The organism is Enorma shizhengliae, assembly GCF_009676995.1.
In the GTDB taxonomy this organism is placed as follows: domain Bacteria; phylum Actinomycetota; class Coriobacteriia; order Coriobacteriales; family Coriobacteriaceae; genus Enorma; species Enorma massiliensis.
Genome location: NZ_VTFZ01000001.1, coordinates 1 through 56,871, shown reverse-complemented (window position 1 = coordinate 56,871; position 56,871 = coordinate 1). Strand labels below are relative to the sequence as shown.

Sequence of the window (56,871 nt, the reverse complement as noted above, 5' to 3'; positions counted from 1 at the left end):
CGACTATCCGTGCCAGAACCGCGGCGGCCAGGGCGTGTATACCATCCAGATGACGGCGCGCAAGGGGAACCTCGCTGCCATGAAGACGGTGGGCCCGCAGCACGAGCTCTTCATCATTACCGAGGGGGCTACGGTCATTCGCGTTAAGACGAGCGAGATTTCGCAGACCGGCCGTGCGACCCAGGGTGTGAAGATGATGTCGGTGGCAGACGGCGACCGCGTGACCGCTGTGGCCCGCATGACGAGCGCCAAGAAGAAGCCCAAGACGACGGGCGTGGCCGAGGGCCAAATGTCGCTCGACCTGGGAGCAATCGATAGCGGCGATGAGCGGGTCGACATCGGCGCGGCGGACGAGGCGCTCGAGGATCTGATGGACGAGTAGCCGCCTCAACGCAAGCGAGTGGCTGCCTTATCGCATCGATTATCTCGTGAAAAAACGGCCGGGAGCGAGCGCGTTCCCGGCCGTTTGTGTATTCATGCGCGAAGCTCCAACGTTCGGTCCACTTTTGGGAGCTTCATTTTGTGAGATGGTCCTAGACGACCGTACTTGGCGTTCCGGGATGAGCGTATCCTGCGGTTTTACCTCATGGGGTGCGTAGGCGCACGGTATCGCAGAATAGATGTTCCCAAAAGTGGAGCGAACGCGCGCAGCCGCCTCGACGCGCTGCACGCAACCTAGAAGTCATCCGGTGAGAGCGTCTGCACGAACTGGTCGAACTGCTTGAACTCATCCTCGCCGCTTTGCTGGGCCGTGCGATACGAGATAGTGCCGGCGCGGTTCATGACATCGTCCTCAACGAAGACAGGCGCGTTCGAACGCACAGCGAGGGCGAGCGCATCGCTGGGCCGCGCGTCGATGGTAAGCTCTTCGATCTGCTCGCCTGCGCCTTCGCGCACGAGCACGAGTCGGGCGAAGAAGACGGGCGCATCAACGCGGTTGATCTCAACCCGCTCAAGCTTCACGTTGAGTTGACGAAGCGTCTCGATGAACAGGTCGTGCGTGATGGGGCGACCGTTGTTCTGGGAGTTGTCGATTCCTCGGCTGATTGCCGCCGCCTCGACGGACCCCGTCTGTATGGAAAGCGAGCGCGACGGTGCGTCGGCGCTCTCGCCGTTTCCGCGCTCACGCAGAACGATGACCGATGGAACCGGGCCGGAGGCCATGATGATGGTCTCGATGTCTACGCGAATCATTATGGCACCTCCTTGCTGCCGATTGCAGGCGGGCGTCTCTGTGCGCCTGCGTTGTTCGGGACATCCGGGTTGGCAGTGGTGTTGGGAAGCTGCCAACGGTGTACCCGTATTCGCTTGGGATACCTACCCAAAACTGGATAGTAATAGTACCTAAAACGTCTCGTATGTACAGAACCGCGTCGGGATGCGCGCCGTTATTTCATCTATCGGGCTATACTGGCTACGTAGCATTTGGCCGCTAGGCCGCGTTAACGGATATTGAGGAGAAAGCATGGCAGATCAGGAGAAGGTGCCGCTTGTCGGCATCATCATGGGGTCGAAGTCGGACCTTCCTACCATGGAGGGGTGCACGAAGGAGCTCGAGGAGCTTGGCGTTCCGTACGAGCTTGTGATCGCGAGCGCGCACCGCAACCCCGATAAGGTACATGAGTGGGCGGGAACCGCCCACGAGCGCGGGCTCAAGGTTATCATCGCTGCTGCGGGCAAGGCCGCGCACCTGGGCGGCGTGGTTGCCGCCTTCACGCCGCTTCCCGTGATTGGCGTCCCCATGAAGACGAGCGACCTCGGCGGGCTCGATTCCCTGCTCTCTATGGTGCAGATGCCTTCTGGTGTTCCGGTTGCGTGCGTCGCCATCAACGGTGCCAAGAACGCCGCCATCTACGCCACGCAGATTCTCGGTGCCACCATGCCCGAGTACCGCGATGTCATTTCCAAGATGAAGCAGGAGATGGCTGAGGCGTAACGCTGCGACGCTGCCGCGCAAGCCCGCCCGGCAACGTTCCTTCTACATAGCAAACGAGTATGGCTATGCACCCAAAGCGCCGCCCGTGCTTCACGCGGCGGCGCTTTGGGTGGTAATGACTCATCTCGCCGTGGTCGCGCTCCCCGCCGCGCCCGTATCGGACTCGGGTGCCATGGCATCTGCAAAGGCGGTGTCGTCTACACGGCTCGTATCCTCGGGATGGATGGTCATGCTCTGGAAGCGATTGGCCATATAGGCATTATCGAAGTGCTCTTCATAAAACTCTTCCACGGGCGTGCTGGCAGAGGTGCCCGAGACGCGTTCGAACCAGCAGTCGAGCGCCTGAAGCGTCATGACGGCGTTGACGAGCATGAGCACCGCGCACACGGTGGTGAGTGAGTAGCGCAGCTTCCATGGAATCATGTTGATGAGCTTCAGGAGCCACGGCAAGCAGAGCTTGATCCATACGAAGCCAAGCGCGCCCCACATGCACATGAACGGGGTGCTGGTGCGCCCCTGAAATACAATGGCGATGGGGTCGGGGATGCCGAAGAGCGTCATTCCGGTGTAGTCCCAGGCAACGGCACCGAAGGCCGTCTGCATGAACCAGCTTACGAACGCCTCGAACACGCCGCCGATGATGGCGGACACAATGAAGATGATGATGGGGTTTGCCTTGTAGAAGCGGTTGAGCGCAATGGTGAGCAACACGGCACCGCAGCCATATATGGGTGAGAAGGGCCCGAAGAGGAGCCCCGCGCGGTCTTGATATACACCGGGGTCAACCACGACCATGTGATAGATGACCTCGATGATGAGTCCGAGGACGCAGCACACCATGAAGACCCAGAACAAATTGAAGAAGTTGAGCTGAATGTAGCCCTTGCCTTCGAGGTCGCGCCCGAGCATGCCCTCTTCGGCCGCTTCTTGATCTGTGAGGTCGCGCAGACGGCGCTGGAGCATGCGCTCTTCTCGAAGTGACGGGTCGATTGTGATGGAGAGCGCGAGCAGGATAAAGAACTGGATGATGCCCGAGATGAGATTAGTTCCAATGCCGGACAGCATCACGTTGAAGAGCAGCTGCACGAAGGTGGTTGCAAGTAGCAGATACGACCAGCGCGCGGCGTGACGGCGGCGACTCTTGAGGAGGGAACGGCCGAACACGATGAGGCCCACCGAGTTGATAACCGTGACCACGATGCTCAGTGCAACGATGATGACGGGAAGCGTTGGGTCCGTGCCGATTGAAATTGCCTCGGGGTCGGCGCCGAGGGCCCAAGCGATCATGCCGAGGAAGATCGCGACTACGGGCAGGGTGACGATGCCGTCGATCATGCAGAGCAGTCCGTAGACTTTGATAACGAACGGGATTTTTTTCTGCTGATCGGGTGTGGGGGTGTTGGGGTTGAGGTCGTTGCCAGGAAGGCCGTAGTCGGGCAGCTCGGATGCGCGCCCGGTCGCCTGCGATGAATTCATGGTTCTCCTCATGTGAAGTGGGGTGTAGAAAACAGGAAATCGAAATGGCCCTAATGGGGCAATGATACCTTGAACAGGCTTGGCATGCACGGATACCTGCGACGTTTCGCTGTATCGTGAGTAAACCGACGGTTGAAGGTGTTCCGCGCGGTCTGCTCAGACAGAAAAAGCCTCCATTGCTGGAGACCCTATCATTCAATGGAGCGGGCAACGGGACTCGCGTATTCGCTTCGCGAATCCGCAGCTTCGGGTGCTTTGCGCCCTCGCACGCTCGCTGGGAAATGCTCACGCATTTCCTCAGTCTCGCGACCTCTCGGTTCGAGTCCGTGTAGCGTGTCCAAACAAAGAAGGGCCCCATTGCTGGGGCCCCTTTCATTCATGGAGCGGGCAACGGGACTCGAACCCGCGAGTGTCAGCTTGGGAAGCTGATGCCTTACCACTTGGCGATGCCCGCGTATGTCTGCCGCGAACGGCGTACGGAGTAGTATAACCCGCGTCAATTGCACGGGCAACTGCGCATCCAGCGAGTTGCTGCAATCAGCATGAAATTCGCTCGTATTCGCTTTGGCAGATTGAAAAAAAACGTGCTCGCGATCCCGGCTCTCATTCTGGCGTGACGCCAACAGGCCGAGGCTAATAGTTTTGCCGGGTGCAGGCAGCGCTCGGTTCCCCTGTCTCTGTTTGGGGAGTGGTGTCCCTCGCCTGGGGCTAAGAGAAATACTCAAAGATTGTATGAGCGAACAGGTTGAGCGCCTCCGTTCCGGGCGATGCTGATTGGTGCCGGCTACATTGCGCATGTCGACATTCTCGAGGAAGTGCAAACGGCATTTACCCTGCTCGAAGAGCGGTTTCCCCATCTCATCCGCGAGGCAAATCCTGCGTTTGCGTCGTAGCACGAATTAATATCAACTGATGCTAACTGACGCTGCCTTGCACACATGTGGAGTGGGGACGCCTGCGGGATAGCGGGACATGTTGCACGGGATTTGTGGTCCGGAACCCGCTTTCCCGCGCCCGCATAAGAGCTTGCCTAACAAAACTTTCGGTTTTACACGGTTATATCGCAGCATGCCGAGTAGACCGAACTAAGGCGCGCTTGCTAACTGCGGTTTTGTTGTGCGAATAATCTCGTCTACTCGGTGCATCGCGATATAACCGTGTAAAACCGAAAGTTTTTGATCTCCAAGGCTCGTGAGCGCCCCGTCCCGCGCAAAATCGTGCCCGTCATTTGAACTGGGGCGCCCTTCGCGCCGTCCCACCGCGCGAACCCGTACAATAGGTGTATCTGGCTGCAGCGCATCGCTGCGGCATAACCTGCCAGCAGCCCAATCGAAGGAGCTCGCATGATTGATCGCTATACCCGCCCGGAGATGGGCCACATCTTCTCGCTCGAGAACAAGTACGCCATCTGGCAGGAGATCGAGGTGCTCGCCTGCGAGGCTCACGCCGAGATGGGCAAGATCGGCATCACCAAGGAGGAGGCCGCCTACATCCGCGAGTACGCTTCCTTTAACAAGGAAGAGGTCGACGCCATCGAGGCCGTTACCAACCACGACGTCATCGCCTTCCTCACCAACATGGGCGAGTACATCGACAAGGATATCCCTGAGGGCGAGCCCAAGCCCAGTCGTTGGGTGCACTACGGTATGACCAGCTCCGATCTGGGTGACACCGCGCTCTGCTACCAGCTCGTCCAGGCGACCGACATCCTCATCGATGACTGTCGTAAGCTCGGCGAAATCTGTAAGCGCCGCGCCTTCGAGGAGCGCAACACCCTTTGCGTGGGCCGCACCCACGGCATCCATGCCGAGCCCATGACCTTTGGCATGAAGTTCGGCAGCTGGGCCTGGGAGCTGCGTCGCGACCTCGACCGCCTCATCGACGCCCGCGCCAACGTGGCCTTCGGCGCCATTTCCGGCGCGGTGGGCACCTACAGCTCCATCGACCCCTTCGTGGAGGAGTACGTCTGCGAGCACCTGGGCCTCGTGCACGACCCGCTGTCCACGCAGGTCATCAGCCGCGACCACCACGCCTACCTGGCGGGCGTCCTCGCCACCACCGCCGCTACCTGCGAGCGCATCGCCACGGAGATCCGCAACCTCCAGAAGACCGACACCCTCGAGGCCGAGGAGCCGTTCAAGAAGGGGCAGAAGGGCAGCTCCGCCATGCCGCACAAGCGCAACCCCATCACGCTTGAGAAGGTCTGCGGCCTCTCGCGCGTGGTGAAGGCCAACGCGCAGGTCGCGTTCGACAACGTGGCGCTCTGGCACGAGCGCGACATCAGCCACAGCTCCGCCGAGCGCGTGGCGCAGGCCGACAGCTTCATCGCGCTGGACCATATGTTCCAGTGCCTCATCCGCATCGTGGACGGCCTCATCCTGTACCCCGAGCAGATGAAGGCCAACCTCTACAAGACCCGCGGCCTCATCTTCTCCTCGAAGGTGCTGCTCGCGCTCGTGGACACCGGTATCACGCGCGAGGAGGCCTACGCCATCGTGCAGGAGAACGCCATGGCTACGTGGCGCGAGGTGCAGCAGTGCCAGGCCGGCACCACCTTCCGCGAGAAGCTCGAGGCCGACCCGCGCTGCACGGTGCCGTCCGAGAAGCTGGATGAGATCTTCGATCCGTGGGACTTCCTCACGCGCATTGACCGCGTTTTCGACCGGCTTGAGGAGCTTGACTTCAGCGCATAGTGCCAAATGCCCCCATTCCGGGGGCTTTCGCGCTTTCGTGGGGTACTTTGTGCAATTCTTTGTGCAATTTCGACCCGGTTGTTATGGATGAGCCTGGGTAGGCGAGCGCTATGTTAAGACGTTTGCGCAGGTAGTGCGGGTACAGATCTCTCAGATGCCTGCGTTCCTCGTAAAATACCGGGTCGAAATTGATGATATGGTGCAACGGCATCCCCAAGATTTATCTAATGCATCGCGGGGATAATCGATGCGGGGAATTCTATGCTGCCGGCGAGTACGGCTGCTATGAGATAGAAAGAGGGTCGTATGGTCGCGATTGATTTCACGCCGCGGGGCGTGTGCTCCAAGAACATTCACGTAGAGCTCGACGACGCGGGCGAGACGATCGAGCGGATCGAGTTCACCGGAGGTTGCAACGGAAACCTCAAGGCAATCTCGAAGCTCGTGGCAGGCCAGTCGGTCGAGCACGTGACGCAGATTCTTCGCGGCAACACGTGCGGCCCGCGTAAGACCTCGTGTGCCGACCAGCTCTGCTGCGCCCTCGATGCGGCCCAGGCCGAGGCTCGTGCGTAATCGCAGCAAAACAGGACGACGAGCTGGAGAGTTGCATGTTCCGTACGTTGGACAACTTGTTTGATCGGGCGCGGGGCGCGCGCGGCCGCAGTGGCGCGGGGGAAGGCCGCCCGCAGACCGGGGTTACTCGCCGACGCTTCGTGCAGGGAACCGTTGCTGCTGCGGGAGCGGGCATGGCGGCTATCGCGCTTTCCTCTTGTTCATCGGGCGGAGATTCCCAGCAAGAAGACGGGGAACCGCAGGTCGTAACCGATAGCTCGCAGATTGTCGCGGTGCTGGACGGCGACTACGAAAACGTAAGCAACAGCTTGAGCGCATCGTCGACGTGGTCTCTCCCCTTGGGAACGATGCTTTTTCACAACGGCGGCAATACCTGGGCCGCGGCGATGCTCACGCCGGAGTCGGCGACGAGCGTCAATACGGTTGGCGTGCTCAGTCTGTCAAGCGGCAACCTGACCACACTGTTAGATGTTGCGAGCTTAGGGGCGTCTTACAGCTTCTTCGACGTGCGCTGCTCGGATCAGGTGTACGCGTGGATCGAGATAAACTACACCGATGGCTCGTGGGTTCTGCTTGGTCAGGGCCTTTCCAACGGCGCGCTCTACGGCAGCCCTGTTCAGCTGGACTCAGGCGACAGCGATTGGGAGCCTCCGCGCTTTACCGTGTGGAATTCAAGCGTCATCTGGCAGAAGATGCCGCTTGCAAGCGGTAATCGAACAACGGAGTACTCGCACTGCTATATCTGGACCGTGGGGTCGAGCGAGGGCCAGGAGATTTACGAATCGCACGGCCGTTTCGCCACGACTCCCCGCGTCTCGGGGTCGGTACTCACCATTGCGCCGCGCGTGCGCGAGGGAAGCGGCGTGTACTATGGCATGACCGCGGTAGACATCACGTCGAGTTCGTATGACCAGATCGATCAGCTCGTTTTGCCCCGAACGGTATCGCCGTTCGATGCGACCTACATGAACGACCAGTTCGTCTTCTCGATCGAGGCGAGCTACTCGGGGGTGGGGAGCTTGGGAAACATGGGGACGTTCATAGGAAAAGAGGGTGGTCCCTATCTCTACCTGCGCCGCGAGCCTTTGGCGCAGGTCGCGGGCAACGGGTCTCGATATCTGGTGAAATCCCAGGCATCGCACTTCGTGATCGATACCGAGGCGCAGAACTATGCGGTTTTGATCTCGCCTGATCGCTCGATTGATTACGGCGATTTTCCAGCGACGGAGGGAGCGAGCTCCCAGTTCCTAACCTTCGCCACGGTGCGCGACGACACCGGTGTGCCGGCGAGCGTTACCGCCCGCGTGTTTTCAATCTAGTCGAATGTGACGATCCGTTTCGGCGCGCTGCGTCGAGGCGGGCTCAGTAGCGAAGCACGCTCTGCATCGAGGTGGGCTCCGCATCTCGCTCCGGTGTTGTCGGGCGGCTTTCGGACATTCATCTCGTTTTCGGGCGACATTTGGACGCATTCAGCGCCTTGAGCGTACCAAACACGCCTGAGAACGCCGCGACTGTCCAGATGTCGCCCGATAGCACCGTGGGTGTCCGAATCCCGCCCGAGAGCGAAGCGTCACTTTGTGCGCAGGCGAGCGTTCGCGGCTGCAAGCACGGGTTCAATCTCCGCGGCGCTCAAGCCATGCGAGGGCTCGGGTGTGCCGTCGAGCGGCAGCAGCTGCTTTTCCATCCAGGTGACGGAAAGCCATTGCCCCAGCTTGAACCCACAGGCGGTATGCTCGCCGCACACGCGATAGCCATGCCGCTCATGAAAAGTAATTGACCCGGTATTTGAGGACGTGATGCACGCTTCGCTCATGCGAACGCCCTGAAGACGCATGAGTTCTTCGAGGGCATCGAGCAGCGCCGAGCCGAGCCCGTGCCCCTGATGCTCGGGGGCTAGATAGATTGAAATCTCGGACGCCCAGTCGTATGCAGGGCGCGAGCGGAATGATCCGTTATAAGCGTAGCCAGCAACAGCGCCGCTATCTGAGTCCTCTGCCACGAGATAGGCAGCTCGATTGAGCGTCGCTCGGATGCGTTGGCCGAACTCCTCGACCGCGGGTACCTCGAGCTCGAAGCTCACGCATGTATCGGTCACATACGGTGCGTAGATGGCAAGGAGCGAAGCGGCATCAGCGGGCGTGGCGGTGCGAATTCGGTAAGACATGTGCCCTCCGGATAGAAAACGGCTGGTCGGGTAATAATCAATCAATGGAGCTCCGCCGGCCGGTGCGAATCGCCCGGCGAACGTTCCCGTTGCCCAGTGTATCGCTGCGTGCGATACAATGTGATGGTTCTTTACAGATTGAGAAGGGAGCCTCGATATGGCTTCGGATGCAAGAAGGATCCTGCTCGTTGAGGATGAGAAAGCTATTCGCGATGCCGTCGCGGCTTACCTAGAGCGCGAGGGCTACTGGGTCGTCGGTGTCGGCGATGGGCAGTCTGCGGTCGAGGAGTTCGAGAAGCACCAGTTCGACCTCATCGTGCTCGACCTCATGCTTCCCAAGCTCTCGGGCGAGCGCGTTTGCCGCGCCATCCGCGACACGTCGGATGTGCCGATCATCATGCTTACCGCGAAGGGCGAGGTCGAGGACCGCATCATCGGTCTCGAGCTCGGTGCCGACGACTACCTCATCAAGCCGTTCAGCCCCCGCGAGCTCGTCGCCCGCGTCCGCGCGCTGTTCCGCCGCACGCATCTAACAGATGAACCGCAGGTTGAGGTGCTCGATTTCGGCGATCTCGTCATCGATATCTCCGGTCATAAGATTCTCGTCGAGGGCAAGGAGGTTGACCTCACCGCCTCTGAGTTCAAACTGCTTACCACCCTCGCGCGCCATCCTGGCCGCGTGTACAACCGCATGGAGCTCGTGGAGAAGGTGCTTGGCTACGATTTCGAGGGCTATGAGCGCACCATCGATTCCCATGTGAAGAACCTTCGCGCTAAGCTGGGAGACGACCCCAAGCACCCCAAGTGGCTCTACACCGTGCATGGTGTGGGATACCGCTTCGAGGCGCCGCAGCAGCCCGCCGACAACAAGGCCGAAGCCAAGTAGCTTTCGCGGCTGTTTAGCGCCATGTTCCCCGCTCGCGTCGAAATCGGACAAAAGCATAAGCAGCAAGACGAGGCGAGTTCCCGCGCGAGCTGGAACACGCCTCGTTCCGATACGCGCTCGGGCATGAGCTATGCCACGCGTATGGCTTCCTCGTTCGCGCTCGCCTCCGTCATGACCGTGCTGGTGCTCGTTGGCGTGGTCGCTGTGGTGTGGAGCGGCGTGTTCTCGGATTACACGCGCGCGAACATGACGGATATCGCGCAGAGCACGGCGCAGCGCCTCGCCCAAGAGTACGAGCTGAATGGGGTGTGGAGCACGTCGTACCTGGCGTCGGTTGCCGATTCAACGCTCTCGAGCGACGATATCGGGTTGCAGGTGGTCGATGCCGAGGGGACGATCCTCTACGACGATTCCTGGCCGGCTGCGGCGATGGTCGGCTCAACTCAGGGTAGCAGCGAGCCAAGTTCCCATAGCCTTATCTCGAGCGCCCCGACCGACGCGGCCGCTTCGGTTACCCGCGACATCACGCTTACCGATGGCGCGGTGGTTGGGCAGGTGCGCCTGTGGGTGTTCGGTTCGGACGCGCTGCTCAGCAAGGCGGACACAGCGTTTCGCGACCGCACCTTCAATGCGATGTTCCTCGCCTCGATCATCGCGGTGGCCATCTCGGTGATTATCGGCATCCTCGTGTCGCGCATGCTCACCAACCCGCTCCGTCGTATTACCGGCACGGCAAAGCAGATCCGTGACGGCGATCTTTCGGCACGTACCGGCCTCAAGGGCGATGACGAGATCGACCGCCTTGGCGAGACCTTCGACGAGATGGCGACCTCACTCGAGAAGGACCTCAAGCATGAGCGCCGCATTACCTCGGATGTTGCGCACGAGCTGCGCACGCCGCTTATGGCGATGCTTGCTACGGTCGAGGCCATGCAAGACGGAGTGCTTCCCACCGACGACGAGCACCTGGAGACAGTCGCGTCCGAGACCCGCCGCCTCTCTCGTCTCGTTCAGCAGATGCTCGACCTTTCGCGTATGGAGAACCGCACTGCGCCGCTCAAGCTTGAGCGAATCGATACCGTGAGCTTCGTGAGGCGCATCGTCGACAGCCAGCAACAGCTCTTCAGCGACCACGACCTGCGCCTGCGCTTCTCGGACGATACACAGGGCCGCCCCTCGGATATCGAGGCCGATCCCGACATGGTCACGCAGGCGGTGGTCAACCTCATGAGCAACGCCATGCGCTATACCCCCGAGGGTGGCTGGGTCGTGGTGTCGGTGCGAACCTCTCGCCGCAACGTGCAGATCATCGTGTCCGATACGGGCATCGGCATCGCCAAGGAAGACCTTTCGCGCATCTTCGGGCGCTTCTGGCGAGCGGATGCGAGCCGCGCGCGCGAGGCGGGCGGCTTGGGCGTTGGCCTTTCGGTCACCAAACAGATCGTCGAGCGCCATCACGGCTACATCTCGGTCGAATCTGAACTTGGAAAAGGTACGACGTTTACGATTCATCTGCCCCGTGAGCACACGGTTGAACCTTCATCCTCTACAATAGAGCACTAGGCTGCGCCATGCCCATGTGCTGGGGCATCGTGGCGCAGGCAATGCAACGCAATCGTCTTTGAGGAGATGACTCACGTGGCCAACATGGAGCGCCGTCCGGATTCCCGCGGCAAGGTTCGCGACATCTATCAGGCTGGAGACAACCTGCTTATGGTCGCAACCGACCGCATTTCGGCTTTCGACTACATCCTGCCGGACGAGATTCCCTTCAAGGGCGAGGTGCTCAACCGCATCTCGGCCTTCTGGTTTGAGAAATTCGCCGATATCGTTCCAAACCATCTGGTGTCGATCGATCCCGCGGATTTCCCGGAAGAGTTTGCCGAGTATCGCGACTACCTGGCTGGTCGAGCCATGCTGGTGCGCCGCGCGGAGACCATCCCCGTCGAGTGCATCGTGCGCGGTTACCTCACCGGCTCGGGCAAGAAGACCTACGACGAGGACGGCACCGTGTGCGGCATCAAGCTGCCCGCCGGCCTCACCGAGGCATCCAAGCTCCCTGAGCCTATCTTCACCCCGTCCACCAAGGCTGCCATCGGCGACCATGACGAGAACATCTCGTTCGACCGCACGGTAGAGATCGTGGGCGCCGAGATTGCCGAGCAGATTCGCGATCTGTCGCTGAAGATCTACACCGCCGCTTCCGAGTATGCTGCCACGCGCGGCATCATCATCGCCGATACGAAGTTCGAGTTCGGTGTCATCGACGGCAAGGTTACGCTCATCGACGAGTGCCTCACGCCCGATTCGAGCCGTTTCTGGCCGGCAGACTCCTATGAGGAGGGCAAGGTTCAGCCGAGCTACGACAAGCAGTACGTGCGCGATTGGCTGCGCGCCCATTGGGATATGACGGGCGAGGTGCCCCATCTGCCCGCCGAGGTGGTCGACGGCACGTCTGCGCGCTATCGCGAGGCGTATCAGATCATCACGGGTACCGTATTCGAAAGCATGAAGGGAAACGCATAAGTGAGTATCAGGAGCGCTAACAACAAGCGTGTGCAGAACCGCGAGTACGCGGGCGCGTCCCGTAAGTCGGCGGCCTCGGCGAAGCCCGCGCGCGCTGCGGCGAGCTCGGTACGCGTCGTGCCCGCGAGCGCGAAGGCTCGTCGCCGCGAGGCCGAGCAGGGAGAGTCGCTCGAGAGCCTTTCCAAAGAGGAGAAAAAGGCGCGCAAGCAAGAGCTGCGCATCAAGGAAGACCGCATGTACTCCGCGGCCAACATCCTCATGAAGAACGATGCGGAGTACCGCTCCAAGCGCCGCATCTTCTGGGTGCTCATGGCTATCGGCGTGGTTGCCATCTTCCTGGTGTGGTTCCTGCTCATGGGTGTGCTTAGCTCGCTTCCCGAGAACGTGACCGGAGTGCTGCAGATCGTAGGACTCGTTCTTGCCTACGGCTTTGTGATCGGCGCCTTCATCTTCGACATGGTGAAGATTCGCCCCATCCGCAACTTCTATAAGGCGCAGGTGGCGGGCATGACCGACCGCAGGGTGCTCGAGATTCTTGAGGATGCCGACACCAAGGATAAGAAGGACTCCAAGAAGGCTGAGGACGACAAGCCGGCTGAGGAGCCCGTTCAGAAGAAGCGCGGGCCTAAGAAGAACCATCGTTCCCGCCGCTAATTCGATACTGTTTAACTCATAGCAGCCAGGCCGAGCGTTCCCCTCCGAGTGGTGCGTTTTGGTCTGGCTGTTGCTTTGCCCAGAGAAACGGAGTGACGATCATGATCAAAGCAGCGCTCACGGTTGAGGATGCTAAGGCCGGCATGCGTTCCTTGGCGCCGCAGATCGAGCGGTACGCAAGCCTTATCGTTCGCAAGGGCGTTCATGTTAAGCCGGGGCAGGAACTGGTGATCATGTCTCCGGTTGAGACGGCTGAGTTCGCGCGCACGCTGGCGAGGTGCGCTTACGAGGCTGGTGCCGGGCACGTCACGGTGGTGTGGAGCGACGACGCGGTGACGCGGCTCACCTATGAGAACAATGAGCTTTCGTATTTCGAGCAGATGCCGGAGTGGCAGCGGATTCAGTACGAGACGCTCGCCGAGGCCGGTGCATGCTTCGTGTTCGTAGAGGGCTCCGACCCCGAGGCGCTTAAGGGCATCGATCCGGCGAAGCCGACTGCCGCGAGCCGTACACGCAACACGCAGTGCCAGCGCTTCCGCCGGGGGCTGGACTTCAATATTAACCCGTGGTGCATCGCGGGCGCTCCGGTTGCGTCGTGGGCGCGTCACGTGTTTCCCGATGTGCCGGAAGAGGTGGCCATCTACAAGCTATGGTGCGCCATTCTCTCGGTTTCGCGCGCGGATGGGGAAGACCCGGAGAGCGCGTGGGAGCTGCACGACGCGACGTTCGAGAAGAACCTGCGGTTTTTGAACGAACACCATTTCTCGGCGCTCCGCTATGAGTCCGCGAATGGCACGAATCTTACCGTTGGGCTTACCGACCGCCATATCTGGGCGGGCGGGCGCAGCGAGACGCCGGACGGGCACCCGTTCTTCCCCAACATCCCTACCGAGGAGGTCTTCACCTCTCCGCATCGCGAGCATGCCGACGGCATTGTGTACTCTGCGCTTCCGCTTATCCATGCAGGCAACAAGGTGGATGACTTCTGGCTGCGTTTTGAGGGTGGCCGCGTGGTCGATTGCGGCGCGCGGATTGGTGCCGACGTGCTGCAGAGCATCCTCGACACCGACGAGGGTGCCCGCCGCCTGGGCGAGGTTGCGCTCATTTCGAAGAACACGCCCATACGCGAGAGCGAGACGCTGTTCTACGACACGCTCTACGACGAAAACGCGAGCTGCCACTTGGCGCTGGGCGTGGGATTCCCTGAGTGCTACGCCGGTGGTTACGAGATGACGCCCGATGAGTTGCGCGCGTGCGGGGTGAACACCTCGACTACCCACGTGGACTTCATGATCGGCGCGGACGATCTCAATATCACGGGCATCATGCCCGATGGCAGCGAGGTGCCGGTGTTCGTTAACGGCCAGTGGAGCTGGGAGTAGCATCTACGGTAACGGAGCGGTAATGGCGCGGTTTGCTTGAGCTGCCCTGTTTGAGTTGCCCTGCCTAAGTTGCCCTGCCTGAACTGCATGCGCGATGACGGTTGTCTCCAGGCGCCCATCGCTTCTGGGCGAGATTCGTGTGCTGTGAACGGTTCGGGCGACATCTGAGCGCCAAGGGCGTTATCGGGCGGGATCTGGACACCTCCGATCTTCGGGCGTGATTCGGACGCTGCAATCGACTTCGGGCGACATTTCGCCAGAATGGGCCTCGAATATGTCCGAATCTCGCCCGAAGATGTCGCATGCGTCCAGAATTCGCCCGAAGATGGGGCGCATTACACGAGAGCGCCGATCAGATTCTTAACGCGCTCAATCTCTTTCGAGGTTGTGTCCTATGAACGTATGGCCACCGTTTCGACAGCGTGAGGGCTGCAGTGGAGGCCCGTGAATAGTGGGTATTGCTCGACGATTTGGGTAATATGGAATTACCAGTGAATCCCATATTTCACGGAGGTGGTCGCATGGCACTCCTTCAGACAACCATCGATGATGATGTTAAGAAGCGCGCCGATGAGGTTTTTGCTCGGAGCGGGCTTACTTCGGCGATGGCGGTGCGGGTTATGGTCACGCAGGTGGCGAACACCGGTGTGAGCCCCTTTGATGGCCTCTTTCTCGGCAAGGGCGGCCGGGCGTACTCCGATGAAGTGCGCCGAGCCATGGTGCGGGAGGAGGCGAAGGAGTATGGGCTCATTCCAGACGACGCACAAGACGACCCAGCCAGGGTCCCTGACGATCTTCTGGATACTTGGGGCATCACAGCCGAAGAGGTTGGGCAATGAGGGGCGCGGCGTATGAAGTCCGAGCGGGGCGCGACTTCTGGAATACGCTCACACCGCTCCGCCCCAAATACACGCGCGAGCAGTTTGCTGAGATTATCCGCATCATAAAGGCATGCATCGCTGAGCTTGCTCAACACGGATACGTTGACGAGAACGGTTGGGCAGAGCATATGCTCGAGAAGTCTCCGTTCAATGATGGACTGCATTACGAGTTTCACGTCTTTGACGATGACGTGCTCGTTGTCTACCTCAAGCGCGAGCAGCGCAGGGTGATTCGCATGGTCGGCGTTTTCGACCACGAGTCGCTTTCGTCCTCATAGCAGGTGAATGAGCGCCGCGTGGGTTTCGGGCGCTTTTTGGACGCTGCAGATGTATTCGGGCGACAGCTCGCCATATGTGTAGCTAAAAGCGGTGAGATATTGTGCGGAAATGACCGCGTTCGTCCAAAGCGCGCCCAAAGATGAGGCGTGGCAAATAAGGAGCAAAAACCAAAAACGCCTCCATGAACGGAGGCGTTGACAAGCGCGGGTGGGCCGTTAGGGGTTCGAACCCTAGACCTTGGGATTAAAAGTCCCCTGCTCTGCCAGCTGAGCTAACGGCCCGTGCGGAGCTATTGTAGCACGTTGGACGGATTTCGCACGGTAGCCGTTATGTTCTTCGTCGTAGGATTGCATTCCTGGCGGGTCTCGGGTGGGCGGCGTTCCATGGCCGGCCCCGGGCGGGGAGGCGTTTTTGGGCGAGTTCCGGACATCGCGATGTCTTCGGGCAGGTTTTGGACGCTCAGATGGTTGTCGGGCGACATTTCGCCGTTTTCACCCCTTTGAGCGTCCGAATCACGCCCGAGGATCCAGTGGTTGTCCAAAACTCGCCCGAGAACACGGGGAGTGTGCGAATCTCGCCCGGTAACGCCTCCGTGTCCGGAATCCGCCCGACAACGCCGCGGTGTCCGAATCCCTCCCGCGAAAGTGCGCTCCCGGGAGGGAACCCGCTCAAGCAAGAACCATCCTGGGGGTTGGGCGTGCTCGGTGGCGCCTCGCGTCGAGCGTTCCTTCGCCGTCCCCCGTTATAACCGAACGCTTACCGACAGATCGAGTTCGCCCTTCGCAACTTGCCGTATGATTCTCCTATATATGCGCTCCGGCGCACCCTTCCGCATGGCGATAACGCAGGAAGGGGTTGCTTCGAAAGGAAGGCTACCTATGGCAGATGTACATGTACTTCTCGATGAGTGGATCGCCAATGTCACGGATGACGAGCTACTCACCGAGCTCAAGGCAATGAAGGAAGCGGGAGACGAAAACGCTATCACCGACGCGTTCTTCCAGGACCTCGAGTTCGGCACGGCAGGCCTGCGCGGCACGCTTGGCGCCGGCACGAACCGCATGAACATCTATACGGTCGGTCGTGCAACCCAGGGCTTTGCGGAGTATCTCGTCAAGAATTTCGAGAACCCCACGGTTGCCATCGCGCGCGACAGCCGCAACAACGGCGAGCTCTTCGTTAAGACCGCGGCCGCCATCTTTGCTGCCAATGGCGTAACCGCCAAGCTCTATCCCAAGATTTCGCCGGTGCCCACGCTCTCCTGGGCCGTGCGCGACCTTGCGTGCTCTGGCGGCGTGTGCGTGACGGCAAGTCACAACCCCGCCCAGTACAACGGCTACAAGGCCTACGGCCCCGATGGATGCCAGATTGCATCTGAGGTCGCCGATGCCATCTCTGCCGCCATCGCTGGTGTGGACATGTGGAACGGCATCAAGTCCATGGACTTTGATGAGGCCGTGGCTGCGGGCAAGATCGAGTGGATCGGCGACGATTGCCTCGAGCGCTACTACGACGCGGTGGTCGATAAGTCCGTTTGCAACCTTACCGAGGAGGAGTCGGCCTCCGCGCCGCTCAAGCTCGTGTACACCCCGCTCAACGGCACGGGCCTTATTCCCGTTACGACGGTGCTCAACAAGGTGGGCATCACCGATATCACCGTGGTTCCGGAGCAGAAGGACCCGGATGGCGACTTCCCCACCTGCCCGTACCCCAACCCCGAGATTCGCCAGGCCATGCAGAAGGGCATCGACCTGTGCCAGGAGGTCCATCCCGACCTGCTGCTCGCAACCGACCCGGATGCCGACCGCGTGGGCGTTGCGTGCCAGGACGGCGACGACTACACGCTGCTTACCGGCAATGAGATGGGCGTGCTCCTGCTCGACTACATCTGCAAGATGCGCGCTGCGCGCGGCGAGGACCTTTCCCGCAAGGTTGCGGTGACCACGATCGTGTCTTCTGCTATGGTTGACGCCCTTGCCGATGAGTACGGCTTCGAGCTGCGTCGTTGCCTCACGGGCTTCAAGTACATCGGCGACATCATCACGAGTCTTTCGGATGCGGGCGAGGTCGACCGCTTCATCTTCGGTTTCGAGGAGAGCTACGGCTACCTCTCGGGCGACCATGTGCGCGACAAGGATGCCGTGAACGCCTCCATGCTCATCTGCCAGATGGCGCAGTACTACAAGCTGCAGGGCAAGAATCTCGTCGAGGCCATGCACGATCTCTACGAGAAGTATGGCTATTACCACAACAAGACCGTTTCGCTCTCTTACCCGGGTGCGGACGGCGCCGCCAAGATGGCCGGCATCATGGCCGCGCTCCGCGCCGAGGCTCCCGCCGAGATTGCTGGCAGCAAGGTCGAGGCCGTGCTCGATTACAAGGATGGTGTGAACGGACTCCCCAAGGCGAACGTCATCGAGTTCGATCTTGAGGGCGGCAACAAGGCCATCGTGCGCCCGAGCGGTACCGAGCCGAAGATCAAGCTCTACATCTTCGCCAAGGGCGTGGACGCCCAGGCTGCCGATGCGCTTATCGCCGCGATCGAGGAATCGGGCCGCGAGCTGCTGTCATAGGCGAGGAATGCGATAGGTATCTCGTACGTTTTATGGGCGGGCGCTCTTCGGGTGCCCGCCCGTAGTTTGCAAGACGTGGTGAGGGTGCGCGCTACAGCCATACACGTCTCAATTCTTAGGTGCCTCCGCGGGTTCTGCTGACGGGGTAGAGCCGCATCTAGTCGTTTGTCTGGTAGCTTGCTTCTCTGGCGACTTCTGAGTTGCATTCCGTCGCATTGCCGGCGGCAAACAGCCTACATCCAGCCGAAATCCGCGAGGCAGCGGTCGACGTCCTCTTCGAATGTCCCGAGTTGGATCCCGGCGGCAACGGCTTTGCGGTTGTCGAGGCGGAAGTCGCGGAACCGGTCGGCGTAGCGCTCGGTATTCGGGAGAATGCAGCGCTCGACGGCGTCGGGCGTGGCGATGCCTGCGGACACGAGCTTTCCCGCCACGACGCGCGCGGCGTCGTACGTGCAGAGATCATTACTGCTCGCGAAATTGTATGCGCCACTCGGGAGCTCGCAGGTGGTGGCGAATTGGTCGGCAAGGTGCTGGGCATAGGTCATGCAGCGCTTCTCGTTCACCGTAAAGAGCGTCGGCGTGTTCGTGCGCAGTGCGCGCACCACGTTGCCCACGATGCCGGGAGAGGGCTTGACGTGGGGGAGCGCCATGCCGAACATCCATGAAAGCCGCAGGATGACGTAGTCGCTCATGGTGGCTCGCATCCAGGCGTCGACCTCCGCCTTCTGTTTTCCGTAATTGGTGACGCTTTCGGCTTCAACCGATTCGGAGAAGGGTCCGGGCTCGTGCTTCCCGTTGTAGATCTGCTCGGTCGAGATGAAGATCATGCGCTTGCCGCGCTCGTGGCAGATGCGCCCGAGCTCGATGGCGGCCTCGCAGTTTACACGGTGCGTTCCTGCAGGGTCGTTCTCGCAGTCGGCGGTGGTGGCGTTGGCTGCCGTATGGAAGAGGATGTCGAAATCGAGCACTTCGAAGTACGACCGGAGGCCGTTGAGGTCGGCGTAATCGACATCACTTCTGCTCACGCGGATAAAATCGAACGTTCCCGCGTTGTAGGTCTGGACAAGGCTGGCGAGGTATCCATTGGCGCCGGTGATGGCGATGCGTGTCATGGGAATCCTTTCGGCAAAGGGTGGCTCGGGGCAGTGGTCGGAAGCGGCGTCTCCTGCTAACGGGGATGATAACTCTGCAGCACGCGGCGGGTTCCGCGCACGGTGTAGCGTCCCGCGCTCGCGGGCACCAGGGCGGACTCGGTGCAGGCGAGCCCAACTGCGCCCTCGGGTGACTCGACGGTGCAGGAGCCTTGGACGCAGGTGATGATATGGTAGACGCCGCCAGGCTCCGTCTCGTAGTCCTTATCGATGTCGATGACGTTCGAGACGAAGAGTCCGCAGCGCATCCAGATCGGTTGTCGTGCTGCCACCGATGAGCGTCGCCCCCGGTTCAGCGTGGAGGATGTACCACGATTCCGTCTTCTCGTGGTCGCCATCGAGGCGCTGTGCTTGCTCCTCGTTAGGGTGCACCTGGATGGAGAGCGTTTCGCGCGCATCCATGAAGGTGATCTGGATGACGTCGTGATCGGGCAGCGTTCCTATGATGTCATCGTGGTGCGCGGAGATCGCATCGTCCAGGTGCATGCCCGCGAGAGGGCCGTTCGCTATGGTCACGCAGACATCGGGGTGCGCCGACACATCGAATGCCTCCCCATAATTGTGCTCGGTATCAGTGGGAAGGCCGCGTGCCTTGGCGATAGCATCTCCCGCCCAGATAGGGTGGACAGAGGTTGGTGAGAACTTCAGAGGCTCCATAGATAGTTCCCATTCCGTTGTGGTGGCAAGCAAGCGCGGGCACGGGCGTCCTACAGCTCGATCGCATCGATTCCCTCGGCGTCGAAGCGCCGCTTGAGCTCCTCGATGATGGGGATGCCGGCGCTGCACCCGATGCGGGTAGCACCGGCGCGCACCATGTCGAGGAACGCATCGGCCGTGCGAATGCCGCCGGCAGCCTTGACCTGGACCTCGGGGCAGACGTGTTCGCGCATGAGCCGCACGTCGTGAACGGTGGCACCGCCGGTGGAAAAGCCGGTGCTCGTCTTGATGAAGGCGGGCTTTACCTCGCTCGCAATCTCGCAGAGCCTGATCTTCTCGTCATCGGTGAGCAGACAGTTCTCAAAGATGACCTTGCAGGGGATGGGCTCCTCGCGTCCTTCGCTCGCCGCACGGCAGACGTTGACGATCTGTTCCATCTCGTCCTGCACATATGTCCAGTTTCCGTCTTTAACCTCGGTGAGATTCACGACATAATCGATCTCGTTCGCGCCGTTCTCGATGGCGTCTTGCGTTTCGAATGCCTTCGCGGCGATGCTCATCTGTCCGAGCGGGAAGCCGATAGCGGCACCGGTGTGAATATCGGTACCTGCGAGAAGGGCAGAGCACCGTGCAGATTGCCCCGAGTTGATGGCGACCATCTTGAAATGGTACCGCCGTGCTTCGTCGCAGAGCTTCTCCATGTCTGCTTCGGTGGCATCGGCATGCAGGTTCGTGTGGTCGACCAGCCGTGCAAGATTGTCAATGGTGTAGTGCATAGCTATCAAACTCCCCCCGCAAAGTGCGAACAAGCTAATAGTACATATAGATGCAGGTTGTTCGAAGAGACCGTTGGTGAGCGCTCTCGTTTTGCGCGTCGAACCTCGGTATGAAGTTCCGCGTGTTCCTGTCTAGCGGAAGAAGATGATCCACGCGAGAACGGCGATGACGACGATGAGCGCGAGCACGAGCAGGATACGCACCCGCTTGCGAGCGCGGTCTTGCCGTGCTGTGAAGATCGTCTTGCGACCCGAGGGTGCCGAGAGATAGCGGTCCGAATGAAGCACCTGCGGCTCTCCGTCTCCAGGCATCTTGCGGCGCGGATGAGCCGGACCTTGGGGAGCGCCGGTTTGGTGGCCGACGGGCTGGAGGTACTGGGGATCAGACGTCGCAACGCCCATGTGCTTGCGCCCGGGCGCCGAGGTGAAGCTCTGTTGCTGAGGGCCGCCCGCAAAGCCGCCTACATAGTCGCCCGGCGCTTGCGGGCGATACCCCCTCATGTCTTGGCGCGCCGCACCGCCTGTTCCGGCGCCCGCGGCAGCACGCGATCCGGTACGGGAGTAGGTCTCCCGCTGTATGCGCTGCTGGTAGGTAACGCCGTCGTCGGTTATGGGGTCTTGGGTGATATGGGGGACCGTTCGCTGGTAAGGGACGCGCGCACGCTTTTCGTGCTGCTGGTTTGAAGATGGCGTCGACTGGGCGCGGTTGTTCTCATCCATGGTGTCCCTCGCGTGGCCTTGCGGTGATAGCCCTATTCTATAGTTCCCTCAGCATGTGAGCCGAGTTGGCGTGAAAATTAGCGGCGCGTTCACGCGAGGTGCAAAATCAATTGAACTGGCCGTTGACGGCGGCTCAGGGTTCTTCCGCTTGGTATAAATCTAAGTCATACACACTAAGATTTGATGATACTGTGACGCTTAAAAAATCTGATTACGCATGTTTAGGAACAGGAGGCTCGGGAATAACAAGAGTATCCAAAGAAGACCCGGAGTTAAGATATCCGGGCAATCACAAAGGAGTGATTGATATGGCAAGCATGGTTCCGTATCGTTCGGTGTTCGGTATTCGTCCCACGTCGCTCTTCGACGCGCTCGATGACATGATGGATTTCGCCCCGTCTTCTTCCACCCGCGCCTTCCCGATGGATGTCGAGGATAAGGGCGAGGGCTACGAGGTCAAGGCATATCTGGCCGGTGTGAACAAGGATGATATCGACGTCGAGCTCAATGAGGGCCGCCTCTCCATTTCCGTCAAGGTTGAGGAGAAGGAAGAGGACAAGGGTAAGAACTTCCTGCAGAAGGAGTTCACGTCCTTCAGCGCCACGCGTGGCATCTACCTTAAGGACGCCTCGAACGAGGGCCTGTCCGCTCGGTACGCCGACGGTGTGCTGACGGTGACGGTTCCGAAGATCGTCGAGAAGAAGAACGTCACGAAGGTCGCGATCGACTAACGCTTCTATCGGGGCCGCTCATTTCTTGCCGCTGTTCTCGTCGCTGTGCGGCAGCGGAGAGCGGCATGGGAAATGAGCGGCCTTTTGCGCATGCCGTCGCGATGTGGGTTTTGAGAGTCCCTGGTGGGGAGCTGTTCAGTACGGCTTCCCACCAGGGATTTTTTATTCAGGCGACAGACACTGTTGGGTGACAGGCAGTTGTATAGGTGAATAAGCGCCGGGTGTCTTCGGGCGGGTTTTGGACGCACGCCGCGTTCTTGGGCGACATTTCGCCGTTTTGGACTGCCGGAGCGTACGAAAGCTGCCCGAAAACGAATGCGGTGTCCGAATTTCGCCCGAGAACGCAACCGTAACGGCCCCAGTGCCCGGATCTCACCCGAGAACGCGGCAACGAGCAGCAAGCTTCCGTCTGGCGGCGATTACCAAATGCTGATCGGCCGGTTTTGGCCGGCGGCGCGGATATGCAGGCTAGGCAACGGGTCTGGCCGCCGCAGCGTCGCGGATGATCCGAGCTCGTTGTCGAGCTCCGCGCCGAGTGCCTCAGCAAGCGCGCGCACCGCGAGGCTCGGTCGGTTATTCTCCTGCGATATGTGCATGGCAACAAGCTGCTCGGTGTGCGGGCCAACAAGTGAGCGAGCGGCTTCGGCAGCCTGAGCGTTTGAGAGGTGGCCGCGTTCAGAGATGATGCGGTCCTGCAGGTACCGCGGGTAGGAGCCAGTTCTCAACATGGGGACGTCATGGTTGCTTTCAAGTGCCAAAATCCGAACGTCGCCGAGCGCCTGCAGCGCCGCCTCGGTCGCCGTTCCGGTATCGGTCATGATGCCAATGGAGTCGTTGCGGCACGAGAAGCGCAGGCCAATGGGGTTGACCACATCATGCGAGGTAGAAAACGTCTGCACCTCGATCCCCGCGATATCGAGGCATGCCCCCGGCTCGAACTCCGTAAACGGAAGCCCCTCGAGCGTTGCGCGCGCTTGCGGGGTGCCTGAGCTTGCGAGCAACGCGCCCGGGAAGCTCTTGCACCAAACGGGAAGCCCCTTCACGTGATCGGAGTGCTCGTGCGTGACGATGATGGCAACCACGCGGGATGCCTCGAGTTCAAGTTCTGCCATGCGCCGCAGGACCTCACGCCGCGAAAACCCGTTGTCGATCATGATGATCCCCTCGGGTCCCTCGATGAGCTCGCAGTTGCCCTTGGAGCCACTGCCGAGAATGTGTAAGCGCAAGGCGTGTGTCATGCTGTCGTCCAATAACCTCAGGTGGTACCCTGAAAACAGGGCTTGTGGTTCGTAGGCACTGGGTGTTTGTGAACTGTGGTTCACAGACACCGGGTGTCTGTGAACCACGCGAGAGTCTGTAACCCGGTCTAGGGTATCAGGTTTGAGCGACTATTTCTCTGCAACGTATCGATCGGAGCTATTCTCTATGCCCACGGTATCACAGCGTTTCGTCTCACATCGCGCGGGCGCCGCGTCCGGCCGCGCGCTCGACCCCTCGGCACCCGTCGTGCTCATGGTGTCGGGCGGCGCGGATTCAACGGCGCTTCTGGTCATGGCGTGCACGTCGAAGCTCGACATCATGGACGGTCGAGGCCCTGCGCGCATAGCTCGAGAGCGCATCCACGTGCTTCATGTAAACCATCATCTCCGTGGGGAGGCGTCCGACGCAGACGAGGAGCATGTTCGCGGCCTCTGCGAGCGCTATGGGGTTCCCCTGTGTGTGGAACATGCATCGTTCACCGAGCTCAACGGTCAAAATCTCGAAGCCGCCGCACGAGAGGTGCGCTATGCGGCCGCCCGGAGGTACGTCCGCGAACTCTGCCAAGAGGCGGGGTGCCCTCGTACCGCGGCGCGCATCGTGACCGCGCACACGGCAAGCGACCGAGCCGAGACGTTCTTCATGAACGCCATCAAGGGCGCGGGCCCCGCGGGGCTCTCGAGCATTCCGCGCCGCAGGAACATCATCGTGCGCCCGCTCATCGACCTCACACATGAGGAACTTTGCCGGTATCTTGAAGTGGCGGGCATCGCTTGGCAGGAAGACGAGAGCAACCAAGACACGTCGTATCTGCGCAATTTTGTCCGCCACCGCGTGATTCCCGTGGCGCGCGAACGCAACGAGAACCTTGCGCGGAACGTGGGGGTGGCATGCGACATCTTGGGCGACGAAGACGCCTTCATGGCGCATCTTGCCGCTACGGCCCTTCGTTCGTGCACGCGCCGCCAGCAGGAAGGCCTTGTGGTACTGGATGCCGCGCGCGTGGCCGCGGCAGAGGTTGCCATAGCTCGCCGCATGGTTCGTCTTGCGGTAAAACAGCTCGATGCTGAGGCACGGCTCGAGATGCGCCATGTTGAGAGTATCCTTCGCTGCGTCGCGGCGGGCGAGGGGTCTCTCACGCTGCCGGGCAATATCGACGCGCGCATCGAGTTTGGCACGCTCGCCCTGCGTACGGCATCCGCCCGCGAGCATCTGGTGGCAGGCTGGATCGCGGTGCCCGGCCGGATGCCCCTCGCGAATGGCGCGGTGCTCGAGGCGTCGCTCGAACGCATTCCTGCCGGAACCGACGCCGTTGCCCTCGCGCGCGAGGCGGCGGCGTCCTCGCCAGCTGGTGGTTCCGTGGCCTATGTTGATGCGGCGGCGCTGGGCTACGCTGAGCGCGACCTGGTGCGACTCAAGGAATCGGGAAGCTCCCTTCCGGCGGAGTCCCTCGGCGCGCGCCTCTGGGTCGATGCCCCCGCACCCGGCGATCTTCTCTGCCCGCTGGGCATGCATGGCCGCAGCAAGAAGCTGTCTGACCTCTTGGGTGAGGAACAGGTTCCCGTGGCGGAGCGCCCGCTCGTGCCGGTCGTGCGCACTGCTCCGGGGGGTTCCGTTGTGTGGGTTGGCGGAATTCGCCTCGATGACCGCTTTAAGTGCACGGCCGCCAGTAAAGTGCTGGTAAAATTGGTCATTCACCCCCAGGATCTCGCGTTATGAAAACTGGGTGTTGGGTAAGCTGCGTATCACGGCAACATGTGCAGGAGGTTTTTATATGATCGAGCAGGGCGCTATGCATCCGGATATCGAGCAGGTGCTGTTCACGGAAGAGGATATCGCGGCCATGGTCAAGCGCATGGGCGCAGAGATCTCCCGCGACTACCAGGGCAAAGACCTGGTGCTTATCGCCGTCCTGCGCGGCGCCGTCGTCTTCATGGGCGACCTTATGCGCTCTATCGACGTGCCGCTCGCCATCGACTTCATGGCCGTCTCAAGCTATGGCGATAAGGCCAAGAGCTCGGGCGTGGTGCGCATCGTTAAAGACCTGGACATGGATATCAAGGGGCGTGACGTGCTCATCGTGGAGGACATCCTGGACTCCGGCCTCACGCTCAAGTACCTCATGAAGAACCTGAGCAGCCGTAACCCCGCGTCCATCGAGGTGGCAACCTTCCTGTGGAAGGACGTGGAGGGCAAGCAGGCTGCAATCAACCCCAAGTACGTGGGCACTCATTGCCCGGATGCGTTCGTGGTGGGGTACGGCCTCGATTTTGCCGAGCGCTATCGCAACCTCCCCTATGTGGGGATTCTCAAGCCGGAGGTTTATTCGTAATATGACCCGTCGTGTTCTAAGCGCAACGATTGAGGATGAGCGAGCCTGCGGGCTCGCTCTCGCTGCTGATGGCGGTGGCTCTAGCAACCGCGATCAGCAGGATGACGCGCCCCGCCCCGAAGCGCCGGATTCGCCCGGCTCGTCGTTTGACGATCCGTTCCAGCTGGGGCTCGGGCGTTCTGGCGGATCGGGCGGTGGATCGGGCCGTCCCGGCGGCGGTCCCGGTAGGCGCGGGCCGTCCCGCGTGTCGTGGCTCTATATCCTGCTTGTGTGCGGTCTCCTTGCCTATGTTATCTTCAGCATGAATGGTGGCTTTGGTGCGCAGAGCCCCACCGACGAGCTTGCTACGAGCGAGTTCGTGACCGCGGTCGAAGAGGGGCGCGTTGCCAACGTGACCTACACCGTGGCCGACGGCAGCCTGGCCGGTGAGTACTGGACGCGTTCTGAGGACATTGGCAAGAACGCGGCGCTTAAGCACTTTACCTCTACCTACGTTGGCTCCGATGCGCTTGCCGACCTCATGGCCGGCCGCCCGAGCACCGTCTACATCGTCAACACCAACGATCCCAACGCGATCATGGACTTCCTCATCAGCGTGGTTCCAACGGTGATCTTGGTGCTCATCATGCTGTACTTCATGCGCCAGATGATGGGCGCCAACAGCAAGACCATGCAGTTTGGCAAGACGAACGCCAAGATGAACGAGGCTACTCGCCCCAAGGTCAAGTTCGCCGATGTGGCGGGTATCGACGAGGCGGTCGAGGAGCTCGAGGAGGTCCGCGACTTCCTGGCAGATCCCGAGCGCTACCGCAAGCTTGGCGCGAAGATCCCGCGCGGTGTCCTGCTCGTGGGCCCTCCGGGTACGGGCAAGACGTTGCTGGCCAAGGCCGTTGCCGGCGAGGCAGGGGTGCCGTTCTTCAGCATCAGCGGTTCCGATTTCGTTGAGATGTTCGTTGGCGTGGGCGCAAGCCGCGTGCGCGACCTCTTCTCCAAGGCGAAGGAGCAGGCTCCGAGCATCATCTTCATTGACGAGATCGATGCCGTTGGACGCCAGCGCGGAGCAGGCCTGGGTGGCGGGCATGACGAGCGCGAGCAAACGCTGAACCAGCTGCTCGTGGAGATGGACGGCTTCGAGGAGAACGAGAGCGTGATCCTCATCGCTGCGACCAACCGCCCGGATATTCTCGACCCGGCGTTGCTGCGTCCCGGCCGCTTCGATCGGCAGATTACCGTGGATCGCCCGGACGTGAAGGGCCGCGAGCAGATCCTTCGGGTGCACTCCGCCAACAAGCCGCTTGCAGACGACGTGCGCTTCGATAAGCTCGCCCAGCTCACCGTGGGATTCACTGGCGCCGACCTTGCGAACCTCATGAACGAGGCCGCGCTGCTCACCGCCCGCCGCCACCGCGGGCGCATCAGCATGGACGAGGTCGAGGAGTCTATGGAGCGCGTGATCGCTGGCCCCGAGCGCAAGGCCCGGGTCATGACCGAGACCGAGCGCACGACCATTGCGTTCCACGAGAGCGGCCATGCCCTTGTGGGTCACGTGCTCGAGCACTCCGACCCGGTCCACAAGATCACGATCATCCCGCGTGGCCAGGCACTTGGCTACACCATGCAGTTGCCCACTGAGGACCATTTCCTCAAGACCAAGAACGAGATGCTCGACGAGCTCGCGGTGTTCTTGGGCGGTCGCGTGGCCGAAGAGCTCATGTGCGACGATATCACCTCCGGCGCATCGAACGACCTCGAGCGCGCGACCAAGATGGCGCGCGAGATGGTCACGCGCCTGGGCATGAGCGAGGCACTCGGAACGCAGGTCTTCGGCGAGGCGCAGCACCAGGTCTTCTTGGGACGTGATTACGCTGACCACCAGGATTACTCTGAGGAGACCGCGCGCCGTATCGATACCGAGGTGCAGCGCATCATGCGTGAGGCGCACGAGCGTGCGGAGAAGATCCTGCGCGAGCGCTCCGACCAGCTCAAGCTCATGGCCAACGTGCTCCTGGAGCGCGAGACCGTTGAGGGCGACGCCGTCGAGGCGCTGCTTGATAACACCTGGGATGAATTCTTGGCCAAGGAGCAGGCTGGCGGCAAGGATGGCTCCAAGCCCGGCGATCGCCGCAAGCCGCGCATGAGCGATGAGGAGCTTGCGGAAGACGCCGCTCGCTTCGCCGCCGAGGCCGTCGCTGCCGATTCCCACTCGGAGGGGAATCAAGACTAAGCGATTCCTGCCCGAACAAGATGGATTTGACGGTAGATTGAATGGCACAAGACGCCCGCGCTCGACTCCGAGTGCGGGCGTCTTTCATAAAGAGATTGATTTCTGGCTAACTTTGTCGATTTATTGCGCTCAGGCGCCCGGGCTTTCTGACGAAGGGGCGCTGGGTCCTACATTTAGCTATAAAAACATGCGAAAAGAGTGAGAAACGGAGTGCGGATATGACCAACGAGGTCGCCTAGACGCAGAACAGTCGAAGCTCATCGCCAGAAATCGACAAAGTTAGCCAGAAACTCGGCATTCGTAGCAAAAACGCCTTCACCGTGCGGGCCGGCGCGGCTATTCCATCGAGTTGGTGAGCGAATGCGCCGAGCGTTTGCACGGAGTACGGTGTTGAGCGAATATGTCGAGCGAATGCGCTGAGCGTTTGCGCGAACGGTTCCGCTGGGCGATTGCACGGAGCGCCGCGTCGAGCGTTTGTGCGTAACGATTGCGCGGAACGATTGCGCCGAGCGGCTGCATGAATCGTCTGCGCTCGGCGCGTCTTTGCTCTGTGCAACGCTCCATGCCTGTTACACGAAGCTGCCCCGCACCATCTACCGGCGCCATCTGCCAGCAGCATTTGGCTGCTCGCATTGATCGGCACCGCGCTCTGGAGCGTTCTGGCTCCGAGGGCCGTGCATCTTGCCGTATCATGGACCACAAGACGGTGCGCGGCATGGCTGCGCCGATATGAGGAGCAATCATGATTAACGATACGATGTATGCTCGCGGTGCCGAGAGCTCGGTGATTCGCGAGATTTTCACGTACGCCAACGAGCGCAAGGCACAGATTGGCGCTGAGAATGTGTTCGATTTCAGCCTGGGTAACCCCAGCGTGCCCGCCCCCGACGAGGTGAGGCAGAGCATCGAGCGTTCGCTCAAGCTCCCGCCCGAGCAGGTGCACGGGTACACGCCCGCGCCGGGCGCACCCGAGGTTCGCACCGCCGTGGCGGAATCGCTCAACCGTCGTTTTGGGACGAACTACACCATGGCCGATGTGTTCATGACGGTCGGCGCCGCCGCCTCGGTGTCCTGCACGCTTGGAGCGGTCACGTGCCCCGGCGATGAGGTTATCGTCATCGCGCCGTATTTCCCGGAATACCGCGTGTGGATCGAAACGGCTGGTGCCGTCTGCATCGAGGTCTTAGCCGATCAGGAAACGTTCCAGGTCGACCCCGAGGCGGTCGCCACCGCCATCACCGACCGTACCGCGGCGGTTATCATCGACTCACCCAACAACCCAACGGGCGCGGTCTATACCAGGGAGAACCTGGAGAAACTCGCGGATGTCCTCGAGCGCGCGAACGCGGAGCGCGAGGTACGCCTGGGCCATCCGCAGCCCATCGTCCTCATCTCAGACGAGCCCTACCGCGAGATCACCTATGGGGCTGAGGTTCCCTGGGTGCCGTCGCTCTACGAGCACACAGTGGTGTGCTATTCGTACAGCAAATCGCTCTCGCTTCCTGGGGAGCGCGTGGGCTGGGTGCTCGTGCCGCAGGTGAGCGAGGGCGCCCGCCGGGTCATGACGGCCGTTGCCGGAACGGCCCGTTCGCTCGGGTTCGTATGCGCGCCGTCGCTTTTCCAGCGCGTGGTCATGGATTGTGTGGACGTTCCGTCGGATGTTGCGGCATACGCTCGCAATCGTGACCTGCTCACCCAGGCGCTCTCGCAGATGGGGTATACCTATGTGGAGCCAGGCGGTGCCTTCTACCTGTGGGTCCGCGCACTTGAGCCCGATGCCGAGGCGTTCTGCGAACGCGCTCGGGCCTACGAGCTCTTGCCGGTGCCCTCCAACAGCTTCGGCGTTGAGGGGTGGGTACGCGTAGGGTATTGCGTGGCGCCCGAGGTTATCGAGCGTTCGCTTCCCGCATGGAAGCGTCTTGCTGAAGACTACGGTCTGTAGGCCTCGTCTTCAGCTGAGCGCATTGCCGTCGTACGCGGCCCTGCGCCGGGCTGCTCGGCGTTCAACGGCTGCGGTGCGCCGGAATCGCGCTTGTTGCAGATGGTTCGCATTTAAGGAGCATCTCATGACATACGAGATCAAATCGGATATTCATACCCATACGATGTTCTCTCGGCATGCATATTCGACCATTGCGGAGAACGTCGCGGCGGCGCGCGCCGCAGGGCTCGAGCTCTTGGGGTCTGCCGACCACTTCAGCTGCATGCTCTTTCCCGAGCAGCACATCCGCAACTTCCAATACTTCGTGAACCAGACCGTGTGGCCGCGCGTTTGGGACGGGGTCGTGCTCCTGCGCGCTGCGGAGGTCGATATCGTCTCGCTTGAGGGCGGGCTGTTCGGTCAAGATATCGCCTGTCCGGCAAGCATCACCGGCAGGCCGTACAAGCAGGACAAGAGCCTGTTCGAGCGCGTAACGAGCAATCTCGATTATCTCGTGGCGAGCGTTCACGATACGCGGTTCACCGAAGATGTCTCCGGGGCACAGACGACCGGCATGTACATTCGAGCGCTTGAGCAGCCGAAGGTGCTGGTACTGGGGCATACGGGGCGTTCCGGCGTGCCATTCGATGTTGATGAGGTGCTCACCGTTGCGAAGGAACGCCATAAGCTCATCGAGGTCAACGAGCACAGCCTCGAGGGCGATCACAAGGGCGACACGCACGATGCCTGCCGCCGCATAGCCGAGCGCTGCGCGGAGCTCGGCGTGGGCATATCGGTTTCCAGCGATGCTCACATCGCCTCGGATATCGGCAAATATCCCCAGGTGAGCGCCATGCTCGAGGAGATTCATTTCCCGAGGGAGCTCATCATGAACCGCGATCGCGCCTCAATGCTTACCGCACTTGCCGATGCAGGCATCTGCGACCTGCGGAATCTTGTTGCTCGCGAAGGGTAGATCATGGCGCTCGGGCGGTGTCATATGGTGTCTGCGGTACGGGCGGGGTTGAGCCGCCTGCCGTTCGTGGTGCTGCTCGTGCTCGCCATCATGGCTCTGAGCTTTGTGTTCATGATGCTCTGTCGCTACGAGCAGAACCGCCGAAACGCCGGGGGAGCGGGTTCGCCGCAAAGCTCCGCGGTTGCCTATGGCGAGGAGCTTCCCGCGACGGGGCGCTTTACCAAGAGCATCACCTATACCTGCATCGACGCGCCCGGTCGCGAGACGGTGTCGCCGGTTGTCTGGGATGACGGCTGGTTCTCCGGCGACATGCGCACCTACAACCACGACCTCGCAAGGACCTCGTCGGTTCTCGCTGCTCTGGCGTATTCCGAATCTTCTCATTACCAAGAAAGCTATCAAACGCCGCCGTATATGGAGAACGCCCTGGCCGAGCTGGGCTTCGACGAGGTTTCGACAGCCTCGTACGAGTATCGCAGCGAGGTGATGGACCAGATGCTCAATCTGGTGACGCAGCGAGAAGATACTGTCGCCTACACTCTGGCGCGCAAGCGCGTAACGGGAGCGGACGGGTCCACCCGCTCGGTCATCCTTGTCTCGGTGCGTGGCAGCTATGGATCGGAATGGCTGAGCAACCTAAAAATCGAGGGCGTTTCTCCCGAAGGCGAGGCAGCCCTTTCCGAGGATCAAGAGACGCGGTACGACCACTCCGGGTATGTAGAGGCAGCGAGCGAGGTAAGCCAGGCGGTCGCTCCCTGGGTGCGCGAAAGCCATAGGCGCGGAGACCAGGTGACCCTGTTGCTCGTTGGGCACAGTCGCGGCGGGGCGATCGCGAACCTCGTTGCCGCCCAGGCGGACGACGAACTTGCTGCGCTGGCAGAGGGCGCCCAGCCCCGGGATGGGCTCGAGCTGGCGGCGGGCGATGCTGTTGCAGGGTACACCTTCGCGTCGCCCGGATGTACCACGAGTGCCCACGCCCACGCCGCGCGCTACGGTAACATCTTCAATATCGCGAATCCGGCGGACCTTATGCCCGCGCTCCCTCTGGCGTCTTGGGGGTACGCGCGCTACGGGGTCGACATGAACTTGCCTGCGATGGGCGAGGAGGGGTTCGATACCCAGTTTTCATCGATGAGCAGCGCCTACACCGAGCTTACCGGCGGGGAGGACCCCTATGACCCCGAGGCGGCTCAGGCCGTGCGGTCGGTGGTGGGTGAGGTTGGCGCCGAGGTTGGCTCGGTCGACGAGCTGGTTACCCCGGGAGGGATTGCCTCTGTTGCCCAGGCGTGCGCACGGCATATCGATCCCACGCGCATCTTGTGCGGACACTATCCGAGCGTCTACATCAGCTGGATGTATACCATCGAGGCGGACGATCTGACTTTAAGCTAAGCGGGCTACCTGCGCGGATGGGGCACCCGTTTAGGTGAGACGATTTATTGGTGATCCGTTTGAGATGCTCGCCCCTCTTGGTCACAAAGCGCGCTAGGAGCGTTCGAGAACCGCGACGGTTTCCGTGTGCTCGGTGTGCGGGAACATGTCCACAGGCGTGAGGCGGCAGAGCCGGTAGCCCTGTTGCCCGAGTATCTCCAGATCACGCACCTGCGTCGTGGGATTGCAGCTGATATAGACGATGCGCCGCGGTCCAAGCTCCGCAGCCGCTGTGAGGAACGCTGGCGTTGAGCCGGCCCGTGGAGGGTCGAGCGCGACGACATCGACGTGCGTGCCGCTGCGAGCCGCGTCGCGCAGGAACTCGGTAGCGTCGGTTGCCATGAAGGAGGCCTCATCCGGGCCGAGGCCGTTGAGTTCGGCGTTGAGGCGGGCGTCGACGATGCCCGCCGGGTTCTTCTCCACGCCGATGAGTTTGATCGCCTTGCCCGCGCGGGCCGCGTCGCGCGCAGCGCAAAGACCGATCGTTCCGCTTCCGCAATATGCATCAAGTAGCACGTCACCCGCCTCGAGCGCCATGCCTTCGATGGCGAGGCGGTATAAGACCTCGGTCTGTTGGGGGTTCGTTTGATAGAACGCGGTGGGCGAGATGGCGAACGTGCAGTCAAGTAGCTCATCTTTCATGTGGGGTGCGCCCCACAGCACCCGAGTCTCGCGGCCCAGGATGGCGTTGCCTTCGCGCCCGTTGATATTCTGGGCCACGCATACGATGCGAGGGTCGATGCTGGAAAGCTCGCGTGCGAGGTCTTCGATGTGGGGCACCTCGCGGCGTGCGGTGACGATGGTGAGCATGGCTTCATCGGTGCGCCAGCCCATGCGCAGTACTGCATAGCGCAGCACACCCTGCCGCGCATCTTCGTCGTATGCGGGTATGCCCAGGCGCTCGGCGACTCGGGCGACCTCGTTGAGGATGTGCCGCGCTCCCGGGGCTTCGACGGCGCAGCTTGGAGCGGGAACGATGGTATGTGTTCCACGGGCGAAGAACCCTGAGCGCACCGCGCCTGCGGGCCCGGGTGCAAAGGGCGTGGCCGCCTTATAGCGAAACGCGCGCGGCACGGGGGCTTTGCCCGGGTCTCCCGCTTTGCTTCCCATGCCGCAGGTGGCCTCGATCGCGGCGTCCCATCCCATGCGCTCAATGAGCGGACGGAAGAGCTCTTCCATGGCTTCCTGCTTGCGGATAAGCTGCTTTCGGTAGGGTATGCCAAGCCACGCGCACCCGCCGCATGCGCGCATGATGGGGCAGGGGCCGGCGGAATCCTTGAGCTTGCGGCGCGACGGCGCTGCGTCTGAGGTGGTGCCGGCGGAGCGGCCTGAACCGGAGGCGGCACCAGCGGGGTGGGCTGCGCCGGAGGCGGCGCTGGCGGAGGCGGCGCTGGCGGAGCGGCCGGCCGCCTGCCGAGCGCTGCCGGCAGGGGAACCCGCCGACCGCCGCCCGCTGCCGGCAGACGCCGACGTTCCCCGGTGGTCCTTCCCGCGCCGTGCGGGCTTGCCTCCCCGTGCAGAGCGTGGGCGATGTGAAGACTGCTGCGCCATGATTCCGTCCTTCTTGCTTGTGGTCGACCAGTATTATGTCATGGGGCCGGGGCCGCGCGCGGACGCCCCGTTCTGTTTCCATCATTTGGGAACGATGGATCCGCCAAGTGCCAAGCCGTACACGTGCGCGCGGTGCCTCCGCAGCCCTGGCCTCATACGGTGCAGCCTCAACAAATTCTGAGCCCGGATGCCATTCGACTGCGGCGTCATCGCCAAGTTGAAGCTCACTGGGCGCCACGGTGATGCCGTGTCTTTTCTGCAGGATACGCAGCTGCCGCTTGCCCTTTTTGGCGCTCTGGGTATGATTAGGTGCCGGAAGAAAGGAAGCGCATGTATCTTCGGTTCGATATGCTCTAGCTGGGCTCATGATTCACTGCGTGCCGCAGGCGCTGCGGTGCCCTTCTGTATGGCCCTGCGCCCTGGATATCATTCTCGGGCGTCCACTTCCAAAACGCAAAGGAACCATCATGCGCGACAAGCTCGAAAAACTCATCGCTGCCTATGAGGAGCTCGAAAAGAAGCTCTCCGACCCCTCGGTCGTGGCAGATCAAAAGGAATACATGCGTTTGGCCAAGGAGCATGCGCACCAGGCGCAGCTCGTGGCCGCTGCCCGGGAGTACCTGAGCGCGCTCGACGATATCGAGGCCGCCAAGGAAATGCAGCGCGAGACCTCGGACGCTGACGAGAAGGCCATGCTCCAGGAGGACATCGCCGCCAACGAGGCTAAGCTTCCGCAGCTTGAGGAAGACATCAAGTTCATGCTCATCCCGGGCGACCCGAACGACGAGAAGAATACCATCGTGGAGATTCGCTCCGCTGCCGGCGGTGACGAGGCAGCCATTTTTGCGGGCGACCTCTTCAAGATGTACCAGCGCTTCTGCGAGTCGCAGGGCTGGAAGCTCGAGGTGCTCGATTCGAGCCCGAGCGATGCGGGCGGCTTCAAGTCGATCGAGTTCAAGGTTTCGGGCGATAAGGTCTACTCCGTCATGAAGTACGAGAGCGGCGTGCACCGCGTGCAGCGCGTTCCCAAGACCGAGAGCCAGGGCCGCATCCAGACTTCGACGGCGACGGTCGCGGTGCTTCCCGAGGCGGACGAGATCGACATTCATATCGACCAGTCCGACCTGCGCATCGATACGTATTGCGCGTCCGGCCCCGGCGGCCAGTGCGTGAACACCACGTATTCGGCCGTGCGCATCACCCACCTGCCCACCAATACCGTGGTGCAGTCGCAGGAGCAGCGCTCGCAGATCCAGAACCGCGAGGTCTGCATGCAGATGCTTCGCGCCCGCCTGTACGAGATGGAGCTCGAGAAGCAGCAGGCCGAGCTGGGTGCCGAGCGCCAGAGCCAGATTGGCCACGGCAACCGCTCGGAGAAGATCCGCACCTATAACCAGCCCCAGGACCGCGTGACCGATCACCGCATCGGCTTTAACAGCACCTACAACGCAGTGTTGCTGGGAGACGGGCTTTCCGGTGTGATCGAGGCACTCGCCGCCGCCGATCGTGCGGAGAAGCTCGCCGAGGCGGTCTAATTCGTTTGATAGCGGGCTCGTCAGGGTATGGCGGGCCCGTTTTTCATGCCGGGGCATTTCCTTGCGCGTTGCGCCATGGTCGATGTGTTCCGGGCACACACGGCATGTTGCAGATTGAGGCTGTGGAGTTGTCGTGTTGAGCGACGGGGTTTGCGCGACGGAGCATTGCGCGCGTGGTGCATGATTCGCCTGCCGGAGCAGGGGCGTTTTTGCGGCGTTAAGGTTCAGCGGGTTTTAAGCCGGATTGTTATCGGCTTCTTGCAGGATACGCGACAGACCCTCCCGGTAGTCTTAGGGCATCGGGTCGCGGACCGCTCGATACCCGTGTGGGGGGGGCGGCTTTGACGGATGTGCGTGCAAAGAGACGAGGATGGGAGCGAGCTATGCCTGAAGTGGAAGAGAAGGTCTGGACGGTCAGGGATTGCCTCGATTGGACCATGGGCTACCTCAAGCGGAGGGGGCAGGATCATCCGAGGCTCTCGGCTGAATGGCTGCTATGCGCCGCGACGGGCTTGGAGCGCATTGACCTATACACGCATTTCGACAGGCCGCTTTCCCCCGAAGAGCGAACGATTATGCGTGCGGGGGTAAAGCGCCGCGCCGATGGCGAGCCTCTGCAGTACATTACCGGGGAGACGTCGTTTCGGGGTCACAGCATACTCTGCGCGCCCGAGGTGCTCATCCCGCGCCCGGAAACGGAGTTCTTGGTCGATCTGGTTTTGACCCACCTTGACGAGCGGGTGATTGGCCACCAGGAAATCGAGCGGCACCGCGTCGAGCTTCCTTGGAATGCATCTGTGGAGGCTGTCCGCCAGGCTGAGGTTGCTCGCCAGGTGGAAGCTGCCGCCGCGCGGGAGGCGGAGCGTTCAGATGAAACGCTGTCCCAGTATGGCGATGGGCACGAGACCGCCGCGGCGGTTGATGCCGGTGAGGCGGCTACGGGCAGCGCGGTTGCGGGAGAGGGCCCCGATTCTTCTGATGATTCCGCTTGCGAGGCGCATGAGGTTCAGGAGGGTGCAGAGCCTCCGGTCTCTGCGCGCGTGCTCGAAGTCGGGTGCGGAACGGGGTGCGTCTCGCTCTCGCTCGCCCTGGAGCGCCGTGGGCGCGTTGCATGCGTGGCGACGGATATCAGCCGGCCAGCCATCGACCTTGCGCTCCGGAACCGGGAACGTTGCGGGCTCGCTCCGGATGCGGTGGATATTCGTTTCGGCGACCTGATTTGCCCGGTTGAGGAATCCGAGCGCGGCACCTTCGACGTGCTCGTGTCGAACCCCCCGTACATTCCAACTGCCGTGATGGGCGGTCTTCCGCACGAGGTAAAAGACTACGAGCCGCATCTTGCGCTCGATGGTGGGCCTGACGGCCTCGCCATATTCCGGAGGCTTCTCGATGCGGCGCCGGCTGTGCTCAAGCCGGGCGGATTGTTCGCCTGCGAGCTCTTTGAGGGTGCTGTGGAGGATGCCGCCGCATTGTGTCGTGGTGCGGGAATGGTTAACGTTCGCGCGATTGAAGACCTCACGCGCCGGCCGCGCTTCGTATTTGCGGAGATGCCGCCTCTTCTGTAGGGGGAAGCGCAATACCGTGTGCCTGCGCCCGGTACCGTGGAGGATGCTGCTTCGCCCGTAGGAGCGAATGGCTTGGGTTGTAACATGTCGGGCCCCCTGTCAGACTCTCCCGCGTGCCACACAGAGCCGACACACTTTGTTCCTTCTGTCGACCGGATTGCCCCGTTTGCGACCTTCTGGCGCGCTGCCGCTGCGATGCTCGCAAGGCCATGAGAGAATACAACGACGCCGCGCACGCGGAGGCCAATCCATCGGGGGAGACGTAGTCGAGGGCATGCAGAGGGTATTGAAGGTGTCGGGTACAACGCCGGAGCAGCATGATGAGGGCATCGTGCGCGCGGCACAGGTGCTGCGGGAGGGTGGGCTCGCTCTCATCCCTACCGAGACCGTGTATGGCCTTGGGGTGGCCGTAGCGCCGCTTGCCCAGGATTTAGTCGATGCCCTGAATGAACATGACGCATGCCGGAACGGCCAGGAAGGCCTCCCTTCGGAAGAGGACGAGCGACCGAGCGTGAACGGCGCTCCGGTTCCGCCGTCTGGCAGTGGGTATCGTCGCATCTTTTCCGTCAAGCACCGTGAGCTTACGCAAACGGTTCCCTGGCTCGTGGGCGGAGTCGATGCGCTCGATCGGTACGGCTATGGGGTCGATCCCATAACCCGGGCGCTTGCGGAGGCCTTCTGGCCCGGGGCGCTCACCCTCATCGTGCATGCCCGAGAAAACGTGCCGGTGTACATGCAGGCGGCGGATGGCACGGTCGCCCTGCGCTGTTCTGCGTCTCCTGTCGTTGCAGCCCTTATCAAGGCGTGCGGCTGCCCCCTTGCCACGACGAGCGCGAACACGCATGGCGCCCCTGCTCCCGTTACCTTCGGCGACGTGGAGCCATCGGTGCTCGACGGTGTTGATGTTGCGCTCGATGCGGGCGAGACACCCTGCCGCGATGCGTCGACCATCGTCTCCTGCATCGGCGGCGAGCCCGTCATCATTCGACAGGGAGCCATCTCAAAGGAAGCCATCGCGCGCGTCGCCTCGACCGCCCGGGCTTATAGCGCGCAAGAGAAGTAGGTTCATCATGGCGCTTTCACTCAAAGACCTCGGTCTTGTTGATCAGCAGTATTCAACAGGCAGCTCATACATCATGGCGATCGACAGCGGCACGACATCGGTGCGTGCCATGATCGTCGACGCATACGGATGCATCGTGGCCCAGGCGTCTCGTTCGATTAAAACGACGTACCCGCATCCGGGATGGGTGGAGCAAGACCCAACCGAGATCCTTGCCTCGCAGATCGCCGTCATGATGGAAGTGCAGTTCAAGAGCGGCATCCACTCGGATGGCATCGAGGCGATCGGCATCACCAACCAGCGCGAAACCACGGTGGTCTGGGACCGGGATAGCGGACAGCCCATCTACAACGCCATCGGTTGGCAGTGCCGCCGCACCGCACCGCTCGCTCAGCGCCTCGTTGACGAGGGATGCGAGGATATGATTCGCGCCAAGACCGGGCTCACCCCAGACGCCTACTTCTCGGCCACCAAGGTCGCGTGGATTCTGGACAACGTGAGCGGAGCGCGAGAGCTTGCCGAATCCGGGCAGCTGCTCTTCGGCACCATCGACTCGTGGCTCATTTTCAACCTCACGGGCGGATTGGTGTTCGCGACGGATTACACGAACGCAAGCCGCACGATGCTCTTCAATATCCACACGCTCGATTGGGACGACGAGCTGCTCGAGCTCCTGAACATCCCGCGCCGCATGCTGCCCGAGGTTCGCTGGAGCTCGGGGGAGTTCGGTCGCGTCTCGACCGATATCATGACGCACCGGCCTCGCATTATGGGTGTCGCGGGCGACCAGCAGGCTTCGCTTTTCGGGCACTGCTGCTTCGAGCCGGGGCAGGCTAAGAACACCTACGGGACCGGGTGCTTCATGCTCATGAACACGGGCGACACCGTGGTGGAGTCTAAGAACGGGCTCGTGGCAACCATCGGCATCGCAGAGCAGGGCAAGGTGAGCTATGCCCTCGAAGGATCGATCTTCCATGCGGGTTCGGTGATTCAATGGCTGCGCGACAAGCTGCAGATCATCGGCAGTGCAAAGGAGACCGAGGGGATTGCGCTCTCGCGTCCCGATAACGGCGGCTGCTATCTGGTTCCTGCGTTCAGCGGCCTTGGTGCTCCCTGGTGGGACGCGGGCGCACGCGGGCTCATCTGTGGGCTCACCGGAGCCTCGGACCGTTCGTCGCTCGTTCGCGCTGCTTGCGAGTCCATGGCATACCAGAGCCACGATGTGCTTCGCGCCATGGAGGCCGATGCCGGCTCGCGCCTCGACAGCCTTTCGGTCGACGGCGGCGCTTCGCGGAACGAGTTCATCATGCAGTTTCAGGCGGACTTGCTGGGAATCCCCGTCGACCAAACGGAGTCGGTCGAGACGACCGCTCTCGGCGCTGCCTATCTTGCCGGCTTGGCGGTTGGCTACTGGGAGGATCACGAGGAACTGCGCCAGAACCACGACTATGCAAAGCGCTTCATGCCCCAGATGAACGAGGAAGACCGCGCCCGCAATCTTGCTGGCTGGCACGATGCCGTTGCCCGCGCCCGCAGCATGCGCGCGTAATAGAATCTAGCGCATAGATATCGCCGTGCGCGAAGGGTGGACTCCAAATCGTGCAATAGCTATTGCACGATTCCATAGGGCATATCATGAAGTTGTTCGATAAACGGAGCCAGGGCCCGAGTGAGTTGTGCCCGGTGCGCGCGTCATCGTCTGTTCTGGTGGGCACCCGTTAGCCAGGATGCGGCATGAACGATACGTATTCCTTCCGGCGTGGTTTCCTCCGTGTAGTGGTCGAGGGTAATGAGCAGCCTGGGGAATGAATCGGTGAGCCTCTTAAGAGGTCGGAGCTCTCGCTCCCTTGTATGTTCATCGCCGATGTTGGCGCTTACCTGGATGTAGAGCCTTTCCGATGTGCTCGGATCTAACGCCATGAAGTCGATTTCGCTTGTCGGCCCGGTGCCCACAGAGATGCGGTATCCCCGCCGTAGGAGTTCGAGTGCCACCGCACATTCAAGGCGCACACCAAGGTTTCTGCCAGAGAACGCGCTTGCAAGCCCAAGAAATCCCAAATCAACCGGGTAGTATTTACGCTGCGGGCGTAGAACCTCCTTACCCTGAATGCCTGCCTGTTCTGCAGGGTAGACAAGAAACGCCTGCTCAAGAGCCTTAAGCATATTTGCTACTGCGGTCTCTGATGCGGAGTGACCGGCGCTTTTGAGCGCATTGGCAACGCTGCGAATCGAAAAAAGCGACCCCGCGTTCAGGAACGTGAATCGCGCGAGCCGGTCGAGACCCTCAAGGTCGCGAATGGAAAAACGCTGTGCAACATCTTTATACAGGATTGATTGATAGATACCGTGCAGCTCGCTTTCGACGGTGCGTGGATTGCGTTCGGCAAGGCTGAAGATGCCGGGCATGCCTCCAAAGAGCAGGTAGTCTGCTAGATGCTCATCGAGGCTTTTGGGCTGTTCTTCGGTCATGTTGCTTTGCGTGTCGTATGCTCGGGCAAACGCGCGATATTCGTTCAATGAGAGCGGAAACGCGTTAATCTCAACGTATCTACCGGTTAGGTATGTTGAAAGGTCGCTCGAGAGCAGGCGAGCATTGGACCCGGTCAGGTAGACGTCAGTGTTTGGGCGCGTATGGAGGCGTCGAACGACCCGCTCCCAACCATTAACATCTTGTATCTCGTCGAGGAGCACATACCAGTAAGAGCCGCTATCCAGTTCTTGGGAAGCCGTCGTGAGCTCTGAAAAGAGGTCTTCTGCCCGGTAATCAAGCGGAATATCGAATGCGTCGAAGCGTTTGTAGAAGATATTGGTGCTTGGAACCCCCTGACGGCGCAGCTCGTCGGCAAGCATGGCCATTGCCGTTGACTTGCCACAGCGGCGTACACCGGTGATCACCTTTATATCGGGGGTGTTTTGATGCTCCGTTATTGCGTGGAGGAGCTGGGGCCGTTCGATATAGGTGTCTTGCTGCTGCATATCAAACCTCCAAACGCTTAGTATAACATGGATTTTAGCAAACAATATCTGAAATACATGTTGTAAAGCTCGTTTTATATGTATTGCCTATTTATATGTATTGCCTATATAGGGAAATGGACGTAGCGCTTTTAGGCTTCAAATCAGTACCTTTTTCGCGAGGAGCTGGGCTGAGAGTGCCTGCGCTGCAAGGAAGCCGCAGGTCACGCGAAGCCGGGTAAGCCGGTTCTTTTTCAATCCGAGCAAAAGGTACTGATTCGGGACGCGCGTTGCGGAAGGTGCGCGCAGGCTGCGTGAGGTGGTTATGGCTGTTGCGGGGCGCGCGCAGGTTGCAACGGGGCGAATGTAGTAAAGTGGTTGGGGCGCGAACACATCGCGCGAAACCATTGCGAAAGGAGCAGCAATGCGCGTAGCGATTGCATCCGACCACGGCGGCTTCGATCAGAAGGGCGCGCTCGCGGACTTCATGGCAACCGAGCTGTCCTGTGATGTTACGGATTTCGGCCCAGATACGGGCGATTCCGTCGATTACCCGGACTATGCCGTTAAGGTTGCCCAGGCGGTTTCTTCGGGCGATGCAGATTTCGGCGTGCTCATTTGCGGCACGGGCATCGGCATGGCCGTCGCTGCAGATAAGGTGTCCGGCGTGCGCGCGTCGTCGATCACCTCCCCGGCGTTCGCCGAGCTCTTCCGCCAGCACAACAACGGCAACGTGGTGTGCCTCTCGGGGCGGTTCGTTGATCTTGAGGTCAACAAGCAGATCGTGAAGACGTTCCTTGCCACGGAGTTTGAAGGCGGCCGCCATGAGCGCCGCGTCGAGAAGATCATGGCGCTCGACACCGAGGAGGCGTAGCGATGTCCGTTTCCTACGACCCCGCGCGCGTCACCGTTGTCGATCATCCGCTCGTGCAGCATAAGCTCTCGATTCTTCGCGACGAGAAAACCGGTACCAAGCAGTTCCGCGACCTTGTCTCGGAGCTTGCCGTCTTCGAGGGCTATGAAGCCACGCGCGACCTTCCGCTCGAGGACGTGCAGGTAGCAACTCCCATTCGCGAGGCCACCTGCAAGCAGCTCGCGGGCCGCAAGCTCGCCATCGTGCCCATCCTGCGCGCTGGCCTCGGCATGGTCGATGGCCTGCTCGAGCTCATTCCCGCCGCGCGCGTGGGCCACATCGGCATGTATCGCGACGAGGTCACGCACGAGCCGCATGAGTACTACTGCAAGCTTCCCCAGGATGTTGACGAGCGCATCTGCCTGCTCGTCGATCCCATGCTCGCCACGGGCGGCTCTGCCACGGCAGCGCTCGAGTACCTGCGCAAGCAGGGCGTGAGTGACATCCGCCTGCTCTGCATCGTCGCTGCGCCCGAGGGTATCAAGGCGGTCCAGGATGCCGATCCGAGCGTAAAGATCTTCGCCTGCGCCGTCGACGAGGGCCTCAACGAAAGCGCCTACATCGTGCCCGGTTTGGGCGATGCCGGCGACCGCATCTTCGGCACGCTGTAGCATGCGATCCTCCTCAAATCCAACGAATGGTTGAGGGGTGTTTAGGCAAGGGCGCTGCGGGCGATGGGCCGTCTGCAGCGCCTTTGTCTTCAATGGGTAAGGTTCTTGCCGGCCGAATGCGCATGCGGCCGGCAACGGCTAGGAACACCATGTATAAAATGGTACTCTGAACAGGTGTGTTATCCGTTTTTCTAAGAGTTCGGCCGGGTGTATGTACCGGGACACCAAACCGCCACACTTCGCTTGAATTCTAGAAACGGGTATCTATAATAAGCGCTCGACGCTCGTGCATCAGCACGCGCCTCAGGCGCTGGTCGATTGCGGGAGGAGCGCGATGTTCGAGTTTGATTATGCACATCATATCCCGAGCATCGTGGCGGGGGTGGTCGTAGGCCTTCTGGCATTCGCTCCCCTGCTCGTCGCGCTCGTCCCGGTGCTGCGCAGGCAGCGCGAGGCGAACATGACCGTGGGGTTCATGGGAGTCTTCGCGTCGTTCCTCGTGCTGTTCCTGGGCGTTATCGTGACGTACCTTTTGGCACGTCCGGTGCTCGTCGGGTTCGCAGCCGGCGAGATTATCGGGTTCTTCTTGTGCTGGCTCGCGGTGGCCATCGCGCTGATGCTCAAGAAGGATTGATGCGGAATCCGGCCGTGGGGCCGGTAGATAGGGAAGGTGACATCCTTGGATGCGTTTTCCAAGCTGCCCGAGGCGATCAACGAACTCGTCTCAGAGTTCTCCTCGGCCCCTGTCGTCGGCGATCTAGGTGCGGGCATAACGCAATACTCGTTCTGGCTTCTCGTCTCGGCCATCGTGCTTTTGGTCGTGGTCTTCGCGTTCGTGAAGAAGCAGACGCTTGTTCCCAAGGGCCTGTTCGTCAACGGCGTCGAGTATTTAGTTGAATATGTTGAAAACGATGTCGCCAAGGGCGTCGTGGGCACCGAATGGCGCAAGCACTTTCCGTTCCTTGCCACGATCTTCTTCTTCATCCTCATCAACAACTTCATCGGTCTCATCCCTGGCATGAAGCCGGGTACGGGCGCGATCGGCTGCACGGCGGCCCTCGCCCTCGTGACCTTTATCTACTTCGTGTATTTCGGCTGCAAGAAGCACGGTGTGATCGGGTATCTCAAGAGCCTTGCTCCGGCGGGAGTGGCCTTCCCCATGAACGTGTTCGTATGGGTCATCGAGGTCTTCTCGCTGCTGCTCCGCCCCATCACGCTCGCCATCCGTCTGTTCTGCAATATGTTCGCCGGGCACATCGTCATGGGGTCCTTTGCCATCATGGCGTCGCTTTTTGCCCAGCCGCTGCTCGAGCAGGTGAGCGCCATGAACGCGCTCGGCGCGCTTCCGAGCCTGGCCTGGGTTGCCATCTTGCTCATCATCTACGCGGTCGAGCTTATCGTTGCGTTCGTTCAGGCATATGTCTTTACCGTGCTCGCCGCCGTGTACATTCAGATCGCCGAGGCCGAGGGGCACTAGCTCTCGCGGCATCGCATCAAGGTGACTCGGGCGATCTTCGCCCTGTCAAGATAGTTTGGGTATCCTGCGCCGAGAAGGCGCACGTCAAAGGAGGAATCGTGGGAGTTATCGGTTACGGTCTCGGTGTTATCGGTGCTGGCCTGGCCATTGGCCTTGCAGCGTTCGGTGCGACGAGCGCCATGGCGCGCCAGCCCGAGGTCCAGGGTCGCGCGTTCACCGTCTTCATCCTGGCATCCGCGTTCACCGAGGCGCTTGGCCTCATCGGCTTCGTCGTCACGCTCATCTCCTAGGGGAGCCTCGTCGTGTTCCGTAAGGAGTCGATTATGAAATTGTTCAACCGATGCGCCGGTTCGGCAGCCGTGGTGGCGCTTGCCGCCCTCGTGGCTCCTGCCTCGGCGTTTGCTGAAGAGGCGGGCGGTGCCGACATCCTCATCCCCAAGATGGCGGAATTCGTGCCGGCGCTCATCGCCTTCATCATCATCTGGATCGCGCTCGCCAAGGTGGCGTGGCCCAAGGTTCTCGGCATGATGGACGAGCGTTCTCGCCGTATCGAGGAGAGCCTCGATGAGGCCGAGAAAACCAAGCAGAAGGCCCTCGAGGACCGCAAGGCTTCCGACGACCTTCTTACCGACGCCCGCCGCCAGGCAGCCGACATCGTGCTTGCCGCACGCCAGGATGCCGAGGCCGAGCGCCAGCGCATCATCGCTGCGGCCCACAAGGAGGCCGAGGGCATCATCGCCAAGGCGCAACGTACGGCCGAGGACGAGCGCCACGCGCTCTACGCCGAGGCTGCGGCCTCGATTGCGGACCTCTCGGTTTCCGTGGCGTCCAAGATCGTCGAGAAGGCCCTCGACGAGGATGGCGAGCAGCGTCGCCTCATCGAGAGCTACATCAAGGAAGCGGGTAGCCTGAATGCCAACTAGCCGCAGGGAGATGAAGGTCCTCGAGACGTATGCGCGGTCTCTGCTCGAAGCGGGCAAGACCGAGGGGCGCGTCTTCGAGAATCTGCGCGATCTGGAGGTGCTCAGCTCTACGAGCCCCGAAGTGCTCGCTGTGCTGAGTGCGCTCGTGGAGCGCGGGCAGCTCGATCTGCTGCCGCAGGTGGCCGAGGTCTACCATGCCATGACCGAGGAAGACGACGACATCGTGGGCGTCACGGTGACGACGGCGGTGCCGCTCGACGACGACCTGCGCGCCCAGGTTCGCGAGCGCCTGCAGCGCGATTTCGGCCAGGAGGTCTTCCTCATCGAGCAGGTGGACCCGTCGATCATCGGCGGTATCGTGCTCGAGGCGCGCGGCCAGCGCCGCGACATCTCGGTCAAGACGCAGCTCCGTGCCGCGCACGAGACGCTCTCGACCGTTCACACCGCACACGGACACACAACGCATGGAGGTGAAACCGCACATGTCTGAGACCATCGACGCGCAGAGTATCGCGCGCATCCTGGCGGGAAGGCTCGACACCCTGAGCGCCGTCGTGGATACCCAGGAGGTCTCCCAGGTTGACGAGGTGGGCGATGGTATCGCTCGCGTCTCGGGCCTGCGAAACGCCATGGCGGGCGAGCTCCTGGAATTCAAGAGCTCCGATACGGGGGAGACGGTTTACGGTCTCGCCCAGAACCTCGACCGCGACGAGGTCGGCGCCGTGCTCTTCGGCGAGACCGCACTCATCGTCGAGGGCGACGAATGCCGCACGACCGGCCGTGTCATGGACATTCCCGTTGGCCGCAGCATGCTCGGCCGCGTAGTCAACCCGCTCGGCGAGCCCATCGACGGCTTGGGCGACATCCGCACCACGCATCGGCGCCCCATCGAGTTCAAGGCTCCGGGCGTTATCGACCGCACGCCGGTGTGCGAGCCGCTGCAAACGGGTCTCCTCGCCGTGGACTCCATGATTCCGATCGGCCGAGGCCAGCGCGAGCTCATCATCGGCGACCGCAAGACGGGTAAGACCGCCATCGCCATCGATGCCATCCTGAACCAGCGCGGTAAGGGCGTTATCTGTATTTACGTGGCGATCGGCCAGAAGGCTTCCACGGTCGCCAACATCCGCGAGACCCTTTCGCGCCGTCATGCGCTCGATTACACGGTGATCGTTTCCGCTACGGCGGCCGATTCCGCGCCGTTGCAGTACATCGCACCCATGGCGGGCGCTGCCATCGGCGAGTTCTTCATGTACAACGGCAAGGACGGCAAGCCGGCATCTGCCGAGAACCCCGGCGGCCACGTGCTCGTGATCTATGACGACCTTTCCAAGCAGGCTGTCGCCTACCGTCAGATGTCGCTCACGCTTCGCCGTCCGCCGGGACGCGAGGCCTATCCCGGCGACATCTTCTACCTGCATTCTCGCCTGCTGGAGCGTGCCTGCAAGCTCTCCGAGGAGCACGGCAGCGGCTCCATGACAGCCCTCCCGATCATCGAGACGCAGGACGGCGACGTTTCCGCCTACATTCCCACCAACGTGATCTCCATCACCGATGGCCAGATCTACCTGCAGAGCGACCTGTTCTTCCAGGGGCAGCGCCCGGCAGTGGACGTGGGCATCTCGGTGAGCCGCGTGGGCGGTGCCGCCCAAACCAAGGCGATGAAGCAGGTTGCGGGCAACCTGCGTTTGGACCTGGCCTCCTACCAGGAGCTCCAGGGATTTGCGCAGTTTGGTAGCGACCTCGATGCGACGACCCAGAAGCAGCTCACGCATGGTTCGCGCATGACGGAGCTTCTCAAGCAGCCGCGCTTCAAGCCTTTCGACGTTGCCGAGCAGATTGTGGCACTCTACGCCGGTAACGAGGGGTACCTCGACGACCTTCCCATCTCGCAGGTGCTTCCCTTCCGCGACGAGCTCCTCGAGCAGATGCGCAATTCGTTCGGTCCGCTCATGGCGCGTCTGCGCACCCAGAAGATCGAGGGAGACCTCAAGGACCGGCTCGATCAGACGCTGCGCGACTTCAAGGCGCAGTACACCTCGAAGCACGCCGCCGACGCGCCCGCTGCGGACGTCGCGGCAGAGGAGTCGTAACCTCATGGCAAACCTTCGCGACATCAGGAAGCGCATCTCGTCGGTGCAGAGCACCGAGCAGATCACGCGCACGATGGAGATGGTCTCTACGGCCAAGATCCGTCGCGCGCTCGATCGCGCGATGCAGGCCGAGCCCTACAAGGCCGCGCTTACCGACGTGATGCTCACCGTTGCGCAAGATGCCGAGGTCGCGGGTAACAACCCCATGCTCAAACGGCGCGATGAGGTGCAGCGGGGCCTGGTGATCGTGGTCTCGTCCGACCGCGGTCTTGCCGGCGGCTTCAACGTGGGCGCAGCCCGCGCCGCCGAGAAGATCATGGGAGGCTGGGAGCGCGCGGGCGCCAAGGCGGAGGTCATCGCCTGCGGCCGCAAAGCGACCGAGTACTTCCATCACCACGACAACTTGGTGATGCACTTCGAGGGCAACTCGGCGGAGCCGAACCTCGAGGACGCGCGCATGATTTCGAGTTATGTTTGCCGCGCGTATGCGGCGGGAGAGCTCGATCGCGTGGATCTCGTGTACCACCATGCGCGCAATCGCGTTGACCAAGACCTGCGCGTGGAGCACCTGCTGCCGCTCGACCCCGAGGCCGTCGCCATGGCGCACGGTCCGCGCAAGAACGATACCGAGGGCCCGAGCCGCGTGTCCTCCTCGTTCAAGTTCGTGCCGTCGGCCGAGCATGTTCTCGGTGAGCTTGTTCCGAGCTATATCTTGACGGTTATCCACCAGGCGCTCATCGATTCGGCCGCTGCCGAGCAGGGTGCGCGCCGCAAGGCCATGCACTCTGCCACGGAGAACGCAACCGCCATCGTGGCGACGTTGACGCGCACGTACAACCGCGTGCGCCAGGCATCCATCACCACCGAGATCAACGAGATCGTGGGCGGTGCCTCAGCATTGGAGGAGCAATGATAGATACCAGCGTGAAGTCGGCCATCGAGGAGGCCGGGCGCGTCCATTCAGCGGGTGAGGGGCGCATCGTGCGCATCATCGGCGCTGTCGTGGACGTTCAGTTCCCCGCCCAGGTGCCCGGCATCTACAACGCACTTACCGTCGAGGCCACGACGCCCATGGGGCACGTGAGCACGATTCTCGAGGTGGAGAGCCAGCTTCCCGGCGGCGTTGCCCGCTGTGTTGCCATGACCTCGACCGACGGTTTGCAGCGCGGCCTTATCGCCCACGACACCGGTGAGCCCATGAAGATGCCCGTCGGTCCGCAGACGCTCGGCCGCGTGTGGAACGTGCTGGGTCAGCCGGTGGACGGCAAGCCCATGCCCGAGGTGGAGGATTACTATCCCATCCATCACCCCGCGCCGCACTTCGATGAGCTCACCACCCAAACGGAGATCTTCGAGACCGGCATCAAGGCGGTCGACCTGCTCGAGCCCTACATCCGAGGCGGCAAAACGGGCCTCTTCGGCGGTGCCGGCGTGGGCAAAACGGTTCTCATCCAGGAGCTCATCAACAACCTTGCGCAGGAGCACAACGGTACGTCCGTGTTCACGGGCGTGGGCGAGCGCACGCGTGAGGGTACGGACCTCTACCTCGAGATGACCGAATCGGGTGTTATCGACAAGACGTGCCTCGTGTACGGCCAGATGAACGAGCCCCCGGGAGCCCGCTTGCGCGTGGGCCTCGCTGGCCTTACCGCAGCCGAGTACTTCCGCGATCGCGGGCAGGACGTGCTGCTGTTCATCGACAACATCTTCCGTTTCTCCCAGGCGGGTTCCGAGGTTTCGGCCCTGCTCGGCCGCATGCCCTCTGCCGTGGGCTACCAGCCTACGCTCGCAACCGAGATGGGAGACCTTCAGGAGCGCATCACCTCGACCAAGACCGGCTCCATCACCTCGGTGCAGGCGGTCTACGTGCCCGCCGACGACCTTACCGACCCGGCGCCCGCAACGACCTTCACGCACCTCGACGCGCAGACGGTTCTCTCGCGTAACATCGCTTCACTCGGCCTCTACCCGGCCATCGATCCCTTGGCGTCCTCTTCCGACGCGCTCGATCCGAGCATCGTGGGCGAGGAGCACTATCGTGTTGCGGTAAAGGTGCAGGAGATCTTGCAGGAGTACTCCGACCTCCAGGACATCATCGCCATCCTCGGCATGGATGAGCTTTCGGAGGAGCAGCGCCTCACCGTCGACCGCGCTCGCAAGCTTCAGCAGTTCCTCTCGCAATCGTTCCACGTTGCCGAGAAGTTCACCGGTAATCCCGGTGTGTACATTCGTGTCGAGGATACCGTGCGCAGCTTTGCCGCCATCGTTGATGGCGAGTGCGACGACCTTCCCGAGCAGGCGTTCCGCTATGCCGGAACGATTGACGACGTGCGTGAGCGCGCCGAGAAGATGAAGGCGAGCGCGTAATGCACGTCCGTATTGTGTGCCCCGAGCATAGCGCTTACGAAGGCGAGGCGGCCTTTGTTGCCCTGCCTTCAACCGATGGTGAGCTGGGCATCCTCCCGCACCATGCGAGCGAGATCTGCACGATCAAGTCTGGGTACGTGCGCGTGTGCGACCAGAGGATGGGCGAGGTGAGCCGCACGTTCGCGGTGGATGGAGGCTATGCGCAGATTGCCGACGACGAGGTGATCGTGCTGGCGGAACGCGCCGAGGATATGGCTTCGATCAACAAGGATGAAGTTCAAGCTCAACTTCAAGGTTTTGAAGAACAATTGAGCATCTTGTCAGAAGATGATGCACGCCGTGCCTATCTCTATAATGAAATCGCATGGTGCAAGCTCTTGCTTTCACAATAGAGCACATCGCACCGCTTTGTGATATCGATTGCATCATGCCCGAGGCGAACGTATCGCTTCGGGCATGGTCGTGAAGGAGTGGCACGTGAATATCATTCGCGTTCATGGCGGACACGCCATCGAAGGTGACGTGCATGTCTCGGGTGCTAAAAACTCAGCGCTCAAACTTATGGCTGCAACGCTTTTGGCGCCGGGCACCACGACGCTCACCAACGTGCCCAACATCTCTGATGTTCATGTGATGGGTAAGGTGCTCAAGGGGTTGGGCGCCACCATCGAGGTCGCGGACGAGCACACCCTCATCATCGACACATCGGCGGTCGATAGCTGGGAGGCCCCATACGAGCTCGTCGCCAAGATGCGCGCCTCAACGGCGGTCATGGGCCCGCTTCTCGGGCGCTTCAACCGCGCGAAGATCGCTATGCCTGGCGGCTGCAATCTCGGTGCGCGCAAGATCGACATGCACATCCTCGGCCTCGAAGCGCTCGGCGTGCAGTTTGACACCGATCACGGTTACATTCATGCCAATGCGCCCGAGGGCCTTACCGGAACCATGGTCTCGCTCGAGTTCGCGAGCGTTGGTGCAACGGAAAACCTCATCATGGCGGCGGTGCGCGCCCAGGGCACCACGACGATTGATAACGCTGCTCGCGAGCCCGAGATCGTCGATCTTGCCAACATGCTCAACGAGATGGGTGCCAAGGTGAGCGGTGCCGGTACGCCGGTTGTCACAGTCGAGGGCGTCGAGGAGCTCCATCCCGTCGTGCACCAGGTGATCGGCGACCGCATCGAGGCGGGCACGTTCATCGTGGCCGGCGCTCTGGCGGCGGGCGACCGCGGTGTTGCCGTTACCGGCTTCAACCCGCAGCACCTCGGCATGGTGCTTAAAAAACTCGAGCTCATGGGTGTGAGCTACGAGCGCGTAAACGGTGGCGTTCGGGTGTGGCGAGCCGAGCATCTGCGCCCCGTCGATATCCAGACGCTGCCCTTCCCGGGATTCCCGACCGATATGCAGGCCCAGGTCATGGTGCTTTCTGCGCTTGCCGATGGCAACTCCATCATCACGGAGAACATTTTCGAAAACCGCTTCATGTTCGCATCCGAGCTGGTGCGCATGGGTGCCAATATTCGCATCGAGAGCCATCACGCCATCATCCATGGCGTGGAGCGCCTTTCGGGAGCGCAGGTGGTTTCGCCCGACCTCCGCGGCGGCGCGGCGCTTGTGCTCGCTGGTCTTGTGGCGGAGGGCGAGACCGATGTTTCGGCTATCCACCACATCAATCGCGGCTATGAGCGGTTCGTTGATAAGCTGACGGGACTGGGGGCGCAGGTTGAACGTGCTTCTATACCCGACCCGATCGAGGATTAGGCAGGTAGTTGCATGGGTTTGCGTCGAAAGAAAGCCGTTCAGCAGTCAAGGCGAACATCGTCGAGCACGGCGAGCCGCATCTATAGCCGCGAGAACGTTGGACGTTATTCCGAGCGCGCTCGCAAGCGCCGTCGCGGCCGCATCATCCGTCGCAGCATCGTGTGCAGCCTGCTCGTCATGCTGATCACAGCAGGCACGGCCACGGCGATCTGGTTCAACAGCATCGTCTCGCGCCTGAACGACGCCGGCATCATCACCGACGAGCTGCGCGCCGTGCTGGCGGATTCCGACGTTGCCCGCGAGCCGTTCTACATGCTCTTGCTTGGTACCGACGGTCGCCCCGGCGAGACCGCGTACCGTACCGACTCGATTATCCTGGCGCGCATCGACCCCACGGGCAAGCAGGTTACGCTTATCTCGGTGCCGCGCGACACCAAGGTTGAGTACAAGGGCTCCACCATGAAGATCAATGCGGTCTTCACCTACGGCGCCTCCGACGACGGCAGCGGTGCCGAAGAGATGGTTCAGGCCGTCAACGAGCTCTGCGGCGTCGAGATCTCGCAATATGCCGAGATTAACTTCGATGGCATGAAGGCGCTCGTGGATGCCGTGGGCGGTATCGATATCTACGTGCCCGAGGGCGACGAGGTCGACGATCCCGAGGCCGGGCCAGTGACCATCGAGGCGGGGCAGCAGCACATGGACGGCGAGGCCGCGCTCACCTTCTGCCGCGCGCGCCATCAGTTCGCCGACGGCGACTACACCCGTATGCGCCACCAGCGCATGGTCCTGGGCGCGCTCGCCGACAAGATCTTGAACAACCTCGATATCGCGACGATCCCCTCGCTCGTCGAGTCACTCGCCGACATGGTTCATACGTCGCTTTCGGTTTCTGACATCATCTCGCTCGTGAACGCGATGCGCGGCATGGACGTCAACGATATGTACTCCGCGAACATCCCGTCTTGGGCAGGCGAGGATACCTACATCAACGGCCAAAGCTACGTGTTCGTATACGAGGACGCCCTCGAAGAGATGATGGCCCGTGTGGATGCCGGCGAGGATCCCGAGGGGCCGCAGACCATGGGCTCGGGCGGCGATGAGTCCGCGACCATTGGCGACCTGTATAACAACAGCAACACCGACTGGGCGCGAGGTACCGCGACGACAAGTGGCGGATCGGGCGACGACGAGAGCTCGGGCGAGTCGTCGGGATCGAGTTCTTCGAGTTCTGAATAACGCCTTATGCAAGCGGGCGGGTGGAAGATCGTTCCACCCGCCCGCATTCGTTTGAGGCGTTTATGTTGTTGCGGTCACACGCCGCCGCTCCTGCCGCGGGTCCGTCAAGGGCGGATCGCCGGCGTTTCCCTAGGCAAAGCGTTTTACCAGCGCCTCGAGCACATCGACCATCTTCTCGAGCGACGAGACGGGGATGAACTCGTTGACCCCGTGGAAGGCGTAGCCGCCGGTGGATAGATTGGGGCAGGGGAGCCCGCGGAACGAGAGCTGCGCGCCGTCGGTGCCGCCTCGAATGGGAAGCACCCGCGGCTCAACGCCCGCTGCGGCGAAGGCTTCCTGGGCGGTCTCGATAAGCTCGGGGTACGCTGAGACGATTTCCGCCATGTTGCGGTATTCCTGCTTGATGTCGATGGACACGCGCTCTTCGTCGAGCTCGGCATTGATGAAATCGACCGCGCGCTGCATCAGCGCGAGTTTTTGCTCGAACAGGTTCCGGTCATGGTCACGCACGATGTACCGGGCGGTTGCATGCTCGCACGTGGAAGAGACGCCCAGCAAGTGGATGAAGCCCTCGTAGCCCTCGGTGTGCTCGGGACGCATGTGCGCGGGCAGCATGTCGTGGAACATGACGAATAGGTTCGAGGCGTTGATCATGCGGTCCTTGGCGTCGCCAGGGTGGATTGAATATCCGTTGAACGTGACGGTGGCCTCGGCGGCATTGAAGCACTCCCATTCGAGCTCGCCGATCGGGCCGCCATCGACGGTATAGGCATAGGTGCAACCGAAGCCCTCGATATCGAGGAGCGCGGCGCCATGGCCAATCTCTTCGTCGGGGCAGAAGCAGATGCCAAGTGCCGGGTGCGGCAGCTCGGGGTGGGCGCTCAGACGTGCGACGAGCGCCATGATTTCGGCAACGCCCGCCTTGTCGTCGGCTCCGAGCAACGTCGAGCCGTCCGAGCAGACGAGGTCCTGGCCAACCAGGCTGTTGAGCGCCGGGAGCTTATCGGGGCCAATCGCCACGGGGGCGCCGTCAACGACTCCGCTCACAAGGTTGCCGCCTTCATAGTGCACGATGTGCGGCTTTACGCCAAAGCCCGAGACGACCTCCGTCGTGTCGAGATGGGCGATAAGGCCGAGGGCCGGCCGTCCTTCCGCTCCGGCGCTGGCAGGGATTCGGGCGGTCACATAGGCGTTCTCGCTCACGGCAACCTGCTCGGCCCCTAGCCCGCGGAGCTCATCGGCGAGCAGGCGGGCAAGATCGAACTGAATGGCGCTCGAGGGCACCTGGTCGGCATGTTCGTCGCTCGACTGCGTGTCAACCTGCACATAGCGCAGGAAGCGCTCGAGAACGTTTGACGATGCGCGTTCGGATTCTTCCATGATGCCTCCTTGTTATAAGGGTAATCTCCGTTCTTCTACTCTAGCAGCTTAGGCAGCAGCGGCGGGTGCCCGTACGCTACGGGTTGGGGTAGAATCGCCAGTAACACAACAAGATGGGAGCAAGATATGGATACCACCGAGCGCTCGCGCGAGCTGCACCTGACGATGGCGAACGAGGATTATCTGGAATGCCTGGTTCGCATCGAGCAGGAAGAGGGAGCCGAAGACGGCGTGCGGTCCGTTGACGTTGCCAAGCGCCTCAACGTTTCCAAAGCATCGGTGAACAAGGCGGTTGCTGCCCTCAAGGCGCAGGGGCTTGTCGATCAGTCCCACTACGGCAAAGTCATCCTTACCGATCAGGGCCGTGAGGTTGGCACGGCCGTATGGTATCGCCATCGGCTTATCCGCACGTTCCTCGTGAGGGAGCTGGGGGTTGATTTCGAGCGCGCTGATTCCGAGGCCTGCATGATGGAGCACGCGCTTTCCGAGGACACCATGTCTCGATGGCTCGCATATCTCGAGCAACAGGGCGTTACGGTGGAGAGCTAGGCCATGCAGAGCCGGGACGCCGCCAACGATTCTGCCGAGTACTACAATCGCGCGGGCGCTGCCGAGCTCATGCGGCGCCTGTCGGACGAGACTCTTCTCATGCAGGGTCCGATGGGCAGCATGCTCATGAGCGAGCCCGGCGCCGAAGATATCCCACCGGCGTTCTGGAACCTTGCAGAACCGCAGACGGTTCGGCGCATCCACCAACTCTATGAGGCTGCGGGTGCCCAGGTGCTGCTTACCAACACCTTTCAGGCGAGCGCGCCCGCGCTCGAACGAGATGGTATCGCGCCGTCTGCGGCGGAGGTCAATCGCGCTGCCGTGGATAATGCGCGCGCCGCGCATGGAGAGGTGGTCGTTGGATCGATCGGCCCTTGCGGCATCGAATGGATGCGCGAGGATTCCCCGGAGTTCCGGGCGGCGCGCGCGGCCTATCGAGAGCAGGCCACCGCTCTGTTGACCGCCGGCGTGGACGCGGTGATGCTCGAGACGTTTTGTTCCATTCGCGACCTTCAGCCGGCGCTCGCCGGTGCCATGGACGCTGCTGGGGGCATGCCCATCATGGTGAGCTTTGCCATCAACGAGGATGGGGAACTCTTGGGGGACGGCCTCACCATAGAAGGGGCGGTTGTGTTCGCCGAAAAGCACGGGGCTCATGCGGTGGGCGTCAACTGTTGCTCCATTTCCGCCGCCGATGCGGCGGTGCCTCGTCTGGTTCGGGCGGCGCGCACGCCCGTCATGGTGCGGCCGAATGCGGGCCTCCCGATGCGGGCCGAGGATGGCTCGCTTGCATGGCATGAAGAGCCCCTGAGCTTTGCGAACGCCTGCATACGCTGGCGCGAGGCGGGCGCGCATCTGGTTGGCGCCTGCTGCGGGGCCACGCCGCGCACGACGGCGGCCATGTCCGACGCGCTTCTATGAAACCCATGAGCTTGCAGAAATAGCGCATTGCCGAGAGCCGTTTGCTGGGTATACATGAGTTCGTGCGTGCGCGGGAACGTTACCCGCCTGCATTGCCGGAACGACTCGACCCACAGCCGTAGGGAGTGCGTGCGCCATGAGCGCGATCATACATATAGAGAGCGATGGATGGAAATCGCGTCTCGACGAGGATTTCACCGAGGAGAATGTCGTACGTATAGCCGATGCGGCCGCGCGCGTCTGGTCGCGCACCGCTCCGGGGGCTATTGTGTATGTTGCGTACGATGCCCGCCCGGAAGCGGAGCGCTTCGCCTGCCTTGTCGGCCGCGTGCTTGCGGGGTACGGTCTTGCCGCGATGGTTTCCGATTGGTTTGCGCCAACTCCGGCGCTCGCGTGGACGGTCGCCCACGATAACCGCGCGTGCGGCGGTATCATGGTTACGGGCTCGCATAATCCTTACGACTACCTCGGCATCAAGCTCTATATGGATGACGGAGGCATCGCGTCCGCAGAATTTGCCGAGGAAATCGAGGCGAGCATCGAGGGCGAGCCCAGCGATGTGCGCGGTCCCATCGAGCGCCGCGACATCGTGCTGCCGTATCTCGACGACCTCTGCACGCTTGTGGATGGCGACGCCATCTCCCGTGCACACCTCACCGTGGTGGTCGATCCGCTCTACGGTTCAACTCGAACCTATCTTCCTGCCGTTATGGGTGCCTTAGGCATCAATGTGGTTGAGATCCACGCCGAGATGGACGAGGGCGCAGAGGACATGCATCCAGAGCCCGTCGAGCCCTGGGTCGACGACTGCGAGCAGGCTGTGGTCGAGGTGGGGGCCGATGCTGGGCTGGTAAACGATGGAGACGGCATCCGGATGGCTGCAGTCGATGGTGCAGGGCGGTTCATTACGCCGCACCAGATCATTGCGCTTCTTCTCGAGCACTTGCTCGTTAATCGTAGCGAGCGTGGTCGCGTGGTGCTTGGCATCTCCTCGTCGGTGCTGGCGCGGCGTGTCGCCAGGAACTACGACTGCCGCGTTGTGGTCAAGCCGGTTGGCTTCCGACATATATATAAGGAGATGTGCAAGGGCGACATTCTTCTGGGCGCAGAAGAGGCGGGTGGCATCGCGCTCGGTTCGCACATGCTCGAGCGCGACGGGCTTCTGGCCGCGCTCCTTATATGTGAGCTCATGGCGAAATCGGGCAAGACGCTCGAGCAATTGGCGGAAGATCTTAGCAAGACATACGGGAAGACCTGCTATGCGCGGCGCGACCTTCGCGTAGAAGCGGAAGTCATTGATGTGTTCCGTACGATGCTCCCGGGGCTCAATCCAAAGACAGTGGCCGGACGGGAGCCAGTGCAGGTAAGCCATATGGATGGCCTGAAGCTGGAGTTCTCGGATGAATCGTGGGTGCTGCTCAGGCCGAGCCGCACAAAGCCCGTGGTTCGCGTCTACGCGGAAGCGCCGAGCATCCAAGAGCGCGATGAGCTGCTAGAGGCGGCATGCGATATCGCGCGTGGGGAGGCCGGCATTAGCGGTTTTTGATTTTTCGGACAGGTCACGTTCGGCAAACGGTCGTTTCTAGTGGGCAGGCGGCAGCAAACCACTATATATAGTAGGAAAAGGCCTCTAGAGATTGCCAATTATGTAGGAAATGTGAACCCCCGATTCCCCCTTGCGCGGGGGCCGGGAGGCTGGCATTATATCTCCTTGCCGCGCGGGCCGGAGCGCCCGCAGGCAGCGTACCTTGGGAACCGGATACCGCGGG

General features: G+C 61.6%; 52 protein-coding genes and 2 tRNA genes (1 of these 54 only partly in view). 40 read left to right on the top strand and 14 right to left on the bottom strand.

All coding sequences use genetic code 11. The features are described from left to right. A protein-coding gene (gene gyrA, locus GJE22_RS00270; protein WP_144687657.1) for a DNA gyrase subunit A crosses the window boundary here: on the top strand, window positions 1-382 show its 3' portion. 2,360 nt of this gene lie to the left of the window's left edge; the window shows 382 of its 2,742 coding nt (coding positions 2,361-2,742); its start codon lies beyond the left edge, outside the window; the stop codon is at window positions 380-382. A 293-nt stretch (window positions 383-675) separates the two neighbouring features. On the opposite strand, the gene GJE22_RS00265 is transcribed toward gyrA, so the two are convergent. Further along, on the bottom strand, window positions 676-1,194 hold the full coding sequence (locus GJE22_RS00265) for a bifunctional nuclease family protein (RefSeq protein WP_144687526.1): 519 nt from the start codon (window positions 1,192-1,194) through the stop codon (window positions 676-678). 271 nt (window positions 1,195-1,465) lie between these two features. On the opposite strand from GJE22_RS00265, the gene purE reads away from it, so the two are divergent. Further along, entirely contained in the window at window positions 1,466-1,936 is a 471-nt protein-coding gene (gene purE, locus GJE22_RS00260; protein WP_144687528.1) for a 5-(carboxyamino)imidazole ribonucleotide mutase, read from the top strand. Between the two features lie 120 nt (window positions 1,937-2,056). Here purE and GJE22_RS00255 read toward each other — a convergent pair whose 3' ends face one another. After that, a complete protein-coding gene (locus tag GJE22_RS00255) occupies window positions 2,057-3,412 on the bottom strand; it encodes a putative ABC transporter permease (protein ID WP_144687530.1) in 1,356 nt (451 codons plus the stop codon). Between the two features lie 379 nt (window positions 3,413-3,791). Then, window positions 3,792-3,866, bottom strand: a tRNA-Gly gene (locus GJE22_RS00250). Between the two features lie 889 nt (window positions 3,867-4,755). Here GJE22_RS00250 and purB point away from each other — a divergent pair. The 3 genes from purB (at window position 4,756) to GJE22_RS00235 (ending at window position 7,997) form a co-directional block, all read left to right on the top strand. Next, complete coding sequence (gene purB / locus GJE22_RS00245) at window positions 4,756-6,105, top strand: adenylosuccinate lyase (RefSeq protein WP_144687532.1); 1,350 nt, start codon at window positions 4,756-4,758, stop codon at window positions 6,103-6,105. A 306-nt stretch (window positions 6,106-6,411) separates the two neighbouring features. Further along, window positions 6,412-6,678, top strand: coding sequence for a TIGR03905 family TSCPD domain-containing protein (locus GJE22_RS00240; RefSeq protein WP_019127395.1), 267 nt, complete (start codon window positions 6,412-6,414; stop codon window positions 6,676-6,678). Between the two features lie 35 nt (window positions 6,679-6,713). Further along, complete coding sequence (locus tag GJE22_RS00235) at window positions 6,714-7,997, top strand: hypothetical protein (RefSeq protein ID WP_235895740.1); 1,284 nt, start codon at window positions 6,714-6,716, stop codon at window positions 7,995-7,997. Between the two features lie 251 nt (window positions 7,998-8,248). On the opposite strand, the gene GJE22_RS00230 is transcribed toward GJE22_RS00235, so the two are convergent. Further along, window positions 8,249-8,842 carry a GNAT family N-acetyltransferase gene (locus GJE22_RS00230; protein ID WP_144687534.1) on the bottom strand — a complete coding sequence of 198 codons (594 nt, stop codon included), beginning with the start codon at window positions 8,840-8,842 and terminating at the stop codon, window positions 8,249-8,251. Between the two features lie 157 nt (window positions 8,843-8,999). Between GJE22_RS00230 and GJE22_RS00225 the strand changes: the two genes are divergently transcribed. The 7 genes from GJE22_RS00225 (at window position 9,000) to GJE22_RS00195 (ending at window position 15,449) form a co-directional block, all read left to right on the top strand. Further along, a complete protein-coding gene (locus tag GJE22_RS00225) occupies window positions 9,000-9,728 on the top strand; it encodes a response regulator transcription factor (protein WP_019127392.1) in 729 nt (242 codons plus the stop codon). 21 nt (window positions 9,729-9,749) lie between these two features. Further along, the gene (locus GJE22_RS00220; protein ID WP_144687536.1) at window positions 9,750-11,291 is read left to right on the top strand and encodes a sensor histidine kinase; all 1,542 of its coding nucleotides are present in this window, start codon (window positions 9,750-9,752) and stop codon (window positions 11,289-11,291) included. Between the two features lie 84 nt (window positions 11,292-11,375). Further along, on the top strand, window positions 11,376-12,254 hold the full coding sequence (locus GJE22_RS00215) for a phosphoribosylaminoimidazolesuccinocarboxamide synthase (protein ID WP_144687659.1): 879 nt from the start codon (window positions 11,376-11,378) through the stop codon (window positions 12,252-12,254). Continuing rightward, a complete protein-coding gene (locus GJE22_RS00210) occupies window positions 12,255-12,908 on the top strand; it encodes a DUF1129 domain-containing protein (RefSeq protein ID WP_186297366.1) in 654 nt (217 codons plus the stop codon). It begins immediately after the preceding gene. A gap of 101 nt (window positions 12,909-13,009) precedes the next feature. After that, entirely contained in the window at window positions 13,010-14,290 is a 1,281-nt protein-coding gene (locus GJE22_RS00205) for an aminopeptidase (protein WP_144687538.1), read from the top strand. 521 nt (window positions 14,291-14,811) lie between these two features. Then, entirely contained in the window at window positions 14,812-15,129 is a 318-nt protein-coding gene (locus tag GJE22_RS00200; RefSeq protein ID WP_144687540.1) for a type II toxin-antitoxin system RelB/DinJ family antitoxin, read from the top strand. Further along, window positions 15,126-15,449 (top strand): hypothetical protein, encoded by a 324-nt coding sequence (locus GJE22_RS00195; RefSeq protein WP_144687542.1) that lies wholly within the window; start codon window positions 15,126-15,128, stop codon window positions 15,447-15,449. The genes GJE22_RS00200 and GJE22_RS00195 overlap by 4 nt, the downstream gene beginning before the upstream one ends. A 209-nt stretch (window positions 15,450-15,658) precedes the next feature. Here the strand turns inward: GJE22_RS00195 and GJE22_RS00190 are convergent. Next, window positions 15,659-15,731 (bottom strand) — tRNA-Lys (locus tag GJE22_RS00190). A 597-nt stretch (window positions 15,732-16,328) separates the two neighbouring features. Here GJE22_RS00190 and GJE22_RS00185 point away from each other — a divergent pair. Continuing rightward, entirely contained in the window at window positions 16,329-18,023 is a 1,695-nt protein-coding gene (locus GJE22_RS00185; RefSeq protein ID WP_144687543.1) for a phospho-sugar mutase, read from the top strand. Window positions 18,024-18,256: 233 nt separating this feature from the next. On the opposite strand, the gene GJE22_RS00180 is transcribed toward GJE22_RS00185, so the two are convergent. The 5 genes from GJE22_RS00180 to GJE22_RS00160 all read right to left on the bottom strand — a co-directional run bounded on the left by GJE22_RS00180 (window position 18,257) and on the right by GJE22_RS00160 (window position 21,327). Then, window positions 18,257-19,135: an SDR family oxidoreductase gene (locus tag GJE22_RS00180; protein ID WP_144687545.1), complete on the bottom strand. Its 879-nt coding sequence runs from the start codon at window positions 19,133-19,135 to the stop codon at window positions 18,257-18,259. Between the two features lie 56 nt (window positions 19,136-19,191). Then, window positions 19,192-19,422, bottom strand: a complete 231-nt coding sequence (locus tag GJE22_RS00175; protein ID WP_154324017.1) for a hypothetical protein — start codon at window positions 19,420-19,422, stop codon at window positions 19,192-19,194. Then, a complete protein-coding gene (locus GJE22_RS00170; RefSeq protein WP_144687548.1) occupies window positions 19,379-19,831 on the bottom strand; it encodes a type I phosphomannose isomerase catalytic subunit in 453 nt (150 codons plus the stop codon). The genes GJE22_RS00175 and GJE22_RS00170 overlap by 44 nt, the downstream gene beginning before the upstream one ends. Window positions 19,832-19,881: 50 nt before the next feature. After that, entirely contained in the window at window positions 19,882-20,607 is a 726-nt protein-coding gene (deoC, locus tag GJE22_RS00165; protein WP_144687550.1) for a deoxyribose-phosphate aldolase, read from the bottom strand. A 132-nt stretch (window positions 20,608-20,739) separates the two neighbouring features. Next, window positions 20,740-21,327, bottom strand: coding sequence for a hypothetical protein (locus GJE22_RS00160; RefSeq protein ID WP_144687552.1), 588 nt, complete (start codon window positions 21,325-21,327; stop codon window positions 20,740-20,742). Window positions 21,328-21,635: 308 nt separating this feature from the next. On the opposite strand from GJE22_RS00160, the gene GJE22_RS00155 reads away from it, so the two are divergent. Further along, the gene (locus tag GJE22_RS00155; RefSeq protein WP_022349772.1) at window positions 21,636-22,058 is read left to right on the top strand and encodes an Hsp20/alpha crystallin family protein; all 423 of its coding nucleotides are present in this window, start codon (window positions 21,636-21,638) and stop codon (window positions 22,056-22,058) included. Between the two features lie 419 nt (window positions 22,059-22,477). Here GJE22_RS00155 and GJE22_RS00150 read toward each other — a convergent pair whose 3' ends face one another. Next, a complete protein-coding gene (locus GJE22_RS00150; protein ID WP_144687554.1) occupies window positions 22,478-23,296 on the bottom strand; it encodes an MBL fold metallo-hydrolase in 819 nt (272 codons plus the stop codon). 187 nt (window positions 23,297-23,483) lie between these two features. On the opposite strand from GJE22_RS00150, the gene tilS reads away from it, so the two are divergent. From tilS to GJE22_RS00120, 6 genes are all read left to right on the top strand, one after another. After that, complete coding sequence (gene tilS / locus GJE22_RS00145) at window positions 23,484-25,034, top strand: tRNA lysidine(34) synthetase TilS (protein ID WP_144687556.1); 1,551 nt, start codon at window positions 23,484-23,486, stop codon at window positions 25,032-25,034. 55 nt (window positions 25,035-25,089) lie between these two features. After that, on the top strand, window positions 25,090-25,647 hold the full coding sequence (gene hpt, locus GJE22_RS00140) for a hypoxanthine phosphoribosyltransferase (RefSeq protein ID WP_019127378.1): 558 nt from the start codon (window positions 25,090-25,092) through the stop codon (window positions 25,645-25,647). Between the two features lies 1 nt (window position 25,648). Further along, the gene (ftsH, locus tag GJE22_RS00135) at window positions 25,649-27,871 is read left to right on the top strand and encodes an ATP-dependent zinc metalloprotease FtsH (protein WP_235895741.1); all 2,223 of its coding nucleotides are present in this window, start codon (window positions 25,649-25,651) and stop codon (window positions 27,869-27,871) included. Window positions 27,872-28,613: 742 nt separating this feature from the next. Further along, on the top strand, window positions 28,614-29,813 hold the full coding sequence (locus GJE22_RS00130) for a pyridoxal phosphate-dependent aminotransferase (RefSeq protein WP_144687558.1): 1,200 nt from the start codon (window positions 28,614-28,616) through the stop codon (window positions 29,811-29,813). Window positions 29,814-29,937: 124 nt separating this feature from the next. Next, entirely contained in the window at window positions 29,938-30,768 is an 831-nt protein-coding gene (locus GJE22_RS00125; RefSeq protein WP_019127375.1) for a PHP domain-containing protein, read from the top strand. Window positions 30,769-30,771: 3 nt separating this feature from the next. Then, window positions 30,772-32,160 carry a lipase family protein gene (locus tag GJE22_RS00120; RefSeq protein WP_144687560.1) on the top strand — a complete coding sequence of 463 codons (1,389 nt, stop codon included), beginning with the start codon at window positions 30,772-30,774 and terminating at the stop codon, window positions 32,158-32,160. A gap of 93 nt (window positions 32,161-32,253) precedes the next feature. Here the strand turns inward: GJE22_RS00120 and rlmD are convergent, their stop codons facing one another. Beyond that, entirely contained in the window at window positions 32,254-33,450 is a 1,197-nt protein-coding gene (gene rlmD / locus GJE22_RS00115; protein ID WP_235895751.1) for a 23S rRNA (uracil(1939)-C(5))-methyltransferase RlmD, read from the bottom strand. Window positions 33,451-34,217: 767 nt separating this feature from the next. Between rlmD and prfA the strand changes: the two genes are divergently transcribed. From prfA to glpK, 4 genes are all read left to right on the top strand, one after another. Continuing rightward, a complete protein-coding gene (gene prfA / locus GJE22_RS00110; protein WP_144687564.1) occupies window positions 34,218-35,285 on the top strand; it encodes a peptide chain release factor 1 in 1,068 nt (355 codons plus the stop codon). Window positions 35,286-35,668: 383 nt separating this feature from the next. After that, window positions 35,669-36,850, top strand: coding sequence for a N5-glutamine methyltransferase family protein (locus GJE22_RS00105; RefSeq protein ID WP_144687566.1), 1,182 nt, complete (start codon window positions 35,669-35,671; stop codon window positions 36,848-36,850). 274 nt (window positions 36,851-37,124) lie between these two features. Continuing rightward, a complete protein-coding gene (locus GJE22_RS00100; protein ID WP_144687568.1) occupies window positions 37,125-37,913 on the top strand; it encodes an L-threonylcarbamoyladenylate synthase in 789 nt (262 codons plus the stop codon). Between the two features lie 7 nt (window positions 37,914-37,920). Continuing rightward, a complete protein-coding gene (glpK, locus tag GJE22_RS00095; protein WP_144687571.1) occupies window positions 37,921-39,462 on the top strand; it encodes a glycerol kinase GlpK in 1,542 nt (513 codons plus the stop codon). 143 nt (window positions 39,463-39,605) lie between these two features. Here the strand turns inward: glpK and GJE22_RS00090 are convergent, their stop codons facing one another. Continuing rightward, on the bottom strand, window positions 39,606-40,889 hold the full coding sequence (locus GJE22_RS00090; protein WP_144687574.1) for an ATP-binding protein: 1,284 nt from the start codon (window positions 40,887-40,889) through the stop codon (window positions 39,606-39,608). 403 nt (window positions 40,890-41,292) lie between these two features. On the opposite strand from GJE22_RS00090, the gene rpiB reads away from it, so the two are divergent. From rpiB to GJE22_RS00025, 13 genes are all read left to right on the top strand, one after another. Then, window positions 41,293-41,742, top strand: coding sequence for a ribose 5-phosphate isomerase B (gene rpiB / locus GJE22_RS00085; RefSeq protein WP_144687576.1), 450 nt, complete (start codon window positions 41,293-41,295; stop codon window positions 41,740-41,742). Between the two features lie 2 nt (window positions 41,743-41,744). Beyond that, window positions 41,745-42,392, top strand: coding sequence for a uracil phosphoribosyltransferase (gene upp, locus GJE22_RS00080; protein WP_144687578.1), 648 nt, complete (start codon window positions 41,745-41,747; stop codon window positions 42,390-42,392). Between the two features lie 334 nt (window positions 42,393-42,726). Further along, window positions 42,727-43,026 (top strand): hypothetical protein, encoded by a 300-nt coding sequence (locus tag GJE22_RS00075; RefSeq protein ID WP_144687580.1) that lies wholly within the window; start codon window positions 42,727-42,729, stop codon window positions 43,024-43,026. Window positions 43,027-43,071: 45 nt separating this feature from the next. Next, a complete protein-coding gene (gene atpB, locus GJE22_RS00070) occupies window positions 43,072-43,869 on the top strand; it encodes a F0F1 ATP synthase subunit A (protein ID WP_144687582.1) in 798 nt (265 codons plus the stop codon). Window positions 43,870-43,967: 98 nt separating this feature from the next. Beyond that, a complete protein-coding gene (locus GJE22_RS00065) occupies window positions 43,968-44,159 on the top strand; it encodes an ATP synthase F0 subunit C (RefSeq protein ID WP_019127352.1) in 192 nt (63 codons plus the stop codon). A 33-nt stretch (window positions 44,160-44,192) separates the two neighbouring features. Next, window positions 44,193-44,792, top strand: coding sequence for a F0F1 ATP synthase subunit B (gene atpF / locus GJE22_RS00060; protein ID WP_144687584.1), 600 nt, complete (start codon window positions 44,193-44,195; stop codon window positions 44,790-44,792). 10 nt (window positions 44,793-44,802) lie between these two features. After that, window positions 44,803-45,282, top strand: a complete 480-nt coding sequence (locus GJE22_RS00055; RefSeq protein ID WP_144687661.1) for a F0F1 ATP synthase subunit delta — start codon at window positions 44,803-44,805, stop codon at window positions 45,280-45,282. Then, the gene (gene atpA, locus GJE22_RS00050; RefSeq protein ID WP_144687586.1) at window positions 45,275-46,885 is read left to right on the top strand and encodes a F0F1 ATP synthase subunit alpha; all 1,611 of its coding nucleotides are present in this window, start codon (window positions 45,275-45,277) and stop codon (window positions 46,883-46,885) included. The genes GJE22_RS00055 and atpA overlap by 8 nt, the downstream gene beginning before the upstream one ends. 4 nt (window positions 46,886-46,889) lie before the next feature. Continuing rightward, window positions 46,890-47,798 carry an ATP synthase F1 subunit gamma gene (atpG, locus tag GJE22_RS00045; protein ID WP_144687588.1) on the top strand — a complete coding sequence of 303 codons (909 nt, stop codon included), beginning with the start codon at window positions 46,890-46,892 and terminating at the stop codon, window positions 47,796-47,798. After that, the gene (gene atpD / locus GJE22_RS00040) at window positions 47,795-49,252 is read left to right on the top strand and encodes a F0F1 ATP synthase subunit beta (RefSeq protein WP_144687590.1); all 1,458 of its coding nucleotides are present in this window, start codon (window positions 47,795-47,797) and stop codon (window positions 49,250-49,252) included. The genes atpG and atpD overlap by 4 nt, the downstream gene beginning before the upstream one ends. Further along, the gene (gene atpC, locus GJE22_RS00035) at window positions 49,252-49,644 is read left to right on the top strand and encodes an ATP synthase F1 subunit epsilon (RefSeq protein WP_144687592.1); all 393 of its coding nucleotides are present in this window, start codon (window positions 49,252-49,254) and stop codon (window positions 49,642-49,644) included. Before atpD ends, atpC begins: the two co-directional genes overlap by 1 nt. Before the next feature lie 85 nt (window positions 49,645-49,729). Then, entirely contained in the window at window positions 49,730-51,013 is a 1,284-nt protein-coding gene (gene murA / locus GJE22_RS00030) for a UDP-N-acetylglucosamine 1-carboxyvinyltransferase (protein ID WP_144687594.1), read from the top strand. Between the two features lie 12 nt (window positions 51,014-51,025). Beyond that, window positions 51,026-52,252, top strand: coding sequence for an LCP family protein (locus GJE22_RS00025; protein ID WP_144687596.1), 1,227 nt, complete (start codon window positions 51,026-51,028; stop codon window positions 52,250-52,252). A gap of 129 nt (window positions 52,253-52,381) precedes the next feature. Here GJE22_RS00025 and pepT read toward each other — a convergent pair whose 3' ends face one another. Next, complete coding sequence (gene pepT, locus GJE22_RS00020) at window positions 52,382-53,632, bottom strand: peptidase T (protein WP_144687598.1); 1,251 nt, start codon at window positions 53,630-53,632, stop codon at window positions 52,382-52,384. Window positions 53,633-53,758: 126 nt separating this feature from the next. Between pepT and GJE22_RS00015 the strand changes: the two genes are divergently transcribed. The 3 genes from GJE22_RS00015 to GJE22_RS00005 all read left to right on the top strand — a co-directional run bounded on the left by GJE22_RS00015 (window position 53,759) and on the right by GJE22_RS00005 (window position 56,648). Beyond that, the gene (locus GJE22_RS00015; protein ID WP_019127342.1) at window positions 53,759-54,181 is read left to right on the top strand and encodes a metal-dependent transcriptional regulator; all 423 of its coding nucleotides are present in this window, start codon (window positions 53,759-53,761) and stop codon (window positions 54,179-54,181) included. Window positions 54,182-54,184: 3 nt separating this feature from the next. Further along, entirely contained in the window at window positions 54,185-55,102 is a 918-nt protein-coding gene (locus GJE22_RS00010) for a homocysteine S-methyltransferase family protein (protein WP_144687601.1), read from the top strand. A gap of 136 nt (window positions 55,103-55,238) precedes the next feature. After that, a complete protein-coding gene (locus tag GJE22_RS00005) occupies window positions 55,239-56,648 on the top strand; it encodes a phosphohexomutase domain-containing protein (protein ID WP_144687603.1) in 1,410 nt (469 codons plus the stop codon). Window positions 56,649-56,871 lie beyond the last annotated feature (223 nt).

Excerpts from the sequence above, each read along its gene's own strand:
- GJE22_RS00265 (WP_144687526.1), bottom strand. The coding sequence starts at position 1,194 with ATGATTCGCGTAGACATCGAGACCATCATCATGGCCTCCGGCCCGGTT.
- purE (WP_144687528.1), top strand. The coding sequence starts at position 1,466 with ATGGCAGATCAGGAGAAGGTGCCGCTTGTCGGCATCATCATGGGGTCG.
- GJE22_RS00255 (WP_144687530.1), bottom strand. The coding sequence starts at position 3,412 with ATGAATTCATCGCAGGCGACCGGGCGCGCATCCGAGCTGCCCGACTAC.
- purB (WP_144687532.1), top strand. The coding sequence starts at position 4,756 with ATGATTGATCGCTATACCCGCCCGGAGATGGGCCACATCTTCTCGCTC.
- GJE22_RS00240 (WP_019127395.1), top strand. The coding sequence starts at position 6,412 with ATGGTCGCGATTGATTTCACGCCGCGGGGCGTGTGCTCCAAGAACATT.
- GJE22_RS00235 (WP_235895740.1), top strand. The coding sequence starts at position 6,714 with ATGTTCCGTACGTTGGACAACTTGTTTGATCGGGCGCGGGGCGCGCGC.
- GJE22_RS00230 (WP_144687534.1), bottom strand. The coding sequence starts at position 8,842 with ATGTCTTACCGAATTCGCACCGCCACGCCCGCTGATGCCGCTTCGCTC.
- GJE22_RS00225 (WP_019127392.1), top strand. The coding sequence starts at position 9,000 with ATGGCTTCGGATGCAAGAAGGATCCTGCTCGTTGAGGATGAGAAAGCT.
- GJE22_RS00220 (WP_144687536.1), top strand. The coding sequence starts at position 9,750 with ATGTTCCCCGCTCGCGTCGAAATCGGACAAAAGCATAAGCAGCAAGAC.
- GJE22_RS00215 (WP_144687659.1), top strand. The coding sequence starts at position 11,376 with ATGGAGCGCCGTCCGGATTCCCGCGGCAAGGTTCGCGACATCTATCAG.
- GJE22_RS00205 (WP_144687538.1), top strand. The coding sequence starts at position 13,010 with ATGATCAAAGCAGCGCTCACGGTTGAGGATGCTAAGGCCGGCATGCGT.
- GJE22_RS00200 (WP_144687540.1), top strand. The coding sequence starts at position 14,812 with ATGGCACTCCTTCAGACAACCATCGATGATGATGTTAAGAAGCGCGCC.
- GJE22_RS00195 (WP_144687542.1), top strand. The coding sequence starts at position 15,126 with ATGAGGGGCGCGGCGTATGAAGTCCGAGCGGGGCGCGACTTCTGGAAT.
- GJE22_RS00185 (WP_144687543.1), top strand. The coding sequence starts at position 16,329 with ATGGCAGATGTACATGTACTTCTCGATGAGTGGATCGCCAATGTCACG.
- GJE22_RS00180 (WP_144687545.1), bottom strand. The coding sequence starts at position 19,135 with ATGACACGCATCGCCATCACCGGCGCCAATGGATACCTCGCCAGCCTT.
- GJE22_RS00175 (WP_154324017.1), bottom strand. The coding sequence starts at position 19,422 with ATGCGCTGCGGACTCTTCGTCTCGAACGTCATCGACATCGATAAGGAC.
- GJE22_RS00170 (WP_144687548.1), bottom strand. The coding sequence starts at position 19,831 with ATGGAGCCTCTGAAGTTCTCACCAACCTCTGTCCACCCTATCTGGGCG.
- deoC (WP_144687550.1), bottom strand. The coding sequence starts at position 20,607 with ATGCACTACACCATTGACAATCTTGCACGGCTGGTCGACCACACGAAC.
- GJE22_RS00160 (WP_144687552.1), bottom strand. The coding sequence starts at position 21,327 with ATGGATGAGAACAACCGCGCCCAGTCGACGCCATCTTCAAACCAGCAG.
- GJE22_RS00155 (WP_022349772.1), top strand. The coding sequence starts at position 21,636 with ATGGCAAGCATGGTTCCGTATCGTTCGGTGTTCGGTATTCGTCCCACG.
- GJE22_RS00150 (WP_144687554.1), bottom strand. The coding sequence starts at position 23,296 with ATGACACACGCCTTGCGCTTACACATTCTCGGCAGTGGCTCCAAGGGC.
- tilS (WP_144687556.1), top strand. The coding sequence starts at position 23,484 with ATGCCCACGGTATCACAGCGTTTCGTCTCACATCGCGCGGGCGCCGCG.
- hpt (WP_019127378.1), top strand. The coding sequence starts at position 25,090 with ATGATCGAGCAGGGCGCTATGCATCCGGATATCGAGCAGGTGCTGTTC.
- ftsH (WP_235895741.1), top strand. The coding sequence starts at position 25,649 with ATGACCCGTCGTGTTCTAAGCGCAACGATTGAGGATGAGCGAGCCTGC.
- GJE22_RS00130 (WP_144687558.1), top strand. The coding sequence starts at position 28,614 with ATGATTAACGATACGATGTATGCTCGCGGTGCCGAGAGCTCGGTGATT.
- GJE22_RS00125 (WP_019127375.1), top strand. The coding sequence starts at position 29,938 with ATGACATACGAGATCAAATCGGATATTCATACCCATACGATGTTCTCT.
- GJE22_RS00120 (WP_144687560.1), top strand. The coding sequence starts at position 30,772 with ATGGCGCTCGGGCGGTGTCATATGGTGTCTGCGGTACGGGCGGGGTTG.
- rlmD (WP_235895751.1), bottom strand. The coding sequence starts at position 33,450 with ATGCGCGCATGCGGCGGGTGCGCGTGGCTTGGCATACCCTACCGAAAG.
- prfA (WP_144687564.1), top strand. The coding sequence starts at position 34,218 with ATGCGCGACAAGCTCGAAAAACTCATCGCTGCCTATGAGGAGCTCGAA.
- GJE22_RS00105 (WP_144687566.1), top strand. The coding sequence starts at position 35,669 with ATGCCTGAAGTGGAAGAGAAGGTCTGGACGGTCAGGGATTGCCTCGAT.
- GJE22_RS00100 (WP_144687568.1), top strand. The coding sequence starts at position 37,125 with ATGCAGAGGGTATTGAAGGTGTCGGGTACAACGCCGGAGCAGCATGAT.
- glpK (WP_144687571.1), top strand. The coding sequence starts at position 37,921 with ATGGCGCTTTCACTCAAAGACCTCGGTCTTGTTGATCAGCAGTATTCA.
- GJE22_RS00090 (WP_144687574.1), bottom strand. The coding sequence starts at position 40,889 with ATGCAGCAGCAAGACACCTATATCGAACGGCCCCAGCTCCTCCACGCA.
- rpiB (WP_144687576.1), top strand. The coding sequence starts at position 41,293 with ATGCGCGTAGCGATTGCATCCGACCACGGCGGCTTCGATCAGAAGGGC.
- upp (WP_144687578.1), top strand. The coding sequence starts at position 41,745 with ATGTCCGTTTCCTACGACCCCGCGCGCGTCACCGTTGTCGATCATCCG.
- GJE22_RS00075 (WP_144687580.1), top strand. The coding sequence starts at position 42,727 with ATGTTCGAGTTTGATTATGCACATCATATCCCGAGCATCGTGGCGGGG.
- atpF (WP_144687584.1), top strand. The coding sequence starts at position 44,193 with ATGAAATTGTTCAACCGATGCGCCGGTTCGGCAGCCGTGGTGGCGCTT.
- GJE22_RS00055 (WP_144687661.1), top strand. The coding sequence starts at position 44,803 with ATGAAGGTCCTCGAGACGTATGCGCGGTCTCTGCTCGAAGCGGGCAAG.
- atpA (WP_144687586.1), top strand. The coding sequence starts at position 45,275 with ATGTCTGAGACCATCGACGCGCAGAGTATCGCGCGCATCCTGGCGGGA.
- atpG (WP_144687588.1), top strand. The coding sequence starts at position 46,890 with ATGGCAAACCTTCGCGACATCAGGAAGCGCATCTCGTCGGTGCAGAGC.
- atpD (WP_144687590.1), top strand. The coding sequence starts at position 47,795 with ATGATAGATACCAGCGTGAAGTCGGCCATCGAGGAGGCCGGGCGCGTC.
- atpC (WP_144687592.1), top strand. The coding sequence starts at position 49,252 with ATGCACGTCCGTATTGTGTGCCCCGAGCATAGCGCTTACGAAGGCGAG.
- GJE22_RS00025 (WP_144687596.1), top strand. The coding sequence starts at position 51,026 with ATGGGTTTGCGTCGAAAGAAAGCCGTTCAGCAGTCAAGGCGAACATCG.
- pepT (WP_144687598.1), bottom strand. The coding sequence starts at position 53,632 with ATGGAAGAATCCGAACGCGCATCGTCAAACGTTCTCGAGCGCTTCCTG.
- GJE22_RS00015 (WP_019127342.1), top strand. The coding sequence starts at position 53,759 with ATGGATACCACCGAGCGCTCGCGCGAGCTGCACCTGACGATGGCGAAC.
- GJE22_RS00010 (WP_144687601.1), top strand. The coding sequence starts at position 54,185 with ATGCAGAGCCGGGACGCCGCCAACGATTCTGCCGAGTACTACAATCGC.
- GJE22_RS00005 (WP_144687603.1), top strand. The coding sequence starts at position 55,239 with ATGAGCGCGATCATACATATAGAGAGCGATGGATGGAAATCGCGTCTC.